Consider the following 57,671-nt stretch of genomic DNA (forward strand, 5'->3'; position numbering starts at 1 on the left):
ATGCAGGCTCCGGAGGTGCAGACCCCGGCGCCGCAAGACCTTTCCCCCTGGGTCGCCGTAGACGCCTCCCTCGCCCTGCTCAAAGCGGTCACCACCGAAGAGGCCGTGCACCTCGTCGACGTATGCCAACGGCACTGCGGACTCGCCGGGTTCCTCGACGTCAATCGGCTGGAGGGGTATCTGGGGCTGGCGCGGGCGTTCACCGTGGCCGGTGGGGACAATGGGCTCATCTTCATGGATGCCGGGCGGGCGCGTATCGAGGCGGGCGTGGGTAGCGGGCGGGCGTATTCGGGGGCGGGTCTGGACAGCGGGCGTGCCCGTTCAGAAGCGGGCTTGGGCAGCGGGTGCACGCGTTCAGAAGCGGATTTGGACAGCAGGCGCACGCGTTCAAAAACAGACCTGGACAGCGGGCGTGCCGGTTCAAAGGCAGGTCTGGACAGCGGGCGGGCGCATTCAGAAATGGACCTGGACGGCGGGCGTACCGACTCACAGGCGGGCCTGGACAGCGAGCCTGCCAGTTCAAAGGCGGGTCTAGACAGCGGGCGCTCATATTCAGAGGCAGGGCTCCACAGCAGGCGCACGCATTCGGAAGCAAACCTGGACAGCAGGCACCCGGATTCAGAAGCGGGCCCGGGCAGCGGGCGTATCCGTTCAGAGGCGGGCCTGGACAGCGGGCGCGCGTATGCAGAAGCAGGTCTGGACAGCGGACGCTCCCGTGCAGAGGCAAGCCCGGACAGCGAACGCACGCATGCAGAAACAGGCCCGGACAGCAGGCCCTCCCATTCAGAGGCAAGCCCGGACAGCGAGCGCACGCCTTCGAAAGCAGGCCTGGACAGCAGGCCCGCATCTTCACAGGCCGGCGCTGAAATCCCCTGGCCGCCCGGCGAGTTGACCGATCCCGAGTGGTGGCCCCGGATCGCTGAGCTGCACGAGCGGGTGCTGGCGGCGCAGGCGCAGCAGGGGGACGCGGCTCTCCCCCAGCTCAAGGAGTTGGGGGAATCCGTCGCCGCCACGCTGCTCGCACGTACCGTGACCCGTACCCTCGCCGACCTCAACTCCCCCGCCCTCGCAGCCGCGTTACGCCCCCTCGCCGCGCTCTTCGGCATCTCCCAGGCACACCGGCACGCGGGCCGGCTCATAGCCAGCGGCGCGCTGACTCCGGAGACCGTACGGGCACTGCCGTCGGCCATGGACCGACTCTGCGCCGAGGTGCTCCCCCATCTCCCCTTGCTGGAGGCGGGGTTGGCACCCGGAGCTGCCGCACCTCTCGCCGCCGACGATTACGCGACCGCGCTGTGGCAATAGGGCGTACGCCGGACGGGTACGCTCACTGGGCCGAGTGAACTCCGGGCGGAACACGGGGGCGGAACAGCGGAACCAGCAGCGGTCTCTTCGCCGACACCGAGCCACCGGGGTTCGACTCCCTGTCGGCCCTGAGCCGGGCGGGCGTCGCCTTCCCGTAGGGCACGAGCCGGGCGGGGGTCGCCTTCCCATCGGCCCGAGCCAGCGGAGTTCGCCTCGCCCCGGCAAGGCTCCCTCACCCCAGGCAACATGCTCACCACCCCGCCACCGGTGAACTACACGGCACCGCGAGCATCTCCAGCCAGCCATATCTGACACCGCGCCACTGAAAACGAACCTCGGGCGGGCAAGGATCGACTCACAACGCGGGCCGAGCCGAAGACCAGCACACACAACCAGCCCAGCCAGAGCCCAACTCACAACACCCACCCCCCGCCGGGCCACCCTGCACAACTCCCTCCCCACCGACCCGCCGGGCCAGGCCAAGGCCAACTCACCGGACCAGCCCAGCCGAAGCCCGACCCACAGCCCCCACCCCGCCAGGCCGCCTTACAGCACCCGCCCCCAGAAAGCCGCCCCCCACAGCCCCTCCCAACCGACCCCGCCAGTCAGGCCGAAGGCCAGCCCACACACCCAGCCCGACCAGAGCCCGACTCACAACACCCACCCCCGCCAGGCGGCCCCACAGCACCCACCTCACCGAACCACCCCTCACAACTCCCTCCCCACCGCCCCGCCGGTCGGACCGAAGGCCAGCTCACACGCAACCAGTCCGGCCGGAGCCCGCCCACCGCCCGATCACCCCCGCAACACCCGCCCCACGGGGCCGCCCAGCACAGCTCTCTCCCCCGCCAAAGCGCCCCGCACGGCTCACTCCTCCACCGACCCCGCCAGTCAGGCCGAAGGCCAGCTCACACGACCAGCCCAGCCGGAACCCGACTCACAAACCCATCCCCGCCGGGCCGCCCTGCACAGTTCCCTCCCGCCGGTCAAGCCAAGGCCAACTCACCGGACCAGCCCAGCCGGAGCCCGACCCACAGCACCCGCCCCGCCCGATCACCCCACCCAGCACCCGCCCCCACGAGGCCGCCCCGCACAGCCCCACCCCGCCAGGTCTCTCCCCCCTACAACACCCTCTCCGGCCGAGGTTCCCGAATTACGATGTCGCAAGGGAACTCGACCCTCAACAACACCTCCTTCAAGCGGCGTACCACCTGATCCTCCAGTACCCGGGTCGTCTCGCGGGCGGTGATGTGGAGGCGGTAGGACTGGCGGCCTACTCCGCTGCGGGTGTCGGTGGCGTGGAGGATTTCGGTGCGGACCTGGAGGACTCCGGGTAGGGCGCCTACCAGTTCGCGTACCCAGCGCAGCGAGACCTTGTCTCCGTCGATGATGACGAAGTCGGTGAGGCGGCCGCAGAAGAAGAGGTAGCCGTCGTCGTCGCGGCGGAAGACGTCTCCGGTGGCGACGGTGCCGGCGGCGATCAGGCCGCGGCGGCCCGGTGCGGGGTGGCCGACGCGCCGGATCATGGCGGTGGGGGTGGTGACCAGCAGTTCGCCGGCTGCCGCCTCGCCGTGTACGGCGACCTGGACGCCGGGCAGCGGGAGGCCGACGGAGGTGTGCCGTTCGGGGGGTTCGCGGTGGGCGGCGAGGGTCGCGACGCGGGGGCCCGCCTCGGTCAGGCCGTACGTGAGGTACAGCTCGCCCGCCCGATGCCGCCCGAGCAACTGCTTGACGTGGGCCGCCTCCAGGACGTCCCCGCCGACGGTGAGGGCGCGCAGGCAGGCGGGGAGGCGGTAGCCGTCGTCCAGGAAGGAGCGGACCAGGTACGGCGAGAGGGAGGAGACCGTCGCTCCGTGCCGGCGCAGGGCCTCGCAGTAGGCACCGGGGGTGAACGGGGGGCCGCTCAGGACGAGCCGGGCGCCGGTCACCAGGCCGGCCAGGGCCTGGGCGACCAGGGCGTAGGAGTAGTGCAGGGGGAGGTTGACCAGGACGGTGTCGCCGGGTCGCAGGCCGATGGCGGTGGCGTGGCGGCGGGCGTTGTCGAGGAGTGAACTCACCTTGTGCAGACAGCCGCTGGCCATGCCGGAGGTGCCGGAGGTGAGGAGGATGGCCTGGCCGGGCTCGTACGGCTTCGGTTGTTTCGGCGTCAGGTGACGGATCGTCAAGTCTGGGGTCAGTAAGGCTGTTGCGCCCAGGGCGTCGGCTATGAGGTGGAGGCGGTGGTCGGGGCAGGCGCGGGGCAGGAGGACGGGGACCAGGCCGTGGTGGTGGGCGGCCAGGAAGGCGGTGAGCTGGGTGAGGGGGTCGGGGGCGGAGACCAGGAGGGCGGTGCCGGGGGTGAGGCCGGTGAACAGGGCGCGTATCTCGTGGAGTTGACGGCGGCGTACCGGGTGGCTGGTGTCGACCCTGGTGTCCAGGTAGTCGGCGGCCTGGTCCTCGGTGGGCAGGAGCGGGGGGCGCGTGAGGGTGGTCAACGTCGACTGCCTTTCGCGGGGGTGGGCTGCGGTCGGCTTCCAACAAGCGGCAGTACGGCTCCGTACTGTCCGACAGGCCGGGCAGTACGGCTTTCGGCTGTCCGACAGGCCAGGCGGTACAGCTTCGGCTGTCCGAACAGGCCGGGCAATACAGCTTCGGCTGTCCAACAGATGGCAGTGCGGGCAGTGGCTTTCGGCTGTCCGACAAGGCCGGTGGCAGTACAGCTTCGGCTGTCCGGCAGACGGCGGTGCGGGCAGTGGCTTTCAGCTGTCCGACAGGCGGCGGTGCGGGCGGTACAGCTTCGGCCGTCCAACAGGCGGCAGTGCGGGTTCCGGATTCCAACAGGCGGCCGTGCGGGTCGAGTTCGTGCTCCGCGGGAGACGGCGGCGGGAGAGGTACCGGCCGTCAGGAAGGGGGGACGGGCTCCTGGGGTGGGGCGGCCACCGGCGGGGGCCCGTCCCCAAGTCAAACCAGCGCGCCGCCCGTTGTAAAGGACATCTTGTCGGCATTGGGGCGCGTACGCAGGGGTGCGGGGCGCTTCGTCCGCTGTGCGCCCCGGGGTTCGCGCCCCCGGCTCGCACCGCCGCCCCCGCGCGCCGCACTGCTTCGCGCGCGCCTCGACCGACGCCGCTCCCCCATGGTCCCGTGTCCGGTGACCACCTTTCCCGAGATCCCCCGCATCCCGAGATCCCCGCCCCTTCCCGAGATTCCCCCGCCTTCCCCTGGGTCCCCGAGATCCCCCGGCGCCCCCCGGATCCCCGAGCTTTCCCCGCCCTCCCGAGATCCCCGCCCCCCAAGACCCCCCAGCTCCCCCCCACTTCCCGAGATCCCCGGACTTTCCCCGACCCTCCCGAGATACCCCCGCCTCCCCCAGATCCCCGAGCTTTCCCCGCCCCCCAACCCCTCCGACTTCCCCCCGCCCCCCGAGATCCCCGCCCCCCAAGCCCCCCGGCTTCCCCCAGATCCCCCGAAAGGACCCCCGTCATGGCCAGCCCCCCGATCGGCATCGTCGGCGCCGGTTCATACCTCCCGCTGCGGCGGCGCACGAACGAGGAGGTCGCGGCGGCGGCCGGGACCACGGCGGAGTGGATCGCGCGCCGCACCGGAGTCCGCTCACGGCATGTCGCGGCGGCCCACGAAGCGGCGTCCGACCTCGCGGCGGCAGCGCTCAAGTCGGCGCTCGCGGCAGCCGAGTTGGACGTGGCGGCGCTGGATCTGATCGTGGTGGCGACGTCGTCGCCGGACGAGCTGGGGCCCGCGACGGCGTGCCGGGTGCAGGCGCTCACGGGCGCGCGGCAGGCGGTCGCGCTGGATGTGACGGCGGCCTGCTCGGGGTGGCTGTTCGCGGCGCGGGTGGCGTACGACTGGCTCGCGTGCGACGCGCGGGCCCGGTACGCGGCGGTGATCGGCGTCGAGGCGTACTCGAAGTTCCTCGACCCGGCCGACCGGGCGACCGCCTCCTTGTTCGCGGACGGCGCGGGCGCGACACTGCTCGGGGCCGTCGAAGAGGGGTACGGCTTCGGCGAGTTCAGCCTCGGCTCGGACGGGCGCTACGCCGATCACGCCCTGGTCCCGGCGGGCGGCAGCCGGTACCCGGCGAGCGAGGTGACGCTGCACGGCGGGGGCCACTTCATCAGCATGAACGGGCGCGGCGTACGGGACTTCATCGTCGGCGTCTTCCCCCGCATGCTGACCGAGGCGCTGCGCCGGCACCGCGTCACCCTGGACGACATCGCCCTGGTCGTCACCCATCAGCCGAACCCGGTGCTGCTGCGCCAGGTGGCCGCCGACGCCGGGGTGACGGAGGCCCAACTGGTCGTCGTGGGCGACGAGGTGGGGAACATAGGTGCCGCCAGCATCCCTTACGCCCTGGCGAAAGCCGCCGCCGAGAACCGCGTCCACCACGGTGAGCTGATCCTCATCATCGCTTTCGGCGGCGGCGTGACCTGGGGCACGACGGTCCTGCGCTGGACCGGGGCACCTGCGGTGCGGGTGGCCCCGACGCTGGCGGCGTCGGCGGCGCCCTCACCGGCGTCAGCGGTCAGCTAATAACACTCCGCCCTCCAACAGCTCGCCCTCCACCGGCTCGCCCTTCAACACCTCGCCTTCCAACAGCTCGCCCTCCAACCTCCCTCCCCCCGACCCGCCGCCCCCATCACTCCGTCCCCCACCGCCACCCGCCCTAATACCACCCCGTACACCTGATCGCCGTCCCGTTCCCCGAATCCCCGCAAGCCCGCATCACCTTCCCGTTGCTGTCCCGCCACGGATCGGTCCACACGCTCGTCCGCCCCGCAGGGATCGTCCGGAACCCCAGCCGCGGCTCCCACGTCTTGCCGCCGTCGCTGCTGCGGTCCACCCAGATGTGCATGCCGGGCCTGCCGCCGGTGATGCGGCCCCAGGCGCAGGTGGTGTCCCGGTCGCCGTTCGCGCGGAGTTCGATGTGCTGGCCGGCGCCGCCGGTCACGGTCCGCGCCGTCCTGCCGTTCTTGTTGCCGCAGCCGTCGGCCGCGCCGGCGGTGGTGGCTCCGACCGCGGTCAGCAGGCCGGCCAGCAGCGCGACCGCCGAGACCGAGGCCGCCGCTTTCGTGTTCATACGCATACGCATGTCCGCATCTCTGCTCCCGGCCGCCCCCCTCCATCCGCGGAACGCGCCAGGACCCCCCGAAAGTATGGCGGCGGGACCGGAGTTGACCCCTCCGAGGGCAACCCGTAAAGGAACCCGGCGTTTCACCGCGCGCCACGCAGGCAAAGGGGAGGCATGAGCGTTCAGCGGGAAACTCATGTCTCGAACCATCACCTCAGCCTTGAGGTCATCGAATCCGGGCAACTCCAGAGGATTCTGGAACTCCTCGACGATTTCGTCCCGGACCTGCCGGCCGACCGGACGCGCCACCTCACCGCCACCCTCCTCGCGGAGGCCCGCGGATACGGCTTCGACCTGCCGTTCCCCCTCGTCAGGGACCTGGTGCTGATGCAGCAGCTGATGCTGCCGAGGCCGGACGACGACGAATTCTCGTTGGCGATGAGCAGGATGTTCGCATTCACCGCCTATTACGACGACCTGTGCTCACGCGACCGGCAGCAGTCGTACGGAATTCTGCGCAGCATCATGAGCGGCGTCCCCGGGTCCTCGCCCTATGCCGCATATACCGACCACATATTCCGGCAACTCGCGCCGTTCTGCGCCGCGTCCACGCTCGGTGTCCTGCGGGCGATGACCGTCCGGTCCGCGCTGGGGGTGCTGCTGGAGACGGAGTTCTCCCGGGACGGGGACGACACGGCCGACACCGAGTACGTGCGCGAGCTGTCGGGGTTCAACGAACTCTGGGCCGCCCTGCTCCAGTTCGCCCACCCGAGCCTCGCCCTGGACGGGGACCTGCGCTACTGGGCGGCGACGCTGCGCACCATGAACCACTTCATCTGCGACATCAACGACGTCTGCTCGTTCCACAAGGAGATCCTCGACGGCGACGACTTCCTTCTCAGCCGTATCCAGCGCGGTTCCCTGCGCTCGGGCCGCCCGTACCTGGAGGTGTACCGCACGACCGTGGACCGGGCCCTGGCCGCCCACGCCCGCGTCCAGGCGGCGGCGAGCCCCGAACAGCGGCCGTACGTACGGCGGTTCCAGCAGGGGTACGTGTACTGGCACACGCACACCGAGCGGTACCGGTGGCACGAACTCGTCCCCGGCACCGCTCTCCTGGGCCTCTGAGAATCAGACCGGCCCCGAAAGATCAGACCAGCCCCGCGAGCGTCGACTTGATCTCCTCGATGACCCGCGGGGCCTGTCCGACGAGGTAGAAGTGGCCGCCGGGGTAGACCTCCATGCGGAAGCCCCCGGAGGTGTGCCCGGCCCAGGCCTCGACGGAGTCCAGCGCGGCCTTGGGGTCGGCGTCGCCGGTCAGCGCGGTCACCGGCGTCTCGATCTTGTGGAAGCGCTCGGGCCGGTACAGCTCGGCCGCGCGGTAGTCGTTGCGCAGCGCCGGGAGGATCATCTGGAGCATCTCCTCGTCGCCGAGGATGCGGTTGTCGGTCCCGGCGAGCCGCTTCATCTCGGCGAGGAGGGCCTGGTCGCCGCGCGTGTGGATGTTCTCCTCCTCCTCGAACCGGGAGGGGGCGCGGCGGCCGGAGGCGAAGAGCATGACCGGCGGGGCGCCGGCCGCTTCGAGGCGCGCGGTGAGTTCGAAGGCCAGCGAGGCGCCCATGCTGTGCCCGAAGACGGCGAGCGGGCGGCCTGCGCCCTCGTCGGCGAGGACCACGGGGAGCAGCCGGTCGGCGAGTTCCGGCACGTTGTCGACGAAGGGTTCCTGGCGGCGGTCCTGGCGGCCGGGGTACTGCACGGCCAGCACCTCGACGGCGGGCGCGAGGGCCTGGGACACCGGGTGGTAGAAGGAGGCGGAACCGCCCGCGTGCGGCAGGCACAGGAGCCGTACGGCGTCCGGGGCGGCCGGGTGGTAGCGGCGTATCCACAGAGTGCGGTCCTCCGTGCCGACGGTCATCTGCGTCTCCGGTGCGCTCGTAACGGGCTTGCTGTACTGGGACGTTAACAGGAACAGCGGTTCGCGCGCGCCCCCTGGCCGGACCCCTATCGGGGCTCCCGGCGAGGTCAGGGGTGTCCGAGTGCGCGCCGCACGTCCTATTTCTTTCGTGAGCCCTCGTACGCAGGACAGCGGGGCCGTCCAGCCCGCCGACCCTTCCGACCCCACGGGGGTTTTCTGTGACGGACGAAGCACAGCTCGTCGAGTACATCCGCCGCCTGACCGGTGATCTGCGCAAGACGCACCGCCGGGTGAAACAGCTGGAGGACGCCGGCAGCGAGCCGCTGGCGATCGTCGGCATCGGCTGCCGGTTCCCCGGTGGTGTGACGGGCCCTGACGCGTTGTGGCGGCTGGTGGACGAGGGCCGGGACGCCGTCGGCGAGATGCCGGCCGGGCGCGGCTGGAACCTCGACGCGATGTTCGGCCCCGACCCGGACGCGCTGGGCACGAGCCACGCCCGCGAGGGCGCCTTCCTGTACGACGCCGACGCGTTCGACGCCTCCTTCTTCGGCATCTCCCCGCGCGAGGCCCTCGCCATGGACCCGCAGCAGCGCCTGCTGCTGGAGACCGCGTGGGAGGCGCTGGAGCACGCCGGCATCGACCCGTCGACGCTCGTCGGCAGCCGTACCGGGGTGTACGCGGGGCTGATGTACCACGACTACGCCGGTGAGCTGTCGACCATGCCGGACGAGGTGCAGGGCTTCCTGAGCACCGGTGTCGCCGGGAGCGTCGTCTCCGGCCGGGTCGCGTACGCGTTCGGCTTCGAGGGGCCGGCGCTGACCGTCGACACGGCGTGCTCGTCCTCGCTGGTGACCGTGCATCTCGCGGGCCGCGCGCTGCGCGCCGGGGAGTGCGACCTGGCGCTGGCGGGCGGGGTGACGGTGATGTCGACGCCGTCGACGTTCATCGAGAACTCCCGGCAGGGCGGGCTGGCCACCGACGGCCGCTGCAAGTCCTTCGCGGACGCCGCCGACGGCACCGGCTGGGGGGAGGGTTCGGCGCTGCTCGTCCTGGAGCGGCTGTCCGACGCCCGCCGCAACGGCCACCAGGTGCTGGCCGTCGTGCGCGGCTCGGCCGTCAACCAGGACGGGGCCTCCAACGGGCTCACGGCGCCGAACGGGCCTTCGCAGCAGCGGGTGATCCGGGCCGCGCTGGCCGACGCGCGGCTGACGGCGGCCGACGTCGACGTGGTGGAGGCGCACGGCACGGGCACGACGCTGGGCGACCCGATCGAGGCGCAGGCGCTCCTCGCGACGTACGGGCGGGAGCGGCCGCAGGGGCAGCCGCTGCGGCTGGGGTCGGTGAAGTCGAACCTCGCGCACACGCAGGCCGCCGCCGGGGCCGCCGGGATCATCAAGATGGTGATGGCGATCCGGCACGCCAGGATGCCGCGCACGCTGCACGTCGACGCGCCCAGCAGCCAGGTCGACTGGACCGCCGGGCAGGTGGAACTGCTCGCGCAGGCCCTCGACTGGCCTGATCTCGACCGGCCGCGCCGGGCCGCCGTCTCCTCGTTCGGGGTGAGCGGCACCAACGCGCACGTCATCCTGGAGCAGGCGCCCGAGCCGGAGGAGCCGGCCGCGGCGGACGGGCCCGCGCTCGCGGCCTGGCCGGTGCTGCTGTCGGCCCGCGACCCGCAGTCCCTGCGGGCCCAGGCGACCGCCCTGTACGACCACCTCGCCGCGCTGCCCGCGCCGTCCCTCCCCGACCTCGCCCGCTCCAGCGCCGTCACCCGCGCCGCACTCGAAGAGCGCGCGGCCGTCGTCGCGGACGACACCGACACCCTCCTGACCGGCCTGAAGGCGCTCGCGGCCGGCGAGCCCGCGCCGGGCGTCCTCACCGGCCACGCCGAAGACCGCGCCCTCGCCGTGCTGTTCACCGGCCAGGGCGCCCAGCGCCCCGGCATGGGCCGCGAACTGTACGCCGCCTTCCCCGCGTTCGCCGGCGCGCTGGACGAGGTCTGCGCGCACCTCGACCCGCATCTCGACCGCCCGCTCAAGGAGCTGATGTTCGCCGCTCCCGACAGCGCGGACGCGGCGCTGCTGGACGAGACGCAGTACACGCAGGCCTCGACGTTCGCGCTGGAGACCGCGCTGTACCGGCTGGTCACCGGCTGGGGCGTGGTCCCCCGGCACCTCGCCGGGCACTCGATCGGCGAGCTGACGGCCGCGCACGTGTCGGGGATGCTGTCGCTCGCGGACGCGGCCCGGCTGGTCTGCGCGCGGGGGAAGCTGATGCAGGCGCTGCCCGAGGGCGGTGCGATGGCCGTGCTGGAGGCCGCCGAGGACGAGGTCGTGCCGCTGCTCGCGGGGCAGGAGGACACCATCGCGCTGGCGGCCGTCAACGGCGAGCGGTCCGTGGTGGCCTCGGGCACGGTGGCGGCGGTCACGGCGGTCGCCGAGCACTTCGCGGGGATCGGCCGGCGCACCCGGCGGCTGCGGGTGTCGCACGCCTTCCACTCGCCGCTCATGGAGCCGATGCTGGCGGAGTTCCGGGCCGTCGTGCGCGAACTGGACTTCCGGCCGCCGACCGTGCCGGTCGTCTCCAGCGTGACCGGCGCTCTCCAGGAGCCCGCCGCGTGGGCCGACCCCGACTACTGGGCGCGGCAGGTGCGCGACACCGTCCGCTTCCACGACGTGCTGCGCACGCTGCGCGAGGCCGGTACGACCGCCCAGTTCGAGCTGGGCCCTGACGGGCCGCTGACCGCGCTGACCGAGTCCGGCGAGCTCCTGGGCGTCGCCGCCCAGCGCCGCGACCAGCCCGAAGTCCGGTCCCTGGTCGGCGCGTTGGCCGCGCTGCACACCGGGGGCGCGGCCGTCGACTGGGCCGCGTTCCACGCCGGCCGGGGCACGCGCACCGTCGCGCTGCCCACGTACGCCTTCCAGCGGCGCGGCTACTGGCTGCGCCCCAAGCCGGGCTCCGGGCAGGGCGGCGGGGGGCTCGCGGCGGCCGGGCATCCGCTGCTGACCGGGGCCACGACGATCGCCGGGACGGGGCTGCACATCCTCACCGGGCGGCTCGGCCTGGACACGCATCCGTGGCTCGCGGACCACGCCGTCGGCGGCACCGTCCTGGTCCCGGGCACCGCCTTCGTGGACCTCGCCCTGCACTGCGCCCGGCAGACGGCGGCCGGCGCCGCCGCGCTGACCGTCGGCGAACTCGTCCTGCACGCCCCGCTGATCCTGCCCCCGACAGGTGCCGTCCGCGTCCAGGCCGTGCTCGCCGCGCCCGGCGCCGACGGCGCCCGCGCCTTCACCGTCGCCTCCCAGCCGGAGCACACCACAGACGACCTGTGGACCGTCCACGCCGAAGGCACCCTCGGCACCGACCCCGCCACTCCCCCGCCGCCGGACCCCCAGTGGCCGCCGGCCGGGGCGAGCGCGCTGCCCGTCGAGTCCCTGTACGACGACCTCGCGGCCGGCGGTTTCGCCTACGGCCCGGTCTTCCAGGGCGTGCGCAAGGCGTGGCGGCTCGGCGACGACGTGTACGCCGAAGTCGCCCTCCCCGAGAGCGCGTCGGGGGACGCGGACGCCTTCACGCTGCACCCGGCGCTGTTCGACGCGGCCCTGCACGCGGCCGTCCACGCGGGCGGCGCCCTCACCGGGGGCGGCGACGGGGGCCGGCTGCCGTTCGTCTGGGACGGCGTCACCCTGCACGCGACCGGCGCGACCGCGCTGCGCGTACGGATCACACCGACCGGCGCCGACACCCTCGCGCTGACCCTCACGGACCCGGCCGGCACCCTGGTCGCGACGGTCGGCTCCCTCACCGTGCGCGCCGCCCCGGCCTCCCTGACCCCGGCCCAGACCGCTCCCGACGCCGCGGAGGGGCTGCACCTGCCGGGCTGGGAGGAGCTGACGCCGCCGCAGGAGCCCGCCGCCGCGCCCGAGCGCTGGGCGCGGGTCGCGGGGGACGACGTGCCGGAGCTGCCGGGCGCCGTGGAGATTGCCGGCCTCGCCGCCGGGACCGACGCCGACGCCGTGCTCGTCGCCCTCGGCCGCGCCGCCTCCTCGGGCGCCGAGGCCGTCCACCAGGCGGCGGAAGAAGCGCTCGGCGCCGTGCGGGACTGGATCGCGGCCGGGCACGAGAAGCGGCTGGTCGTGCTGGTGCGCGGCGCGGTGCGGGTCGGCCGGGACGAGCCGGCGCCCGACCCTGCCGCGGCGGCCGTGTGGGCGCTGCTCGGTTCGGCCGCGCACGAGAACCCGGACCGGATCACCGTCCTGGACTGGGACGGTGACGAGGCGTCGGCCGCCGTCGTCGCCCGCGCCGCGGCGCTGCCCGAACCCCGGCTGGCGCTGCGCGCCGGGGCCGTGCACGCGCCCCGGCTGGTGCCGCTCGCCACGCATCCGGCGCTGCTGCCGCCGGCCGAGGGGCCGTGGGTGCTGGAGCGCACCGGGGACAGCGGGACCATCGAGGACCTGTCCCCGGCGCCCGCCGCCGAGGACGTCACCGCGCCGCTCGCGCCCGGCATGGTCCGCGTCGAGGTACGGGCCGCCGGCGTCAACTTCCGTGATGTCGTCGTCGCGCTCGGCATGGTGCCGGGGCTGCGCGGGCTCGGCGGTGAACTCGCCGGTGTCGTACGGGAAGTGGGCCCTGACGTCCCGGATCTGAAGCCGGGTGACCGGGTGCTGGGGCTCGCGCCGCGCGCCTTCGGGCCGCTCGCCGTCACCGATCACCGCTGGCTCGCGCCGATGCCCGAGGGCTGGACGTGGGCGCAGGCCGCCGCCGTGCCCATCGCGTATCTGACCGCCTACTACGGCCTCGTGGACCTCGCGGGCGTGCGGCCGGGGCAGAAGGTCCTCGTCCACGCCGGCGCGGGCGGTGTCGGCACCGCCGCCGTACAGCTGGCCAAGCATCTCGGCGCCGAGGTGTTCGCGACCGCCAGCTCCGGCAAACGGGACGTGCTGCGCGCCGCCGGGCTCGACGACGACCACACCGCCGACTCACGCACCACCGACTTCGCCGCGCACTTCCTCGCCACCACCGGCGGCAGCGGCCTGGACGTCGTACTGGACTGTCTGGCCGGGGAGTTCGTCGACGCCGGGCTGCGGCTGCTGCCGGGCGGCGGGCGGTTCCTGGAGATGGGCAAGACCGACATCCGCGAACCGGAGGCGGTGGCCGCCGCGTATCCGGGGGTGGACTACGCGGCCTACGACCTCAACGAGGCGGCGCCGGACCGGATGCGGGACATGCTGCGGGCGGTGCTCGCGCTGTTCGCCGAGGGGGCGCTGACGCCGCCGCCGCTGACGACGTGGGACGTGCGGCGGGCCCGGGACGCGTTCCGGGCGCTCAGCCAGGCCAAGCTGGTCGGCAAGGCCGTCCTCACCCTGCCCCCCGTCCCGGACCCGGACGGCGTGTTCGTGGTGACCGGCGCGAGCGGCAACCTCGGCGGGCTCTTCGCCCGGCATCTGGTGACCCGGCACGGCGCCCGCCACCTGCTGCTCCTGGGCCGCCGCGGCCCGCAGGCACCGGGCGCGGCCGAGCTGGAGCAGGCCCTGCGGGACGCCGGCGCCGCCGACGTCACCACGCTCGCCTGCGACATCGCCGACCGGGCCGAACTGCACACCGCCCTCGCCGGGCTCGACCGGCCCGTGACGGCCGTCGTGCACACCGCCGGTGTCCTCGACGACGGGCTCGCCGCCGGACTCACCGACGAACAGCTGCACCACGTGCTGCGGCCGAAGACGGACGCCGCCGTCAACCTCGACGAGGTGCTGCGCGAACTCGGCCACGAACCGGCCCTGTTCGTGCTGTTCTCCTCCGCGTCCGGGCTCACCGGCAACCCCGGGCAGGCCAACTACGCCGCCGCGAACGTCTCGCTGGACGCCCTCGCCGCCCGCCGCCGGGCCGCCGGACACGCGGGGCTCTCGCTGGCCTGGGGCGCCTGGGAGCAGTCGGGCGGCATGACGGCCTCGCTCACCGAGGCCGACCAGCGCCGCATGGCCCGCTCCGGACTGCGCGCGCTCACCGCCGAACACGGCCTCGCCCTCTTCGACGCCGCCCTCGGCGCCGACACCGACACCCTCGCCCCCATCGCCCTGGACCCGGCCGCACTGCGCGCCCAGGCGGAGGCGGGCACGCTCCCGCCGCTGTGGCGGGGCCTGGTCCGCGCGCCCCTGCTGCGCCGGGCAGCGGCGGCCGGGCCCGGCACGGCCGAACCCGACCTGGCCGGCCGGCTGGCGGCGCTCTCCGAGGCGGAGCGCGACCGGCTGCTGCTCGACCTCGTCCACCGGCACACCGCGACCGTCCTCGGCCACGGCGCGCCGGGCGCCGTCACCCCGCACCGCACCTTCCGCGAGCTGGGCTTCGACTCCCTGACCGCCGTCGAACTGCGCAACAGCCTCGGCGCCGCGACGGGCCTGAAACTGCCCGCGACCCTCGTCTTCGACCACCCGACCCCGCAGGCCGTCGCCGTCCTGCTGCTCGAAGGGCTCGCCCCGCCCGCCGCCTCCCGCGCCCAGGACGCGCTGGCCGCGCTGGGCGCGCTGACGGCGGCGCTCGCCGAGGTCCCGGCCGACGACCCGGAGCGCGCGCTCCTCGACGACCGGCTGCGCCGGCTGTGGGAGAGCCTGCGCGAGCCGGAGCAGAAAGCCGAGGAGAACCTCTCCGACGACGACCTGTTCGCGCTGGTCGACGACGGCTACCACTGATCTCCCCCGAAGCCCCCCGCTCCGATCCCGCTCTCCGAGGAAGTGACGTCCGCATGTCAAGCACCCCCGCCGCCGAGGAGTCCGGCAGCAACGAGAGCCGCCTGCGCGACTACCTCAAGCGGGCCGTCGCCGACGCCCGCGACCTGCGCGAGCGGCTGACGGCGAGCGAGCACAAGAACCGGGAGCCGATCGCGATCGTCGGCATGGCCTGCCGCTACCCCGGCGGGGTGACGAGCCCCGACGACCTGTGGCGGCTGGTCGACGAGGGCCGCGACGGCGTCGGCCCGATGCCCCGCGACCGGGGCTGGCCCGTCGACGAGCTGTACGAGGAGACGGACGGCATCAACTCCTCCGCGACCCTCGAAGGCGGCTTCCTCGCCGACCCGGCGGGCTTCGACGCCGAGTTCTTCGGCATCTCCCCGCGCGAGGCCCTCTCCATGGACCCCCAGCAGCGCCTGCTGCTGGAGACGTCCTGGGAGGCCGTGGAGCGGGCGGGCCTCGACCCGTCGAGCCTGCGCGGCTCCCGCACCGGCGTCTACTTCGGCGGCGGCTCCGAGGACTTCGTCGGCCTCCTCGCGATGCTCCAGGCCACCGACGACCCGCCCTCGCTGACCGGCATGACCAGCAGCGTCATGTCCGGCCGGGTCGCCTACACGCTCGGCCTGGAAGGGCCCGCGCTGACGGTCGACACGGCCTGCTCGTCCTCCCTGGTCTCCCTGCACCTCGCCGTGCAGGCGCTGCGCTCCGGCGAGTGCGACATGGCGCTCAGCGGCGGCGTGACCGTCATGGCGACGCCCAGCATCTTCCCGGAGTTCGCCCGCCAGGGCGGCCTCGCCTCCGACGGCCGCTGCAAGGCCTTCGCCGAGGCAGCCGACGGCACCGGCTGGGGCGAGGGCGTCGGCGTCCTGCTCGTCGAACGCCTCTCGGACGCCCGCCGCAACGGCCACCCCGTGCTGGCGGTCGTCCGAGGCTCGGCCGTCAACCAGGACGGCGCCTCCAACGGACTCACCGCCCCCAACGGACCCTCCCAGCAACGCGTCATCCGCGACGCCCTCGCCAACGCCGGGCTCACCGCCGACGAAGTCGACGCCGTCGAGGCACACGGCACCGGCACCCGGTTGGGTGACCCCATCGAGGCACAGGCCGTCCTCGCGACCTACGGCCAGAACCGTGAAATCCCCCTGTATCTCGGCTCGTTGAAGTCCAACATCGGCCACACCATCGCCGCCGCCGGCGTCGGCGCCATCATCAAGACGGTGCTCTCGCTGCGCGCCGGGGTGCTGCCGAAGACGCTGCACGTGGACGAGCCGAGCAGGCAGGTCGACTGGACCGCGGGTGCGGTGGAACTCCTCACCGAGGCAAGGGAGTTCCCGGAAACCGGGCGTCCGCGCCGGATCGGTGTCTCCTCCTTCGGCATCAGCGGCACCAACGCCCACCTGGTCCTGGAACAGGGCGACGAGGAGACCGAGACCGCCCCGGCGGACGGTACGGCGCTGCCGGTGCCATGGATCCTGTCGGCCCGCAGCGACGCCGCGCTGTCGGCACAGGCGGGACGGCTCGCGGAGGGGTTCGAGGGACGGCCGGTGGATGTCGGCTACTCCCTCGCCGTGTCGCGGGCGGGGCTGGAGTGCCGGGCGGTTGTGGTGGGGGAGGACAGGGGTGCGCTGGAGCGGGGGGTCGCGGCTGTTGCTGGGGGTGGTTCTGATCCCGGGGTGGTGCGGGGGCGTGCGGGGTCGGGGGGTGTGGTGTTCGTGTTCCCCGGTCAGGGGTCGCAGTGGGCGGGGATGGCGGTCGAACTCCTCGACTCCTCGCCCGTGTTCGCGGCGCGGATGGCTGAGTGTGAGACGGCGCTGTCGGAGTTCGTGGACTGGTCGCTGACGGAAGTCCTGCGTTCACAAGGCGAGTTGGAGCGGGTGGACGTGGTCCAGCCGGTCCTGTGGGCGGTGATGGTCTCGCTCGCGGAGGTGTGGCGTTCGTACGGTGTCGAGCCAGCTGCTGTGGTGGGGCATTCGCAGGGTGAGATCGCTGCGGCTGTCGTCGCGGGCGCGCTGTCGCTGGAGGACGGCGCCCGGGTCGTCGCCTTGCGCTCCAAAGCGATCCTCGCCCTGTCGGGCAAGGGCGGCATGGTCTCCGTCCAGCTCCCCGCCGACCGCGTCCGCGCAGAACTGGAGCGCTGGGACGGGCGGATCGACCTGGCCGCCGTGAACGGGCCCGCCTCCGTCGTCGTGGCCGGAGAGACCGGAGCCCTGGACGAGCTGCTGGCGTGGGCCGAGGCGGACGGGGTGCGGGCGCGGCGGATCGCCGTGGACTACGCCTCCCACTCCGGGCAGGTCGACGCCGTGCGCGACGAACTCGCCGGAGTGCTGAAGGACATCACGCCCGGCCCGTCCCGGGTGGCGTTCTACTCCTGTGTCACCTCAGGGCGGCTGGACACCAAGGCACTCGACGGCGACTACTGGTTCCGCAACCTGCGCCAGCCGGTCGAGTTCGAGGAGACCACCCGGGCTCTGCTGGAACAGGGACACAACCTCTTCGTGGAGGTCACCCCGCACCCCGTGCTGACCAGCGCCGTCCAGGACACCGCCGACGCCGCAGGCCGTGAAGCCGCCGTCACCGGAACCCTGCGCCGGGGCGAAGGCGGCCCCCAGCGGCTGCTGCTCTCGCTCGGTGAGGCGTACGTCCACGGCGCGCCCGTCGACTGGGCCCGCTGGTTCCAGGGCAGCGGCGCACACCGCGTCACCCTGCCCACCTACGCCTTCCAACACCAGCGCTACTGGACGGAGTTGCCGGTCGCGCGGGCCGGGGACGCGGGTGCGGCGGGGCTCGGGCGGGCGGGGCATCCGCTGCTCGGGGCGGTCGTGGAGCTGGCGGAGAGCGAACGGGCCGTGTTCACCGGGCGGTTGTCGGTCCGGGAGCAGGCGTGGACCGCCGACCATGCCGTGTTCGGCACCGTGCTGCTGCCGGGAACCGCCTTCGTGGAGCTGGCCCTCTGGGCGGGCGAGCGGGTGGGGACGGGCACGCTCGACGAACTGGTCCTGGAGGCGCCGCTGGTGCTGCCCGCGTCCAAGGGGCTGCATCTTCAGGTCGCCGTGGACGAGCCGGACGAGGAGGGGCGGCGGGCCGTGCGCTTCCACTCGCGGCCCGACGGGGCGGACGGGGAGACGTGGACCCGGCACGGCAGCGGGGTGCTCAGCGCGGCGGCGGGGCCGGAGTTCGACCTCGGCGCGTGGCCGCCGGCCGGCGCCGAGCCGGTCGGTCTCGACGGGGCCTACGCGACGATGGCCGAGGCCGGTTTCGGGTACGGGCCGCTCTTCCAGGGGCTGCGGGCCGTCTGGCGGCGCGGTGACGAGGTCTTCGCCGAGGTCGGGACCGACGCCGGGGACACCGCGTTCCTGCTGCATCCGGCGCTGCTGGACAGCGCTCTGCACGCGGCCGGGTTCCTGCCGGACGGGCAGGGCGCGGGGCTGCCGTTCTCCTGGTCCGACGTCTGTCTGCACGCGACGGGCGCGGGGAGTCTGCGGGTCCGGCTCGCGCGCTCGGCCTCCGGCGGACTGACGCTGCACGCAGCCGACGCGCTGGGCGCACCTGTCGTCAGCGTGGGCGAGCTGGCCTTCCGGCCGGTCACCGCGAGCCAGTTGACCGCGCCGGGCGGTACGTCCGATGCGCTGCTGGCCGTGGTGTGGCCGGAGCTGGCCAAGAGCGGTGCGGCCGAGGGGACTTACGCCGCCCTCGGTGGCGGCGGCCCTGAGGGTGTGCCCGTTCACGGCACGCTCGGCGAGATCGGCGGGGACGCGTCCGCCGTCGTGGCCGTCTGCCCCGTCGACGCCGAGGCCGGTGCGGAGGCCGAGGCGGCGGAGCTGGCCGCCGGCTGGGGGCTTGAGCTGGTGCAGGGCTGGCTGGCCGGGGAGCGGCCTGGGGTTCTGGTGGTCGTCACGCGGGGCGCCGCTCCCGTGCCGGGCACCCCGGTCACCGCGACCGGTGTCGCGCACGCGGCGCTGGCCGGGCTGGTGCGGTCGGCGCAGGCGGAGGAGCCGGGGCGGATCGTGCTGCTGGACGTGGTCGGGCCGCTCACCGTGGCCGGGCTCGGCGCGGCGCTCGGCGCCGGGGAGCCCGAGGTCGCGCTGCGGGGCGGCGCGGTGCACGGACGGCGGCTCGAACGGGCCGCAGGACAGCCGCTCGCGATGCCCGCCGGGCACGAGCAGTGGCGGCTCGACGTGACCGAGCCCGGTTCCTTCGGCGCTCTCGCGCTCGTCCCCGACGGTGAGGGGACGGCAGCGCTCGGCGCCGGGCAGGTGCGGGTGGCGGTACGGGCGGCCGGGATGAACTTCCGGGACACGCTGATCGCGCTCGGCATGTATCCGGACGCGGCCCGGCTGGGCAGCGAGGGCAGCGGTGTCGTGACCGAGGTCGGGCCCGGGGTGACCCGGTTCGCGGTCGGTGACCGGGTGATGGGCACGCTGGACACGTCGTTCGCGCCGCTGTCGGTGGCCGACGCCCGGCTGCTCGCGCCGGTTCCGGACGGCTGGAGCGAGGTCGAGGGCGCCGCCGCGACGGTGGTGGCGCTGACCGCGTTCTACGGGCTGGTGGATCTGGGGCGGCTGGCGGCCGGGCAGCGGGTGCTGATCCACGCCGGCGCGGGCGGGGTCGGCACGGCCGCCGTGCAGCTGGCCCGGCACCTGGGCGCCGAGGTGTTCGCGACCGCGTCCCGCGGCAAGTGGGACGCCCTGCGCGCCGCCGGACTCGACGACGACCACATCGCCGACTCCCGCACACTCGCCTTCCGCGACGCCTTCCTCGACACCACCGGCGGCGCCGGCATGGACGTCGTCCTCAACTGCCTCGCCGGCGAGTTCACCGACGCCACCCTCCAACTCCTGCCCCACGGCGGACGGTTCGTGGAGATGGGCAAGACCGATCCGCGGGACACGGAGCAACTTGCCCTGGATCACCCGGGGGTGGTGTATCTGCCGTTCGACCTGGCCGACGCCGGGCCCGAGCGGATCGAGGCGATCCTCGGTGAGCTGGTCTCGCTCTTCACGGCCGGGGCGCTGACTCCGCCGCCGGCCACCGTGTGGGACATCCGGCAGGCCCCGGAGGCCTTCCGCGCGCTGGCTCAGGCCACCCTCGTGGGCAAGGCCGTGCTGACCCTTCCGACCACCGGCTTCCTCCCCGGTGAGACCGTACTCGTGACCGGCGCCACCGGGACGCTGGGCGCCCTGGTCGCCCGGCGGCTCGCCGAGCGGCACGGCGTACGGCACCTCACCCTCCTGACCCGCGGCGGTCCGCACACTCAGCGGGCCGACGCGCTCCGCTCCGCGCTGGCTCACTCCGGCGCGGATGTCGAGGTCGTGGCCGGCGACATCGGTGACCCCGATGCGCCGGCCCGGCTGCACTCCCTCCTGTCCGAGCGGGGCCTGCGGCTCGCCGCCGTCGTGCACTGCGCGGGCACCACCGGCGACGGCGCCGTCGCCGCGCTCACCCCCGAGCGGCTGGCCGGGGTGCTGCGGCCGAAGACGTACGGCGTCCAGCATCTGGCGCGGCTCGCCCAACTGCGGCCCGGGGTAAGGCGGGTGGTGCTGTTCTCGTCGGCCGCCGCCGCGCTCGGTTCGCCGGGGCAGGCCAACTACGCCGCCGCCAACGCGTTCCTCGACGCCTCCGCGCGCGGGCTCGGCCCGGCCGTGTCGGTCGGGTGGGGGCTGTGGGAGGAGGAGAGCGCGCTGACCGCTCATCTCACGGAGGCGGACCACCGCCGGCTGCGGTCGGGCGGGTTCAGGGCGCTGTCCAGTGAGGCGGGGCTCGCGCTGTTCGACGCAGCGCTGACCGGGGCGACGGCCGGGGACGCGGTCGTGGCCGCGCCCGTCGACACGGCGGCGCTGCGGGCGTGGGCCGCGCAGGGGTCGCTGCCGCCGCTGCTGCGGTCGCTGGCGGGCTCCGGTGCGGGCGGGGCCCGCAGGCGGGCCGCCCGGGAGACCCGGGAGCCCGGTGAGGGCTTGCGCCGGCGGCTGGCCGCGCTGCCTCTGGAGCGGCGGGAGAGCGCGCTGCTGACGCTGGTGCGCGCCGAGGTGGCCACGGTGCTCGGGCATCCGACGCCCTCGCTGGTCGACCCCGAGCGGTCGTTCCGGGAGATGGGCTTCGACTCGCTGAGCGCGGTGGAGCTGCGCAACCGGCTGAACTCGGCGACGGGGCTGCGGCTTCCGGCGACGCTGGTCTTCGACCACCCCCGGCTGGACGTGCTCGCCGCGCAGATCGGGGAGCGGCTCTTCGCGGGGGAGGCGGCGCGGGCGACCCCAGCAGCCGGTGCGGGGCGCAGCGAGGCGGAGGTGCGTGACCTGCTGCTGTCGCTGCCGCTGGAGCGGCTGCGGGAGAGCGGTCTGCTGGACTCCCTGCTGGCGCTCGCACCGGATGCCCCTAAGCAGGACAAGCCGGACGCCCCGGAGCCGGAGCGGGAGATCGCCGCCATGGACGCCGCGTCCCTCATCGAGATGGCGAGGAACCTCGCGGCCGGCCCGGCCTGATCCCCGCCGGTACCCCCAAAGGGCCTGCCCGGTACTCACGTACCGGGCAGGCCCTTTGGATGTCAGGTGGTCAGGCCGCTTCGCGCAGCGCGCTCTCCACGTGGAGCGGGAGTTCGTGCCGGGAGGTGATGTCGAGCTTGCGGTAGACCCGGGTGAGGTGCTGCTCGACGGTGCTGATGGTGATGAACAGCTCCTCGGAGATCTCCCGGTTGGTGCGGCCCTGGGCGGCGAGGACGGCGACGCGCAGCTCCGAGTCGCTGAGCCTGGCGGCGAGGCCCAGGGAGCGGGGGCCGCGCAGCGTGCTGCGGGGGTGGCCGGCGCCGACGGCGAGGGCGGCGATGCGTTCGAGGAGGGCGTCGGAGCGGGCCTCCTCCGCGAGCTGTTCGGCTTCGCGCAGGGCGAGTTCGGCGGAGCCGTTCTGCCCGAGGTCCTGGTGGGCCTCGGCGAGGTCGGTGAGCGCGGCGGCCAGGAACCAGCCGCCGCTTGACTCGCGGATCCGCTCGACGGCGCTGGCCAGCAGGGCGGGCCGGTCCTGCCGTCCCGCGAGGCGGGCGCGGACCCTGAGCCACTGGCCGGGGTGGAGCATTCCGCTCTCGGGGGCGAGGGCCTCGTGCTCGGCGAGCAGGCCGGCGCACTCCTGGTCGTCGCCGATCCTGAGCCAGATCTCGGCGGCGGCGACGCGCCACGGGGGCTCGGCCCAGCTGGGTACCAGCCAGCGTCCGGCGCGCCGGCCGATGGTGAGGAAGTCGGAGAGCGCGAGGTGGGGCCGGCCCAGGCCGGCCAGGAAGTGGCCGCGGGCATCGAGGTAGGAGAGGGAGCAGTAGCTCTGCGAGAACTCGTCGGGCAGCGGCCGGTCGAGCAGCCGGGCGGCCTCCTCGTAGCGTCCGGTGGCGGCGCAGACCTTGACGAGGACGGCGAGGGGGCCGCCGTAGAGCCAGTGGCTGGGTTCGCCGGAGGCGGTGGCGAGGACGTTGCGGGCGTAGGTCTCGGCCTCGATGAGCCGGCCCTGGGCGAGGGCGGCCTCGGCGCGGATGGCGGTGAAGATCTGCCGCCAGCCCTCGACGCCGCGTTCGGTGGCCTCGCGCAGGAAGTGCGCGGCCCAGGCGTCGGCGAGGTCGGGATGGCCGGCCTTGTTGAGGCAGAGCAGGGCGGGGACGATCAGTGCGAGGGTGGTGTCGCCCAGCGCGAGGGAGCGCAGGTGTTCCTCCGCCTCGTACACCTCGGGGCTGTGGGCGCTGAGGCCGCCGAACCAGAAGTCGAACATGAAGAGTTCGGTGACGGGTACCCCGGCGAGCGACGCGGAGGCGTCGGAGGCCGTGGGCCAGTGCTCGGAGAGTCCGGGGGCGATCCTGAACAGCCAGGGCCAGGTCCGGTCCTCCTCGCTCGTGGGCAGTTCGGCCTGGGGGAAGACGCTCTGGAGGACGACGACGCTCTCGTCCAGCCGGCCGCAGTCGATCAGCAGCCGGGCGTGCAGGACGGTACGGGCCGGGCAGGGGTCGTCGCCGTGCGCGCAGGAAGCGGCCAGCACCCTGTTGAGGGAGGCGGGGCCTGCCGTCCAGGGGTCGGTGCGCATCCGCAGGGCATAACGTTTCAGCTCGAGCCGGACGTGGTCCCAGCAGTCGGCGGTGGCCTCCTGGGCGAGGTCGAGGCAGTCGTCGGCGAAGAGGGCGTCGTCGCGGTCGAGGGCCTCGGCGGCGGCGCGTTCGAGGGTGGCGGCCTGCCAGGTGCCGCCGGTGACACGAGTACGCAGGAGGTGGCGGGCCAGGTCGGTGACGCCGGCGCCGCGGCTGTGCAGGAGTTCGGCGACCTCGGCGTCGAGTCCGGCTTTCGCCTGTTCCCCGATGTGTTCGAGGAGCCCGGCGGCGACGGCGGGGTGGCGCACGCGCCAGCCGTCGACGAGGCCCGCGGCGTCCAGGAGGTTGCGGCCGTAGGCGACTTCGGCGGAGCTGAGCCGCAGGACCGCGGCGACGCTGTCGGGGTCCGCGAACTCGCCGAGGGCGGCCATGCCGACGGCGGCCCGCAGGGCGAGGGGTCCGCTGTCGCGGGCGCAGTCGACGGCGGTCTGGACGAAGAGGCCCTGCGGCTGCGGCCAGGGGGTCACCGACAGCGGGACGCCGAGTTCCTCGGCGAGGGCGCACAGCAGGAGGGGGTTGCCGCCGCTGGCGGCGTGGGCGTCCTCGGCGCTGCCGAGGGGTGAGGTGCCGCGCAGCCGGGTCCAGTACTCGCCGCTCTGCTCAGGGGTGAGCGGGCGCAGCCTGATGCGCTGGACGTGCGGCTGGCGCAGCAGGTCGCGGTGGAGGGCGGGGGCGAAGGTGCCGCCGAAGGGAAACAGGGTGAGGACGAGCATGACCCGGCTGCCGCGCAGTCTGCGGGCGGCTTCGAGGAGGAGCCGGGCGCCGTGCTCGTCCAGCCCTTGGGGGTCGTCGTGGCAGACGACGACGGGGGTCTCACGGGCGAGGTCCGTGAGCCAGTCGACGAAGTCCTGGACGTCCTCGGGCGTGGGCGCCTGCGCGGGCGCCGTGCAGGGGAGCGCGAGGACGGTCGCGCCCTGCTCGGTGACGTACTGGGCGAACGCGTCGAGGAAAGCCGTCTTTCCGCAGCCCGCGCCGCCCTCCAGGATGACCGTCATGGTGCGGCCTCGGCCGCACCGGGCGTACAACGCCTTCATGAACTCAAGATCATCAACTCGACCGAAGGGCATCATCAAGTTCCACCTCTAAATCCCGCGCTGCGTACACGGCGCGGGATTTGCATCCACGTCGCGTCGGCACACTAGAGAATTTGCCCGAAATTGGCCAAGACAACTACGGATTTCAGCAGTCATCGATCTGACAGCCACTAACCAGGCACACCCAGACTCTAGACGAGTATCTCAATTTTACAGAGGTAAATTCCACTGGATGGAAAGCACTGATGTGCACATCTCACTCGAGCCGGACACCGAAAACGCCTCCCGCGATCCGGCTTCACACCCGTAACTTGGCTGCTATCTAGGGGATTTACTAGGCCGGACACCCTTCCGGACACCTCGGGACAGCCCGCCCCAAAAACAGACAATAATCATTAAACGCACAAGATCACCTCGGGTCGAAAATTACTAGGGTTTCCCTGTGGCCCCTCCGAATTAACAAATACCTGCTACATAAAGGCGGCGTAAGAATTGCGGAACTCGCCGACGGACCGAAGCCCGACTCTTACGCCGCCCTAACCTTTCTCTTACTCTTCAGATTTATGCGCGCCGGGCCGGATCACGACCCCAGGCCGGTCAGCCATTCATGGATGACCCCCGCGGTGACCTGCCCGTGCTCCTCGATCATCGAGTGGTGGTCGCCGGGCACGTCCCGCACGGTCAGCGGCACCGGCCACACCGTCTGCCACTCGTCCGGCACCTCCTGCGGGTGCCCGGGGTCGGGCGCGACCGGCGTCGAGGCCCGCAGCAGCAGCCCCGGCGTGGCCAGCTCGGCCGGCTCCCAGGTGTCGAAGAGCGAGAAGTACGACGCCATCGCGGTGAGCCGCAGCCCGGTCATCCGCCCGAACTCGGCCTCCCGCTCCAGCGAGCGGGACTCCATGACGTGGACCATGTACTGGGTCTGCGGCGTGTGCGCGAGGTAGGAGTCGAGCATGACGACACCCGCCGCCGGGGCCCCCAGCTCCTCCAGGCGCGCGGCGACCGCGTAGGCGAGCGAGCCGCCGGAGGAGCGGCCGGCCAGCGCGAAGGGGGCGCCGTCCATGCCCCGCAGGATGGTCCGCGCCGCGTGGTCGGCGACCGCGTCGACGCTCGCCGCGACCAGTTCACCGGCGGCGAAGCCCGGCATCATCAGCGAGTACGTGTCCCGCAGCCCGCGCAGCGGCCTGGCCAGGGCGACGAACTCCTGGTCGCTGGCCCACACCGAGGTCGACGGCAGCCCGATCAGCGCGGGCAGCCCGCTGCCGTCGCCGTCCCCGAGCTTGACCAGGCCCGGTGCCCGGCCCGCTTCCTCCGCCGAGCCGAACGAGGGCCGCAGCCCTGCCGAGTTCATCAGGACCTTGGCCGCCCGGGCGTACTCCCCGATGGACACCGCGTGCCGGTACAGCGACTCGACGGCATCCGCGACCGTGGCCGTGGGGTCGGCCGGGGCCTCGGGCGACGTGCGCGGCGCCGGCTCGGCGTAGCGGGCGTCGAGGGCGGCGGCGAGCGCGGCCGGGGTCGGGTGGTCGAAGACCAGCGTCGGCTGGAGCCGCAGCCCGGTCGCCCCGGCCAGCCGGTTGCGCAGCTCGACCGAGGTCAGCGAGTCGAACCCGAGGTCCCCGAAGGCCCGGTCGGCGTCGATGCCGTCGGGCCCGTCGTGGCCGAGCACCCGGGCGGCCTCGGCGCGTACGAGGCTCAGCAGGGCCTCGGCCCGGTCGGCGGGCGCCAGCGCGGCCAGACCGGCGCCTGCGCCGGGGTCCACGGCCCGGTCCAGCGCCCTGACCGGGCGCCGCACCCCGCGCACGAGGCCCCGCAGGATCACCGGGATCTGCTCGGCGGGCAGCCCTTCCGCGGCCTTCAGCGCGAGCCGCAGCGCCACCACGGCCGGCGCGGAGCGGACGGCCAGCGTCTCGTCGAGGACGGCGAGCCCGCTGTCCGCGCCGAACGGCAGCAGCCCGCCGCCGGCCGGCCGCGACCGCCCGTCGAGGCCGTCCGCCATGCCGCCGACGCCCTGCCAGGGGCCCCAGGCCAGCGAGAGCACGGGCAGCCCGAGGGACGCGCGGTACTCGGCGAGGGCGTCCAGGAAGGCGTTGGCCGCCGCGTAGTTGGCCTGTCCGGGGCTGCCGAGCACTCCGGCGGCCGAGGAGAACAGCACCAGCGGGACCGCGTCTCCCCCGTCCGCACCGGCCGTCAGCTCGTGCAGGTGCCACGCCGCGTCCGCCTTGGGCCGCAGCACCGCGTCCAGCTGTCCGGACGTGAGATCGAGGACCGGCCGGTCCTCGACGACGCCGGCCAGGTGGACGACGCCCGCGAGCGGGGTGTCAAGACCGGCGAGCAGGGCGGTGAGGGCCGTGCGGTCGGCGACGTCGCAGGCGGCGATCGTCACCCGCGCGCCGGCCGCCGTCAGTTCGGCGGCCAGCACGTCCGCGCCGGGGGCCTCGGGTCCGCGCCGGGTGGCGAGCAACAGGTGCCGTACGCCGTGGTGTTCGACCAGGTGGCGGGCGACCAGGGCGCCGATGCCGCCGGTCGCGCCGGTCACCAGGACCGTGCCGGACGGGTCGGGGGCGAGGGCGGGGCCGTCCGGGTCAGGAGCGGGCAGCCGGGTGAGGCGCGGTACGTGAACTGTGCCGCCGCGCAGCGCCAGTTGGGGTTCCCCGGTGGCCAGGGCGCCCGGCAGCGCGGCGAGGGCGGCGGCCGTCCGGTCCTGCGGTCCGGCGCCGTCGAGGTCCGCGTCGAGGTCGGCCAGGACCAGCCGGCCGGGGTGCTCGCTCTGCACGGCGCGGGCCAGCCCCCAGACGGCGGCGCGCGCCGGGTGCGGGGCGGTGTCCTCGGGCCCCGCGGCGACCGCGCCGTGGGTGACCAGGACCAGCGGGACGTCCGCCAGCCGCTCGTCGGCCAGCCACTCCTGGAGCCGGTCGAGCGCCTGCCGGGTGAGCGCGCGGGCGTCGGCCGCCGCGTCCGCGCCGTCCGGCGCGTCGCACCACAGCAGCGCGGCGGCAGGGGCGGGCGCGCCGGAGTCCAGCGCGTCGGCGAGGACCCGGGCACCGGAGTAGGGCACGACGTCCCGGCCGCACGCGGCGGCGAGCCGGGGCCGCAGCTCCCTCGGGTCGAGCCCGACCAGCGCCCAGGCCGCGCCGCCGGCCACGGCGGGGACGGGCAGCGCGGGCCAGTCGAGCCGGTACAGGTCGTTCGCGGCGGCGGGGGCCTGCGGGGCGCTCGGGGTGCGCAGGGTCAGCGCGTCGACGCTCAGCACGGGCTGCCCGCCGGGCGTGGCCAGCAGGACGGCGACCGTGCCGTCCTGGCTGGCCGTCAGCCGGGCCCGCAGCGCGCGCGCCCCGCCCGCGTGGAGGTGGGCGCCGGACCAGGCGAACGGCAGCCCGGCCGGGACCGGTTCCGCGCCCTCGGCGGCCAGGACGCCCAGGGCGAGCGGCTGGAGGGCGGCGTCGAGCAGCGCGGGGTGCACGGCGTGGCCGTCGCGGTCGTCGTCCCCGGCGCCGGAGAGGACCTCGGGCAGCGTGACGTCGGCGTACAGGACGCCGTCCGCGCGCCACAGGGCGGTCAGGCCCTGGAAGGCGGGACCGTACTCCAGGCCCCGTTCGGCGGTCGTGAGGTAGAAGCCGTCCAGCGGCACCTCCTGCGCGCCGGGCGGCGGCCAGGTGCCGTCCAGGGCGGGAGCGGGAGCCGTGATCGGGCTGAGGACGCCGCCGGCGTGCCGGATCCACTCGGCGCCGGGCTCCTCGGCGCGGGCGTGCACGGTGAAGGTCCGCCGCCCGTCCGCGTCGGCCGGCTCGACGCCCACGCTCAGCGCGGTCGGGCCGGTGAGCGCGAGGGGCGCGTGCACGATGAGTTCCTCGACCCGCTCGCAGGAGGCGTACCGGCCCGCGTGCAGGGCGAGTTCGAGGAACGCGGTGCCCGGCAGGATCGGCACGCCGCCCAGGGCGTGGTCGGCGAGCCAGGGCTGCCGGCCGGGGGCGAGGGAGCCGGTGAACAGCAGCCCGCCCGTCTCCGGCAGCGCGGTCACCGCGCCCAGCAGCGGGTGGTGCGCCGGGTCCAGGCCCAGCGCGGCGGCGTCCTGCGCGCCGCCGCCGAGGATGTCCAGCCAGTACCGGCGGTGCTGGAAGGAGTACGTCGGCAGGGCGACCGTACGGGCGCCGGCGCCCGCGTAGTAGGCGGGCCAGTCGGCGGGGTGGCCGGCGAGGGCGAGGCGGGCGACGGCGGTGACGAGCGCGTCGGCCTCGCCGCGGCCCGTGGCGCGCAGCGCGGACACACAGGTCACCGGGGTGTCGCCGTGCGCGGCGGCGGTCTCGGCGGCCATCGCGGTCAGGGCGCCCCCGGGACCGGCCTCCAGGAACGTCCGCACACCCCGGTCGAGGAGGGTGCGCACGCCGTCGGCGAAGCGGACGGTGTCGCGGACGTGCCGCACCCAGTAGCCGGGCGAGCGCAGTTCGGCGGCCGAGGCGGTGGCGCCGGTGAGGTTGGAGACGACGGTCAGCGCCGGCTCGTGGAACTCGACGCGGGCCAGCTCGGCGGCGAAGTCCGCCAGCATCGGCTCCATCAGCGCGGAGTGGAAGGCGTGGCTGACCGCCAGCGTCTTCGTGCGGTAGCCGCGCCCCACGAACTCGGCGGCGGCCTCCAGGAGTTGGCCTTCAGGACCGGAGACGACGACCGAGGTGGGGCTGTTGACGGCGGCGATGCCGGCGCCCTCGCGGGCGGCGAGCACCCCGGCGACCTCGGCCTCGGACGTGTGCACGGCGAGCATGGCGCCCCCGGCGGGCAGCGCGCCCATCAGCCGGGCTCGCGCGGCGACCACCCGGCAGGCGTCGGGCAGCGTCCACACGCCCGCGACATGAGCGGCGACCAGCTCACCGATGGAGTGCCCGATGAGCACGTCCGCGCGCACACCCCAGCTCTCCAGCAGCCGGTAGAGGGCGACTTCGACGGCGAACAGGGCGGGCTGCGTGTACGCCGTGTCGTCGAGGGTCTCCCGGTCGGTGTCCCCGTCCAGCAGCAGGGCGCGCAGCGGGCGGTCGAGCAGCCCGTCGAAGGCCGCGCACACGTCGTCGAGCGCGGCGGCGAACACCGGCTGGCGCGCGTACAGTTCACGCCCCATGCCGGTCCGCTGGGAGCCCTGGCCGGGGAAGACGACCGCGAGCGGGGCGTCCTGCGCGGTGCCCTCGAAGACGCCTGCGTCCGGGGCGCCCGCCGCGAGCGCGCGCAGCCCGTCCAGCAGCGCCTGCGGGGTGTCCCCGAGGACGGCGGCGCGGTGCGTGAGGGCGCTGCGGGTGGTGGCGAGGGAGTGCGCGACGTCCAACGGCCGCACGTCGGGGCGGACTTCGAGGTCGGCGAGGAGGGCGCCCGCCTGGTCGCGCAGGGCGGCCTCGGTGTGTCCGGACAGCAGCCAGGGGACGAGCGGAACGTCCGGTCCGGGGGTGTCGTCGGGGGCGGCGGGCTCCGGGGTGTGCTCCAGGATCACGTGCGCGTTGGTGCCGCTGATCCCGAACGACGAGACACCGGCCCGGCGCGGCCCCTCCGCGCGCGGCCAGGCCTGGGCCTCGGTCAGCAGCTGCACTCCCCCGCCGGACCAGTCGACCTGCCGGGTCGGCTCGTCGACGTGGAGGGTGCGCGGCAGGACGCCCGCGCGCAGCGAGAGGATCGTCTTGATGACGCCGGCGACACCGGCGGCGTACTGGGTGTGCCCGATGTTGGACTTGACCGAGCCGAGCCACAGGGGCCGCTCCGGGTCGCGCTCCCTGCCGTAGGTGGCGAGCAGCGCGCCCGCCTCGATGGGGTCGCCGAGCCGGGTGCCGGTGCCGTGCGCCTCGACGGCGTCGACGTCGTCCGGGACCAGCCCCGCGTTGTCGAGCGCGGCCCGGATGACCCGCTGCTGCGAGGGCCCGTTGGGCGCGGTGAGCCCGTTGGAGGCACCGTCCTGATTGACGGCGCTGCCCCGCACGGTCGCCAGCACCCGGTGCCCGTTGCGCCGCGCGTCGGAGAGCCGTTCGAGGACGACGACCCCGACGCCCTCGCCCCAGCCGGTGCCGTCGGCGGAGTCGGCGAACGCCTTGCAGCGGCCGTCGGAGGAGAGCCCGCCCTGGTTGGCGAACTCCGCGAACGAACCCGGCGTCGCCATGACGGTGACGCCGCCCGCGAGCGCGAGGTCGCACTCCCCCGCGCGCAGCGCCTGCCCGGCGAGGTGCAGGGAGACCAGGGAGGAGGAGCAGGCGGTGTCGACCGTGACGGCGGGCCCCTCCAGGCCGAGGACGTAGGAGACCCGCCCGGACATGACGCTGCCGGAGGAGCTGGTCAGGGCGTAACCCCCGGCCAGGGCGGCGGAGTTCATGAGCAGGGCGCCGTACTCCTGCGGGGTGCCGCCGACGAAGACGCCGGTGCGGGAGCCGCGCAGGGACAGCGGGTCGATGCCGGTGCGCTCCAGCGCCTCCCAGGAGACTTCGAGCAGCAGCCGCTGCTGGGGGTCCATGGAGAGGGCCTCGCGCGGGGAGATGCCGAAGAACTCGGCGTCGAAGTCGCCCGCGTCGTACAGGAACGCGCCCTGTCCGGAGAGGGTCGTCTGCCGGCCGGGGTCGTAGAGGGAGAGGGCGTCCCAGCCGCGGTCGTCGGGGAAGTCCGCCATCTCGTCGCGGCCCTCGGTGAGCAGCTGCCACAGGTCTTCCGGGCCGCGCACCCCGCCCGGGTAGCGGCAGGCCATGCCGACGACGACCAGCGGGTCGTCGGTGTCGGCGGCGCGGGCCGAAGGTGCCGTCGACTCCGGCGCGGAGCCGAGGAGTTCGGCGCGCAGGTGGTCGGCGAGGGCCGTCGGGGTGGGGTGGTCGAAGACGAGGGTGGCGGGCAGCTTGAGGCCCGTCGCCGCGTTGAGGCGGTTGCGCAGTTCCGTCGCGGTGAGGGAGTCGAAACCGAGGTCCTTGAAGGGGCGGCCGACGGCGATGCCCGACGGATCGGTGTGGCCGAGGACCCCGGCGGCCCGGCCGCGCACCAGCTCCAGGAGCGTCGCGCGCTGCTCGGCCGGGTTCAGTCCGGCGAGGGTGGCGCGCAGCTGGCCGGACGTGCTGTCGTCGCCGGCCGCGGCGCTGTCGCCGGCCGGAGACAGCGCGCGGGCGGCCTCCGGGATCTCCTCGATCAGCGGCCGGCGCCGGGCGAGGGCGTAGACCGGGGCGAACCGCTCCCAGTCCATGTCGCTGACGGTGAGCGTGGTCTCGCCGTGCTCGACGGCCTCCCACAGGACGTCGAGCGCCGCCTCGGGGCGCATCGGGCGTACGCCCATCCGCTGGAGCTGGTCGGCGAGCTGACCGAAGTCGCTGAGCATCCCGCCGTCGGCCCAGCCGCCCCAGGCGACGGAGGTCGCGGGCAGGCCGCGCGCGTGGCGTTCGTGGGCGAGGCCGTCGAGGTAGGCGTTGGCCGCCGCGTACACGGCGTTGCCCGCGCTGCCCCAGACGGCGGCGCCGGAGGAGAACAGCACGAACGCGTCCAGGTCGAGCCCGGCGGTCAGCTCGTCCAGGTGCCGGGCGCCGTCCGCCTTCGCGGCCATGCCGGCGGCCAGCTCCCCGGCGGTGACGCCGAGGGCGGGGCCGTAGCTGGTGGAGCTGGCGGCGTGCAGGACGGCCGTCAGCGGCCACTGTTCGGGTACGGCGGCGAGGACGGCGGCGAGGGCCTCGCGGTCGGTGACGTCGCAGGCCGCGAAGGACACCTCGGCGCCCAGCGCCCGGATCTCCTCGGCGAGTTGATCCGCCCCGGGAGCCTCGGCGCCGCGCCGGCCGAGCAGCAGAAGATGTTCGGCGCCCTCGGTGGCGAGGCGGCGGGCGAGGTGGGCGGCGATGCCGCCGGTGCCGCCGGTGACCAGCACGGTGCCGCGCGGCTTCCACGTGCTGACCACACCGCGCTCGGTGAGCGGCGCCCGCACCAGCCGGCGCGCGTAGGCGGCGGGCCCGCGCACCGCGAGCTGGTCCTCACCCCCCGCGCCCCCGGCCAGCAGGACCGGCAGCACGGCGGCGACGCCCTCGCTCCACTCCCCCAGATCGATCAACCCGCCCCACCGCTCGGGCAGTTCGAGCCCGACGACCTGCCCGAGCCCCCACAGCCGCGTCGCCTCGCCGCGCACGGTGTCCCCGGCCGAGACCGCGGCACCCCCGCGCGTCAGCCACCACACCGGCGCCCGCACCCCGGCCGCGTCCAGCGCCCGTACGGCCTCCAGCGCGTCAGCGGCCCCAGCGGGCAGGCACACGACCCCGTCGTACGCCCCGTCCCGCACCTCTTGGGCGACCTCGACCTCGGCGCCGGCCGCGCGCAGCGCCCCGGCGATCTCCTCGCCGTCGCCGAGCGGATCGACCAGCAGCCAGCGGCCGTCGAGCGCGACCCCGGCGGCCGGGCTGATCCGGCGCCAGGTCACGCGGTAGCGCCAGGCGTCGACGGGACGGCCGACGCCCGCCGTCGCGGGGGGCGCCTGCATCCAGTACCGCTGGTGCTGGAAGGCGTAGGTCGGCAGGGCGACGGTGTCGGCCTGCGGCAGGCAGGACGTGAAGTCGACGGGCGCGCCGTGGACGTACGCCTCCCCCAGCGACAACAGCAGCCGCTGCGGGCCGCCTTCACCCCGGCGCAGGGTCCCGGTGACGGCGGCCTCACGGCCCACGGCGTCGGCGGTGTCCTGCACCGCCCCGGTCAGCACCGGATGCGGGGTGACCTCGACGAAGAGGTTGTGCCCCTGCTCCAGCAGAGCCCGGGTGGTCTCCTCGAACTCGACCGGCCGGCGCAGATTGCGGAACCAGTAGTCGCCGTCCAGCGCCTTGGTGTCCAGCCGCCCCGAGGTCACGCACGAGTAGAACGCCACCCGCGACGAGCCGGGCGAGACGTCCTTCAGCAGCTCGGCGAGTTCGTCGCGCACGGCGTCGACCTGCCCGGAGTGGGAGGCGTAGTCCACGGCGATCCGCCGCGCCCGCACGCCCTCCGCCTCGGCCCACGCCAGCAGCTCGTCCAGCGCACCGGTCTCACCGGCGACGACAACAGAGGCGGGCCCGTTCACGGCGGCCAGATCGATCCGCCCGTCCCAGCGCACCAGTTCTGCGCGGACGCGGTCGGCGGGGAGCTGGACGGAGACCATGCCCCCCTTGCCCGACAACGCCAGGATCGCCTTGGAACGCAAGGCGACGACCCGGGCGCCGTCTTCGATCGTGAGAGCACCGGCGACGACGGCCGCCGCGATCTCACCCTGCGAGTGACCGACGACCGCCGCCGGCTCGACACCGTACGAACGCCACAGTTCAGCGAGGGAGACCATCACCGCCCACAACACGGGCTGGACGACGTCCACCCGCTCCAACTCGCCTTGTCCGCGCAGGACTTCGGTCAGCGACCAGTCCGTGAACTCCGACAGCGCCGTCTCACACTCGGCCATCCGCGCCGCGAACACCGGCGACGAGTCGAGGAGTTCGACCGCCATGCCGGCCCACTGCGAGCCCTGGCCCGGGAACACGAAGACCGTCTTGGCCTTGGCGCCGGAGCCGGTGACCACGCCGGGGGTGTCCTCGGCGGCGTCCTTCAGGGCCACGAGGCGGCTGAGGAAGCCGTCGCGGTCCTCGGCGAGGAGGACCGCCCGGTGTTCGAGGGCGGCTCGGGTGGTGGCGAGGGAGCGGCCGACCTCGGGCGGGGTGAGGCCGGGGTGGGTGAGGAGGTGGTCGTGGAGGCGGGCCGCCTGGTCGCGCAGGGCGGCGGAGGTGGCGGCGGAGAGGGTCCAGGGGAGGGTGTCCGTGCCGAGGGCGGGGGCGGTGTCCTCCGCAGAAGGCTCTTCGGCCTCCTCCGCCGTCGGCGCCTCCTCCAGGATCACGTGCACGTTCGTCCCGCTGATGCCGAAGGACGAGACGCCGGCCCGGCGCGGGTGCCCGGTCTCGGGCCACTCCCGCTGCTCGGTGAGGAGTTCGACGTCCCCGGCGGTCCAGTCGACCTCGGTGGAGGGCTGGTCGACGTGGAGGGTCTTGGGCAGGACGCCCTGCTGGAGGGAGAGGACGGTCTTGATGACACCGGCGACGCCGGAGACGGCCTGGGTGTGACCGATGTTGGACTTCAACGAGCCGAGGTAGAGCGGGAGTTCGGGGTCGCGGCCCTGTCCGTAGGTGGCCAGGACCGCCTGCGCCTCGATGGGGTCGCCGAGCCGGGTGCCGGTGCCGTGCGCCTCGACGGCGTCGACGTCGGAGGGGGCGAGCCCGGCGGTGGCGAGGGCCTGGCGGATGACGCGCTGCTGGGCCGGGCCGCTGGGCGCGGCGAGGCCGTTGGAGGCGCCGTCCTGGTTGGCGGCCGAGCCCCGGATGACGGCGAGCACGGGGTGTCCGTTGCGGCGCGCGTCGGAGAGCCGCTCCAGCATGACGACGGCGGCGCCCTCGCCCCAGCCGATGCCGTCGGCGGCGTCCGCGAACGCCTTGCAGCGGCCGTCGACGGCGAGGCCGCGCTGGCGGGCGAAGACGACGAACCCGGCCGGGGTGGCGAGGATGCCGACGCCCGCGGCGAGCGCCAGGGAGCAGTCGCCCTGGCGCAGCGACTGGGCGGCGAGGTGCAGGGCGACCAGGGAGGACGAGCAGGCGGTGTCGACGGTGACCGCCGGGCCCTGGAGGCCGAGGGTGTAGGAGACGCGGCCGGACATGACGCTGCCGGTGCCGCCGGTCAGGGCGTAGCCCTGGTCGTCGGCGGAGTCCAGCAGCATCGCGCCGTAGCCGGTGGGCAGGCCGCCGACGAAGACGCCGGTGCGGGAGCCGCGCAGGGAGGTGGGGTCGATGCGGGCGCGTTCGACGGCCTCCCAGGAGACTTCGAGGAGCAGCCGCTGCTGGGGGTCCATCGCGAGGGCTTCGCGCGGGGAGATGCCGAACAGGGCGGGGTCGAAGTCGCCCGCGTCGTAGAGGAAGGAGCCTTCCTTGGTGTAGGTCTTGCCGTGTTTGTCGGGGTCGGGGTCGTAGAGGTCGTCGAGGTCCCAGCCGCGGTCGGTGGGCAGGCCGCCGGTGGTGTCGACGCCGTCGGCGACGAGCTGCCACAGCTTCTCGGGCGAGTCGGCGCCGCCGGGCAGCCGGCAGGCCATGCCGACGATCGCGAGGGGCTCGCGCCATTTCTCCTCCGACTCGCGCAGCCGCTCCCGTGTGTTCTGCAATTCCGCCGTGACCCGCCGCAGGTAGGTGCGGAGCTTGTCCTCGGTCATGTGGTCGACTCCAGTTCGGTGTGGTGAGGCGTCCTGCTGCGGGCGGGAGTGGCGTGGGTCAGGCGACGCCGAGGTCGCCGTCGATCAGGTCGAAGATCTCGTCGTCGGTCGCCGAGTCCAGCGCGGCCTGGGCGCGCGCGGGCCCGTCCTCCCCGGTGAGCCGGGCGGCGAGGTCGCGCAGCCGCTGGGCGATGTCCGCGAGGGTGTCGGGGTCCATGTCCGGGGCGCTCGCCGCCTTCAGCAGGGACTGTTCCGTGCGGTCGAGTTCCTGCTGGGCACCGAGGGCGTCCCCGGTGGCGTCGCCGAGGGCGAGTTCGCGGACCAGGAGGTCGGCGAGGGCGGTCGGGGTGGGGTGGTCGAAGACGAGGGTGGCGGGCAGCTTGAGGCCCGTCGCCGCGTTGAGGCGGTTGCGCAGTTCGGTCGCGGTGAGCGAGTCGAAGCCGAGGTCCTTGAAGGGGCGGTCCTCGGTGACCCCGTCCCGGTCGGTGTGGCCCAGGACGGTCGCGGCGTGCTCACGGACCAGGCCGACGAGGGTGTCGTGCCGTTCGAGGCCGGTGAGCCCGGCGAGGGACTCGCGCAGCCGGGCGGCGGCGCTGTCGTCGTCCTGGTCCGCGCCGTCGCCGGCCCCGGAGAGGGCGCGGGCGGCCTCGGGGATCTCCTCGATCAGCGGGCGGCGCCGGGAGAGCGCGTAGACCGGGGCGAACGTCGGCCAGTCCATGTCGCTGACGGTGAGGGTCGTCTCCCCCTGCTCGACCGCCTCGCGCAGCGCCTCGATGGCCGGCTCGGGCCGCATCCGCCGCACACCCATGCGCTCCAGCTGGTCGGCGACCGGATTGGCCCCGGCGAGCATCCCGCCGTCGGCCCAGCCGCCCCACGCGACGGAGGTCGCGGTCCGCCCCCGGGCGCGGCGCTGGTGCGCGAGCCCGTCGAGGGCCGCGTTCGCGGCGGCGTAGGCGGCGTTGCCCGCGCTGCCCCAGACGGCGGCGCCGGAGGAGAACAGCACGAACGCGTCCAGGTCGAGCCCGGCGGTCAGCTCGTCCAGGTGCCGGGCGCCGTCGACCTTCGCGGAGGTCGCCTCGGCGAGGTCGGCCGGGGTGACGGACAGGACGTCGCCGAAGGTGGCGACACCGGCCGCGTGGACGACGGCGGTCAGGGGGTGTTCCTCGGGGATCGCGGCCAGTACGGCGGCCAGGGCGTCGCGGTCGGCGACATCGCAGGCCGCGAAGGTGACGGAGCTGCCCAATGCCTCCAGTTCCCGGCCGAGTTCGGCGGCCCCGGGGGCCTCGCCGCCCCGCCTCCCGAGCAGCAGGAGGTGTTCCGCACCGGCTCCGGCGAGCCAGCGGGCGACGTGCGCGCCGATGCCGCCGGTGCCGCCGGTCACCAGGACCGTGCCGTGCGGCTGCCAGGGCTTGGCCGTACGGGCGGCGCGGGCCGCGCGCACGAGGCGGCGGCTGAAGGCGCCGGACGCGCGCAGGGCGACCTGGTCCTCCGGGGTGCCGCCGCCGAGGACGGCCATGAGGGCGGCGCCGGTCTCGGGGGTCCACTCGGCGGGCAGGTCGACCAACCCGCCCCACCAGTCCGGGTGTTCGAGCCCGACGACCTGCCCGAGGGCCCACAGCGCGGTCGCCTCGGGCAAGAGGGTCTCGTCGGCGGTGACGGCGGCGGCGCCTTGGGTGAGCCACCAGAGGGGGGCTCGGATTCCGGCGGTGTCGAGGGACTGGAGGAGGGTGAGGGCGGCTTCGGGGGTGGCGGGGGCGGCGAGGACGCCGGTGAATTCCCCGATGCCGTCAGCCTTGCCGGGGACGCCCCCGACGCCATCAGCCTTACCGGGGACGCCCCCAGCATCCTTGCTGGTGAAGCCCCCTGCGGACAGCTCTCCGACGCCGTCCGCCTCGACCACCTCGGCTCCCGCCCCCCGCAGCAGCTCGGCGACTCCCCCGGGCGCGGCGACCAGCAGCCACCGCCCCCCGTCCACCGGCGCCTCGGCGAACGCCACGCGCCGCCATACGACCCGGTACTTCCACTGGTCCACGAGCCGCCCGGCGCCCGCAGCGGCGAACGCCTCGGGCCAGTAGCGCTGGTGTTGGAAGGCGTAGGTGGGCAGGGTGACGCGGTGTGCGCCGCTGCCCTGGAACCAGCGGGCCCAGTCGACGGGCGCGCCGTGGACGTACGCCTCCCCCAGCGACAACAGCAGCCGCTGCGGGCCGCCTTCGCCCCGGCGCAGGGTTCCGGTGACGGCGGCCTCACGGCCCGTCGCGTCGGCGGTGTCCTGGACGGCGCTGGTCAGTACCGGGTGCGGGGTGACCTCGACGAACAGGGTGTGTCCCTGTTCCAGCAGGGCCCGGGTGGTCTCCTCGAACTCGACCGGCCGGCGCAGGTTGCGGAACCAGTAGTCGCCGTCCAGCGCCTTGGTGTCCAGCCGCCCCGAGGTGACACACGAGTAGAACGCCACCCGCGACGGGCCGGGCGTGATGTCCTTCAGCACTTCGGCGAGTTCGTCGCGCACGGCGTCGACCTGCCCGGAGTGAGAGGCGTAGTCCACGGCGATCCGCCGCGCCCGCACCCCCTCCGCCTCGGCCCAGGCCAGCAGTTCGTCCAGGGCCTGGGTTTCACCGGCCACGACCACAGAAGCGGGACCGTTCACGGCGGCCAGGTCGATCCGCCCGTCCCAGCGCTCCAGTTCTGCGCGGACGCGGTCGGCGGGGAGCTGGACGGAGACCATACCGCCCTTGCCGGACAGGGCGAGGATCGCTTTGGAGCGCAGGGCGACGACTCGGGCACCGTCCTCCAGGGACAGCGCGCCCGCTACGACAGCCGCCGCGATCTCACCCTGCGAATGACCGACCACAGCGGCGGGTTCGACCCCGTACGAACGCCAGACCTCGGCGAGGGAGACCATCACCGCCCACAGGACCGGCTGGACGACATCCACCCGCTCCAACTCGCCTTGTGCGCGCAGGACTTCCGTCAGCGACCAGTCCACGAACTCCGACAGAGCCGTCTCACACTCAGCCATCCGCGCCGCGAACACGGGCGAGGAGTCCAGGAGTTCGACCGCCATCCCCGCCCACTGCGACCCCTGACCGGGGAACACGAACACCACACCCCCCGACCCCGCACGCCCCCGCACCACCCCAGGATCAGAACCACCCCCGGCGACAGCCGCGACCCCCCGCTCCAGCGCACCCCTGTCCTCCCCCACCACAACCGCCCGGCACCCCAACCCCGCCCGCGACACGGCGAGCGACTCGGCGACGGCGTCGTACGTGACAGCCGGGTCCCCGGTCAAGTAGTCGGAGAGCAGGGCGGCTTGGTCCCGCAGGGCTGATTCCGTGCGGGCGGAGAGCACCCAGGGGAGCGGGCCGGTCAGCGGGGCCGGGAGGGGTTCCGGTTCCGGGGCCTGCTCCAGGACCACGTGGGCGTTGGTGCCGCTGATGCCGAAGGAGGAGACACCGATCCGGCGCGGACGCCCGGTCTCCGGGAACTCCCTTGCCTCGGTGAGGAGTTCCACCGCACCCGCGGTCCAGTCGACCTGCCTGCTCGGCGCATCCACGTGCAGCGTCTTCGGCAGCACCCCCGCACGCAGCGAGAGCACCGTCTTGATGACGCCGGCGACTCCGGACACGGCCTGGGTGTGGCCGATGTTGGACTTCAATGAGCCGAGATACAGCGGGAGTTCACGGTTCTGCCCGTAGGTCGCGAGCAGCGCCTGGGCCTCGATGGGGTCGCCGAGCCTCGTGCCGGTGCCGTGTGCCTCGACGGCGTCGACCTCGTCGGGGGCGAGCCCGGCGTTGGCGAGGGCCTGGGCTATCACCCTTTGCTGGGAGGGGCCGTTGGGCGCGCTGAGGCCGTTGGAGGCACCGTCCTGGTTGACGGCAGAGCCGCGCACGACCGCCAGCACCTGGTGCCCGTTGCGCAGCGCGTCCGACTGGCGCTCCACGACCAGGAACGCGGCCCCTTCGGACCAGCCGGTGCCGTCGGCGGCGTCGGCGAAGGCCTTGCAGCGGCCGTCAGAAGAGAGGCCGCCCTGGCGGTCGAACTCGTCGAAGGCGCCCGGAGTGGGCATGACGGCGACACCGCCGACGAGGGCGAGGTCGCATTCGCCGGCGTGCAGGGAGCGGGCGGCGAGGTGGAGGGAGACGAGGGAGGAGGAGCAGGCCGTGTCGACCGTCAGCGCGGGCCCTTCCAGGCCGAGGGTGTAGGCGACCCGGCCGGACATGACGCTGCCGCTGTTGCCGGTGAGGAGGTAGCCGCCGGCCTCGCCGCCGTCGCCGAGGAGGGCGCCGTAGCCGGTGGGGGTGCCGCCGACGAAGACGCCCGTGCGGGAGCCGCGCAGGGTGGTCGGGGCGATGCCGGCCTGTTCGAGGGCCTCCCAGGAGACTTCGAGGAGCAGTCGCTGCTGGGGGTCCATGGCGAGGGCTTCTCGCGGGGAGATGCCGAAGAACTCGGCGTCGAAGCCGGTCGCGTCGGCGAGGAAGCCGCCGCGGAGGGCTCCGGTGTCACCCCAGGTGTCCCAGCCCCGGTCGTCGGGGGCGCCGGCGATGGCGTCGCGGCCCTCGGTGACGAGCCGCCACAGGTCGTCGGGGCCGCGTACCCCGCCGGGGAGGCGGCAGGCCATGCCGACCAGGACCAGCGGGTCGTCGGTGCCGATCGGGCGGGCGGCGAACGTGCCGGTCAACGGGTCGGCGCCGCCGTACAGTTCGTGGCCCAGGTGGGTGGCGAGGGCGGCCGGGCTGGGGTGGTCGAAGACCAGGGTGGCGGGGAGCTGGAGGCCGGTCGCGGTGTTGAGGCGGTCGCGCAGTTCCGTCGCGGTGAGCGAGTCGAAGCCGAGGTCCTTGAAGGAGCCGAGTTCGGAGATCTCCGCGGTGCCGGTGTGGCCGAGGACGGCGGCGGCGCGGGTGCGGACGAGGTCGAGGAGGGCGGCGCGGCGTTCGTGTTCGGTGAGCCGGTCGAGGCGGGCGCGCAGGGAGTCGTCCGGTTCGGCCGGTTCGGCGGGGGCGGTGAGGGCCTGTGCCGCTTCGGGGATGTCCTCGATGAGGGGGCGGCGGCGGGCGCCGGCGTAGACGGGGGCGAAGCGGGACCAGTCGGTGTCGGTGACGGTGAGGGCCGGTTCGCCGTGTTCGACGGCCTCGCGCATGACGGCGAGGGCGAGCGCGGGGTCGAGGAGGGCGAGGCCCATCCGGGCGAGGGACTGTTCGTCGAGGTCGGCGCCCATTCCGCCGCCGCCCCAGATGCCCCAGGCGAGCGAGGTCGCCGGGCGTCCGGCGGCGTGCCGGGCGGTGGCGAGGCCGTCGAGGTAGGCGTTGGCCGCGGCGTACGCGCCCTGGGAGCCGCCGCCCCAGGCCGCGGCTCCGGAGGAGAACAGCACGAAGGCGTCCAGCTCCAGATGCGCGGTCAGTTCGTCGAGGTGGCGGGCGCCGTCCGTCTTGCCTGCGAGGACCTCGTCGAGTTCACCGGGGGTCAGGTCGCGGATCTTGGTGTAGCGGACGATGCCGGCGGCGTGGACGACGGCCGTCAGGGGGTGTTCCTCGGGGATGGCGGCCAGGGTCGCGGCGAGGGCGTCGCGGTCGGCGGCGTCGCACGCGGCGAACGTCACCGACGCGCCCAGCGCCTCCAGTTCGCGCCCGAGTTCGGCCGTGCCCGGCGCCGCCGCGCCCCGCCTGCTGGTGAGCACGAGGTGGCGGGCGCCCTCGGCGGCGGCCCAGCGGGCCACGTTGGCGCCGACGCCTCCGGTGCCGCCGGTGATCAGGACGGTTCCGCGCGGCTGCCAGCGGCGGGCGGGGGTACGGCCGGACAGCGGCGCGCGTACGAGGCGGCGGGCGAAGACGCCGCCCGCGCGCAGGGCCAGCTGGTCCTCGCCTCCGGCGCCGCCCGCGAGCACGCCGGCGAGCTGCTTCCCGGCGTTCTCACTCCACTCGGCGGGCAGGTCGATCAGCCCGCCCCACCAGCCCGGTTCCTCCAGTCCGGCGACCTGTCCGAGCCCCCACAGCCGGGTGGCGTCCGGGTCCACCGCGTCGCCCGGTGTGACGTGCACGGCGTCGCGGGTCAGCCACCACAGCGGGACCTTGGTGCCGCTCGCCCGCAGGTCCTGGACGAGGGCGACGGCGTCGGCGGGCCCCTGGGGCAGCGCCACGACGCCCGTGTACGCGCCCTCGGCCCCGCGCGCGTCGGGCGCGGTCTCGACGTCGGCGCCCGCGTCCCGCAGGACCCGGGCGACGGCCGCCGCGTCCGGGCCGTCGGGGGCGGCCAGGAGCCAGCGGCCGGTCAGGGCGGCGTCGTCGAGCGCCACGGGCCGCCAGGCGATCCGGTACCGCCGCGCGTCCTCCCGCCTGCTGCCCGCCGGGGTTCCCGGGCGCGGCCAGAACCGGCGGTGCTGGAAGGCGTACGTCGGCAGCGGGACCCGCCGGCCGCCGCCGCCGAGGACGGCGGACCAGTCGACGTGCACGCCGTGGACGTACGCGTCGGCCGAGGCGGCGAGCAGGGTCTCCTGTTCGGGGCGGTCGCGGCGGAGCAGGGGGACGGTCACGAGGTCGGGGACGGTGTCGCGGACGGTCGTGAGCAGCGAGCCGTCGGGGCCGGCTTCGAGGACGGTCGTGACGCCCTGGGCGGCGGCGGTGCGCACCGCGTCGGCGAACCGCACGGTGGCGCGTACGTGGCGCACCCAGTACTCGGGGGTGGCGAGTTCGGCTCCGGCGATCTCGCCGGTGACGTTGGACACGACGGGGATGACGGGCTCGGCGTAGGACACGTCGGCGAGGACGCGGCCGAACTCTTCGAGCATCGGGTCCATCAGGCCGGAGTGGAAGGCGTGGCTGACGGCCAGTCGTTTGACCCGGCGGCCCCGGGCGGCGAAGGCGCCGGCCGCTTCGCCGACGGCGGCCTCCGTGCCGGAGAGGACCAGTGCCCGGGGGCCGTTGACGGCGGCGAGCCAGACGCCGGGCGTCTCGGTCAGCTCGCTCTCCTCGGCCTCCACCGCCCACATGGCGCCGCCGGCCGGGAGGGCCTGCATCAGGCGTCCGCGCGCGGCGACGACGCGGCAGGCGTCGGTGAGGGACCAGACGCCGGCGAGGTGGGCGGCCACGAGTTCGCCCAGGGAGTGGCCGAGGACGACGTCGGCGTGGACGCCCCAGGACTCCAGCAGGCGGTACAGGGCGACCTCGGTGGCGAACAGGGCGGGCTGGGCGAGGCCGGTGGCCGCCAGCTCCTCGGCGGTTCCGCTGAATACCGCATCCTTCAGCGACAACTCCCCGAAAGCCGAGCAGACTTCGTCGAAGGAGGCGGCGTACACCTCGTACGCCTCGTACAGCTCGCGGCCCATGCCGACGCGTTGGGCGCCCTGTCCGGAGAAGGCGACGGCCACCGCGCCTCCGGTGGCGGCGCCCCGTACGAGGCCCGGGAGGTCGCCGTCCTCGGTGAGGGCCGTCAACCCGCGGGTGAGGCCGGGGAGTTCGGACGCGGTGAGGGCGGCTCGGTGGTCGAGGGAAGTGCGGGTGGTGGCGAGCGCCAGGGCGAGGTCGGTGAGGTCGGGCGCGGGGTGCGCGGCGAGGTGGTCGAGGAGGCGGGCGGCCTGCGCGCGGAGGGCTTCGGGGGTGCGGGCGGAGAGCGTGAGGGGCACCGTGGGGAGCGTGCGGCGGGGGGTGGGCGGCTGCGGTTCGGCGGCGGGGGCCTGTTCGAGGATGACGTGCGCGTTGGTGCCGCTGATGCCGAAGGAGGAGACGCCCGCGCGGCGCGGCCGGCCGGTCTGCGGCCAGGGCTGTTCCTCGCCCAGGACGCGGACGGCGCCGGCGCTCCAGTCGACCTGGCGGGTGGGTTCGTCGACGTGGAGGGTGCGCGGCAGGACCCCTTCGCGCAGCGCCATGACCATCTTGATGACGCCGGCGACGCCGGCCGCGAACTGGGTGTGCCCGAAGTTGGACTTGACGGAGCCGATCCACAGGGGGCGTTCCTGCGGGCGGCCTTGTCCGTAGGTGGCCAGGAGGGCCTGGGCCTCGATGGGGTCGCCGAGCTTGGTGCCGGTGCCGTGCGCCTCGACGGCGTCGACCTCGTCGGGGCGCAGTCCGGCGCCGGCGAGGGCGTCGCGGATGACGCGCTGCTGGGAGGGGCCGTTGGGGGCGGTGAGGCCGTTGGAGGCGCCGTCCTGGTTGATGGCGGAGCCGCGCACGACGGCGAGGATCTCGTGGCCGTTGCGGCGCGCGTCGGAGAGTTTCTCCACGACGAGGACGCCGGCGCCCTCGCCCCAGCCGGTGCCGTCGGCCGTGTCGGCGAAGGCTTTGCAGCGGCCGTCGGAGGCGGAGCCGCCCTGGCTGTCGAACTCGCCGTAGATCGCGGGGGTCGTCATGACGAGGACGCCGCCGACGAGGGCGAGGTCGCACTCGCCCGCGCGCAGGGAGCGGGCGGCGAGGTGGAGGGCGACGAGGGAGGAGGAGCAGGCGGTGTCGACGGTGAGGGCGGGGCCTTCGAGGCCGAGGGTGTAGGCGATGCGGCCGGAGAGGATGCTGGCGGGCAGGCCGGTGATGGCGTAGCCGTCGGTGTCGTCGGGGGAGGCGGCGAGGAGGGCGCCGTACTCCTGGGGGGCGCCGCCGACGAAGACGCCGGTGCGGGAGCCGCGCAGGCCGGCGGGGTCGAGGCCGGCGTGTTCCAGGGCCTCCCAGGCGACCTCCAGGAGCTGGCGCTGCTGGGGGTCCATGGCGAGGGCCTCGCGGGGCGAGATGCGGAAGAAGCCGGGGTCGAAGCCGGCCGCGCCGGGCAGGAAGGCGCCCTGGTGGCCGGGGTCGTAGGACGCCAGGTGCTGCCAGCCGCGGTCGGCGGGCGGTCCGGTCATGGCGTCGCGGCCCTCGGCGACCAGGCGCCACAGGTCCTCGGGGCCTTCGACGCCGCCGGGGAAGCGGCAGCCGATGCCGACGACGGCGAGGGGCTCCGCGGCGGCGTCGGTGAGCCGCTGGTTGCCGCGGCGCAGCCGCTCGTTCTCCAGCAGCGCCGTGCGCAGTGCGTCGATGGCCTCGTCGAGGGACGTGTTCATAGCCTTGTGGCTCCCATGGTTTCTGCCGCTCGTGCCGTTCGCGGGGGAAAGCGGAATCCGGTGCCTGCTCCGGACGTTATGGCTGCCCTGTAGGGCTGTAACCCCCAGAAGACAGGCGCCCGCCCCCTAGGGGGCGGGGCGGGGGTGTTAGGGGTGCCGCTTCACCAGGCGACGGGGACGGCGAGCGCGCCGTGGACCATGTTGTAGCCGCGGAAGGCGATTTCGTCGCGTGGAACGGCGAGGCGGATGCCGGGGAAGCGGCGCAGCAGCGCGGCGAAGCCGACCTTCATCTCGATGAGGGTCATCGCGGCGCCGGGGCAGCGGTGCAGTCCGTGGCCGAACCCGACCTGCTGGTTCTGCGGGCGGGTCAGGTCCAGGCGGTCGGGGTCGGGGAAGTGGCCGGGGTCGCGGTTGGCGGCGGCGAGGGCGGGGACGACGTACTCGCCCTTCTTGATGGTGACGCCGCCCAGTTCGATGTCCTCGGTGGCGGTGCGGCCGCCGGTGGCGGAGATGACGCTGAGGTAGCGCATCAGCTCCTCGACGGCGGTGTCCATGACGCCCGGGTCGTCGCGCAGGAGGGCGAACTGGTCGGGGTGGTCGAGGAGGGCCACCAGGCCGAGGCCGAGGGTGTTGGCGACGGTGTCGAAGCCGGCGGTGAGGTGCATGTTGGCGATGCCGACGATCTCGGCGTCGGAGAGGTCGTCGCCGTGGTCGCGGACGAGCACCCCGATCATGCCCTCGCCCGGGTGGGCCCGCTGGGCGGTGACGACGTCGGACATGAGCCGGTCGGCGGCGGCGATGAACTCGTGCGCCTCCTCGGCGGTGGCGGCGAGTCCGGGGGCCCGTTCGGTGAGGGCGAGGTAGGCGGTGCGCTGTTCGTCGGTGAGGCCGAGGAGTTCGCAGATGGCCAGCAGCGGGAAGGGGTTGGCGAACGCGGTCATGAAGTCGGTGCCGGGGCCGCCGCGTTCGAGGGCGTCCAGGCAGTCGTCGGCGATGGTCTCCAGGCGGGAGGTGATGTCGCGCATCCGGCGGGCGGTGAAGCCGCCGGCGACGGTGCGGCGCAGCCGGGTGTGGTGGGGCGGGTCCATGTTGACGAAGCTGCCCGGGGAGACCTCGATGCCGGTGTCGTCGACGCCGGGGACCATGAGGGTGAGGGGGGTCAGCGCGCTGCTGAGGCGGCCGTCGGTGAGGACCTCGCGGACGTCGTCGTAGCGGGTGACGACCCAGATGTCGCGGCCGTCGACCATCCGGTACTTGGTGACCGGTTCCTCGCGCTGGGCGCGGCGCAGCGCGGGGCCGGGGTCGAAGGGGCAGCGTTCGTCACGCTGGTAGGGCAGGGGGGTTTCCATCTCCAGGGGCATCGGGCGCGCCTTTTCGTCGAGGTCGGGTCGGGTGGCTAGCGGATGCCGAACTCGTCGCCGATGAGGCTGAGGAGTTCGGCGGCGCTGGCGCCGCTCAGGTCGTCGTCGCCGTCGCCGCTCACGCCGCCGGCGTGGTCCGCGGGGGCTTCGAGCCGGGTGAGCAGGGCGCGCAGGCGGACGGTGAGGGAGGCGGTGCGGGCGGGGTCGCCGTCGGGGGTGCTGAGGGCCGCTTCGAGGGATTCCAGGGCGAGGGCGGCCGGGTCGGGGGCCTGCGCGGAGGCGAGGTCGAGTTCCTGGAAGAGGAGGCCGGCGATGTCGCCCGGGGTGGGGTGGTCGAAGACGAGGGTGGCGGGCAGCCGCAGGCCGGTGAGCGCGGAGAGCCGGTTGCGCAGGTCGACGGACATGAGGGAGTCGAAGCCGAGGCTCTGGAAGGGCTTTCCGGGCGGTACGGCGCTGCCGGCGGAGAGCCCGGCGGCGGTGGCCGTCTCGGCGCGGACCAGGTCGACGAGGGCGCTCGCGCGGTCCTCGTCGGACAGCGGAAGGAGCCGTTCGCGCAGGTTCCCGGCCCCGGTGGCGGGGCCGTTCGCGGTGCGCGGGGCGAGGCCGCGCAGCAGGACGGGGGTGGTGGGGTCGTCGGCGTCCAGGACGGAGACGTCGAGGCGGACGGGGACGGTCGCGGGCGTGCCGGTGGCGACGGCCGCGTCCATCAGGGCCATGCCCTCGCGCGGGTCGAGCTGGCGCAGGCCGATGCGGGCGATGCGGGCGAGGTCGCTCTCGCTGACGTTCGCCGTCATGCCCTCGCCGCGCTGCCAGGGTCCCCAGGCGAGCGCGGTCGCGGGGCGTCCTTCGGCCGCGCGGCGGGTGCACAGGGCGTCCGCGAAGGCGTTGGCGGCGGCGTAGTTGGCCTGTCCGGCGCCGCCCATGACCCCGGCGAGCGAGGTGAAGACGACGAACCGGTCGAGCCCTTCGGTGAGTTCGTCGAGGTGTTCGAGGGCGTCCGCCTTGACCGGCAGGACCGCGTCGACCTGCTGCGGGGTGAGGGCGACGAGGGTGCCGTCGGCGACGGTGCCCGCCGTGTGGACGACGGCCCTGAGGTCGGTGACGGTGCCGAGGAGCGCGGCGAGCGCGGCCCGGTCGGCGGTGTCGCAGGCGGCGGTCCGTACGGTGGCGCCCTGGGCGGTGAGTTCGGCGGTCAGTTCGTCCATGCCGGGGGCGGCGCCGCCGCGCCGGGACACCAGCAGCAGGTCGCCGACGCCGTGCCGGGTGACGAGGTGGCGGGCGACGAGCCGGCCGAGGGTGCCGCTGGCGCCGGTGACGAGGACGGTGCCCTCGGTGGGCCAGGCGGGCCCTGCCTCGGCCTGGGGCAGCCGGGCGAGGCGGGGTACGAGGACCTGGTCGCCGCGCAGGGCGAGCTGGTCCTCGCCGAGCGCGAGGGCGCGCCCGAGGGCCTGGCGCAGTTCGGTGGTGGCGCCGGGGTGCCGGTCGACGAGCAGGACGCTCCCGGGGTTCTCCAGCTGCGCGGAGCGGGCGAGCCCCCAGAGGGCGGCGCCCGCCGGATCGGCCACGGCCTGCCCTTCCCCGGCCGTCGCCCCGGCGGTGCACAGCACCAACTGGGTTCCGGCGAGGCCCGGTTCGGCGGCCCAGGTCTGGAGCAGGGCCAGGGTCCGGTGCACGGCGTCGCGGGCCGCGGCGGCGGTCGGCGCGGCCGGGGCCACGGGGACGACGGCCAGCGCGGGCGGGGTGTCCAGGGCGCGCAGCGCGGCGAGGTCGGCGAGCTGTTCGACGTCGGCGCCGAGCAACTGCGCGAGCGCGGGCGCCGGTTCACCGAGCACGGCGACCCGGCCGCGCAGGGCGCCGGCTCCGGCCGGGGCCTGGCCGAGCGGTGTCCACTCGGTGCGCAGCAGCCACTCCGGACGCAGCCGCACGGTGTCGAGCTGGGCGCTGGAGGTGGCCCGCATGTGCAGGGCGGTGACCGTGAGGACGGGGCGGCCGTCGGTGTCGGCGAGGTCGACGCGGACCTTGTCCTCGGCCTCGTCGTGGATGTGGACCCGCAGGGCGGTGGCGTCCTGGGGGTGACGGGTCACGCCGCGCCAGGCGAACGGCAGCAGCGGTCCGGACGCGGAGGTCGCGGTGGGCCGGAAGCCGAGCGCGTGCATCGCCGCGTCCAGCAGCGCGGGGTGGACGGCGAAGCCGGCGCCGGCCGGCTCGGGCAGCCGTACCTCGGCGAACACCTCGCTGCCGCGCCGCCAGGCCGCCGTCAGCCCTTGGAAGGCGGGGCCGTAGGTGAAGCCGTGGTCGACGAGGTCGGCGTAGTAGGTGGAGAGGTCGACGGGCTCGGCGTCGGCCGGGGGCCAGGCCTGCGGTACCGGGGCGGGCTGTGCGGGCGGCTCGGTGAGCAGGGTGCCTTGCGCGTGTGCGGTCCAGGGGCCGTCGTCCTCGGTGCGGGAGTGCACGGTGACCGTCCGTGCCCCGGACTCCTCGGGGCTCACGGCGAGCTGGAGGCGGACCGGGATGCCGTCCGGGATCGGGAGGGGGGCGGCGAGGGTGAGTTCGTCGAGGTGGTGGCAGCCGAAGAGGCCGCCCGCCCACAGGGCCAGCTCGACGAAGCCGGTGCCCGGGAAGAGCGCCGTCTGGAGGATCGCGTGGTCGGCGAGCCAGGTGTGGGTGGCCGTGGACAGCTCGCCGGTGAGCAGGGTGTGCCCGTCCGCCGTGGTGACCCGGGCGCCCAGCAGCGGGTGCCCGGCGCCGTCGAGGCCCAGGGAGGCCAGGTCGCCACCGCCCGCCGGGCGGGGCTCGGGCCAGTAGCGGGCGCGCTGGAAGGGGTAGGTGGGCAGGGTGACGGTACGGGCGCCGGACCCGGCGAACAGGGCGGCCCGGTCGATGTCCTGGCCGGCGAGGTGGACGCGGGCGACGGCGGCGGCGAGCGCCTGGCTCTGGCCGGTGTCCCGGCGCTGGGCGGGGACGCAGACGACGCTGTCGCCCGCGGTGTCGAGGCAGCTCTGCGCCATGCCGGTCAGGACGCCGTCGGGGCCGGCCTCCAGCAGGACGTGCACGCCCTCGGCGGCGAGGAAGCGCACCCCGTCGGCGAACCGGACCGTCTCACGGACGTGCCGGACCCAGTACTGGGGTGAGCACGCCTGCTCGGCGGTGAGCGGGGCGCCGGTGAGGTTGGAGACGACGGGGATGCGCGGCGCGCGCAGGTCGAGCCCGGCGACGACTTCCGCGAACTCCTCCAGCATCGGTTCCATGAGCGGCGAGTGGAACGCGTGACTGACCGTCAGCGTCCTGGTCCGGGCCCCTTCTTCGGTGAACTGCTCGCGCAGGGCGGCCAGTTCGCCGGAGGGTCCGGAGAGGACCACCGAGCCGGGGGCGTTGACGGCGGCGACGGACACGTCGGTGCGCCCGTCCAGCACCGCCAGCGCCCGCTCCTCGTCGACGGAGACGGCCAGCATGCCGCCGCCCTCGGGCAGTCGCTGCATGAGCCGGCCGCGCGCCGCGATGAGCGCGCAGGCGTCGGGCAGCGACAGCACCCCGGCGACGTGCGCGGCGGTGATCTCGCCGACGGAGTGGCCGAGCAGGAACGCCGGGCGTACTCCCCAGCTCTCCAGGAGGCGGTACAGGGCGGTCTCGAAGGCGAAGAGGGCGGGCTGGGTGAACTCGGTGCGGTGGACGCGGCCGTCGTCTTGCGTGAACATCACGTCGGCGAGCGGGTGCGGCAGCAGCGGGTCCAGGTGGAGGCAGACCGCGTCGAAGGTCTCCGCGAACACCGGGTGGGCGGCGTACAGTTCGCGCCCCATGCCGGGGTGCTGGGCGCCCTGCCCGGTGAACAGCAGCGCGAGTTCCCCTTCGCGGGCGGTGTCCCGCAGGAGCCCGGCGGGCAGTTCGCCGTTCGCGAGCGCGCCGAGGGCTTCCTCTGCGCCGGCCCGGTCGTGGACGACGGCGGCGGCGCGCAGTTCCAGGGCGGCGCGGGTCGTGGCGAGGGAGTGGGCGAGGTCGGTGACGGTCAGCCCGGGGTCGGCGGCGAGCCGGTCCAGGAGCCGGGCCGCCTGGGCGCGCAGGGCGTCGTCGTCGTGCGCGGAGAGCAGCAGCGGCCAGGGGCGGGGGGCCGCCGCCGGGGCGGTCAACTCCTCTTCCTGCGGCGCCTGTTCGAGCAGGATGTGCGCGTTGGTGCCGCTGATCCCGAAGGACGACACCCCGGCCCGGCGCGGGCGGCCGGTCTCGGGCCACTCCCGGGCCTCGGCGAGCAGTTCGACCGAGCCGGCGTCCCAGTCGATCGCCGTGGACGGCTCCTCGGCGTGCAGCGTCTTCGGCAGCTCTCCGCGCCCGAGCGCGAGGACGGTCTTGATGACGCCGCCGACGCCGGCCGCCGACATCGCGTGGCCGATGTTGGACTTCAACGAGCCGAGGTACAGCGGGAGTTCGCGGTCCTGGCCGTAGGTCGCGAGCAGGGCGTGCGCCTCGATGGGGTCGCCGAGGCGGGTGCCGGTGCCGTGTGCTTCTACGGCGTCGACCTCGTCGGGCCGCAGCCCGGCGTCGGCCAGCGCGTCCTGGATGACCCGCTGCTGGGCCATGCCGTTGGGCGCGGTGAGCCCGTTGGAGGCGCCGTCCTGGTTGATCGCGGAGCCCTTGACGACGGCGAGGACCCGGTGTCCGGCCCGGCGCGCGTCGGACAGCCGCTCCACGAGCAGCATCCCGGCCCCCTCCGACCAGCCGATGCCGTCGGCGGAACCGGCGAACGCCTTGCAGCGGCCGTCGGGGGCGAGGCCGCCCTGCCGGCCGAAGTCGGCGAAGAGGGCGGCGTCCGGCATGACGCACACCCCGCCGGTCAGCGCGAGGTCGACCTCGCCCCGGCGCAGCGCCCGCACCGCGTCGTGCAGGGCGACCAGGGAGGAGGAGCAGGCGGTGTCGACGGTGACCGCCGGGCCCTCCAGGCCGAGGACGTAGGCGACGCGGCCGGTGATGACGCTGGTGGCGCTGCCGGTGACGGCGTAGCCGGCGAGCTGTTCGGAGCCGGGCGGGAAGAGCGTGGCGTAGCCGAGCCCGGCGGCGCCCGCGTAGACGCCGGTGCGGGTGCCGCGCAGGGAGGCGGGGTCGATGCCGGCGCGTTCGACGGCCTCCCAGGAGGTCTCCAGCAGCAGCCGCTGCTGGGGGTCCATGGTGAGCGCCTCGCGCGGGGTGATGCCGAAGAAGGCGGCGTCGAAGCCGGCGGCGTCGTCGAGGAAACCGCCGCGCGCCGCCTCCTGCGGGCGCCAGCCCCGGTTGCGGGGCAGCCCGCTGATGCCTTCGCGGCCCTCGGCGAGCATGTCCCACAGGTCCTCGGGGCTCTCGACGCCCCCGGGGAAGCGGCAGGCCATGCCGACGATCGCGATCGGCTCGTCCGCGACGGTGCGACGGCGGGCCCTGGCCGGTGCGGCCTGGGCGGCCCCGGCGCTCTCGGCGTCCGGGAACAGCTCGGTGTACAGGGCGCGCACGAGCTGGCGCGGCGAGGGGTGGTCGAAGACGGTCGAGACGGGCAGCCGCAGGCCGCTCGCGGCGGAGAGGCGGTTGCGGAAGTCGACGGAGGTGAGGGAGTCGAAGCCGAGTTCCTTGAACGGGCGGGAGGACTGGACGCTGTCGGCGTCCTCGTGCCCCAGGGCGGCCGCCGCGGTGTCGCGGACCAGGCGGAGCAGGACGCCGGTGCGTTCGGTGTCGGTCAGCGGCAGCAGGCGGGCGCGCAGGGAACCGGCGTCGGTGTCGTCACCCGGCACGGCCGCCGCAGCCGCGCGGCGCGCGCGGGTCCTGACGGCGGGCTCGACGCGGTCGAGGCGGTCGGCCGACGGGGCGCCGGCGAGCAGGCCCGCCGGGTCGGCGGGGCGTAGCAGGAGGGCGTCGGCGGTGGCGACGGGCGCTCCGGTGGCGTCGGCCAGGAGCACGGCGACCGTGCTGGGGCCGGTGCGGGTGAGGCGGACCCTCAGGCGGGTCGCGCCGGTGGCGTGGAGTTCGACGCCGCTCCAGGAGAAGGGGACGGCCGGGTCGCCGTCGAGGGCCTGGAGGGCGTGCAGGGCGGCTTCGGAGAGCGCCGGGTGGAGGGCGAAGCGGGCGGCCTCGGTGCCCTGTCCGGCCGGCAGGGCGACCTCGGCGCACACGTCGGTGGGGGTGCGCCACAGGGCGGTGAGCAGGCGGCGTTCGGGGCCGTAGGAGAAGCCGGCGGCGGCGAGGCCGTCGTACAGGGCGTTCACGTCGGCCGGTTCGGCGTCCTGCGGGGGCCAGGCGGTGAGGTCGGCGGCGGCGCTGCCGGTCTCGGGGACGAGGGTGCCGGAGGCGTGCAGGAGCCAGGGGCCGTCCTCGCCGGGGGCGGCGGCGGTGGAGTGGACGGTGAAGGTGCGCCGCCCGCCGGTGTCGGGGCCGACCCGCAGCTGGAGGGCGAGGGTGCCGTCCGGGGGCAGGGTGAGCGGGGCGTGCAGGGTGAGTTCCTCGACCCGGCCGTGGCCGAAGGGGTCGCCGGCGGCGACGGCGAGCTCGACGAAGGCGGTGCCGGGCAGGACGGGCCGGCCCGCGAGGGCGTACCCCTCCAGCCAGGGGTGGTCGGCGGCGGCGACCCGGCCGGTGAGGACGGCGCCGTCCTCGTCGGCGAGCCGGACCAGCGCGCCCAGCAGGGGGTGGCTGACCGCGCCCAGCCCGGCGGCGCTGACGTCGGCGGCGCGGCGGCGGCCCTCGGGCCAGTGGCGGCGGCGCTGGAAGGGGTAGGTGGGCAGGTCGGGCAGGTCGCCGGGGCGGGCCGGGACCTCGGCGAAGACGCGCGCCCAGGCGGGGTCGGCGCCGCCGGCCCAGCCTTGCGCGAGCGCGGTGCGCAGCCGTCCGGTTCCGCCCTCGCCCCGGCGCAGGGTGCCGGTGACGGCGGCGTCGTGCTCGGCGGCCTCCACGCACTGCTGGACGGAGGTGACGAGCACGGGGTGCGGGCTGGGCTCGACGAACAGCCGGTGCCCGTCGGCCAGCAGGACCCGTACGGCGTCGGCGAAGCGGACCGGCTCGCGCATGTTGCGGCACCAGTAGGCGGCGTCGAGCCGGGCGGTGTCGAGGGGCCCGCCGGTGACGGTGGAGTAGAACGGCACCTCACTGGTGCGGGGCCGCAACTCGGCGAGATCCTTCAGGAGTTGCTCGCGCAGGACCTCGACGAACGGCGAGTGCCCGGGGCTCGCGGCGCCGGGGATGCGGCGGGCCTGGACGCCGTCGGCGACGCAGGCCGCGACGAACGCGTCACAGGCGTCGGGCACGCCGGTCAGGGCGACGGACGCGGGCCCGTTGACGGCGGCGATCCACAGCCGGTCCGCCCAGGGCGCCAGCCGCTCACGGACCTGCGCCTCGGGCAGCAGCACGGACACCATGCCGCCGTCGACGGTGAGCGTGCGCAGCGCGCGGCTGCGCAGGACGACGATCCGCACGGCGTCCTCAAGACCGAGCCCGCCGCAGAGGTGGGCGGCGGCGATCTCGCCCTGGGAGTGCCCGACGACCGCGTCGGGCACGACGCCGTACGCCTCCCAGGTGCGGGCCAGGGAGACCATGACGGTGAACAGGACGGGCTGGATGACGTCGATGCGGCCGGCGTCGACGCCGTCGGGCTCGCCGCGCAGGACGGACAGGACGTCCCAGTCGACGAGTTCCTGGACGGCCGCCGCGCAGGCCCGGACGCTCTCGGCGAACACCGGTTCGGTGTCGAGGAGTTCGCGGGCCATGCCGAGCCACTGGGAGCCCTGTCCGGGCAGCACGAAAGCGGTCCGGCCGGTGACGGCGGCGCCTTCGGTGAGCGTGTCGTGGGGGCGGCCCTCGGCGAGCGCGGCGAGCCCGGTGAGGAGGCTGTCGCGGCTGTCGGCGAGGACGGCGGCGCGCCGGTCGAGGGGGGTGCGGCCGAGGGCGAGGGAGCGGGCGACGGCTCCGGCGGGCAGTTCGGGGCGGGCCGTGAGGTGGTCGAGGAGCCGGCGGGCCTGGGCGCGCAGGGCGGTGGTGCCCTTGGCGGACAGCAGCACGGGCAGCGGCGCGGGCGGCACGGGTCCGGGAGCGGCGTCCGCTTCCGGGGCCTGCTCCAGGATGATGTGCGCGTTGGTCCCGCTCACCCCGAACGACGAGACGCCGGCCCGGCGCGGCCCGCTCTCGTCGGACCAGGGGCGGGCCTCGGACAGCAGCCGCACGGTCCCGGCGGACCAGTCGACGAACGGGGTCGGCTCGTCGGCGTGGAGGGTGCGCGCCAGTTCGCCGTGCCGGATCGACTGGACCATCTTGATGATGCCGCCGACGCCCGCGGCGGCCTGGGTGTGCCCGATGTTGGACTTCAGCGAGCCCAGCCACAGCGGCCGTCCGGCGGGGCGGGCGGTGCCGTAGGTGGCGAGGAGGGCGTCGGCCTCGATGGGGTCGCCGAGCTTCGTGCCAGTGCCGTGCGCCTCGACGGCGTCGACGTCGGCCGGGGTGAGCCCGGCGTCGGCCAGGGCGTCACGGATGACCCGCTGCTGGGAGGGCCCGTTGGGGGCGCTCAGCCCGTTGGAGGCGCCGTCCTGGTTGACGGCCGTGCCGCGCACGACCGCCAGCACCGGATGCCCGTTGCGCAGGGCGTCCGAGAGGCGTTCGACGACGAGGACGCCGGCGCCCTCGCTCCAGCCGGCCCCGTCGGCGGCGGCCCCGAACGCCTTGCAGCGGCCGTCGGGGGCGAGGGAGCCCTGCCGGGACAGCATGACGTGCACGTCGGGCGTGGACATGACGGTGACCCCGCCGGCCAGCGCGAGGTCGCACTCCCCCGCGCGCAGCGAGCGCACGGCGAGGTGCAGGGCGACCAGGGAGGAGGAGCAGGCCGTGTCGACGGTGACCGCCGGACCCTCCAGACCCAGGACGTAGGAGATCCGCCCGGACAGCACGCTGTTGGAGATCCCGGTGGAGCCGTGCCCGTCGACACCGCCCTCGACGGCGGTCAGCAGATTCGAGTAGTCCTGCTGGGAGACGCCCGCGAAGACGCCCGTGCGGCTGCCCTTGAGGGCGCGGGTGTCGAACCCGGCCCGCTCCAGCGCCTCCCAGGAACTCTCCAGCAGCAGCCGCTGCTGGGGGTCCATGGAGTGCGCCTCGCGCGGCGAGATCCCGAAGAACGCGGCGTCGAAGCCCGCGATGTCGTCGAGGAAACCGCCCTCACGGACATAGCAGGTGCCCTCTTTGTCCGGGTCGGGGTCGTAGAGGGACGCGAGGTCCCAGCCCCGGTCGGCGGGGAAGCCGGCGATCGCGTCGCGGCCCTGGGCGACGAGCCGCCACAGGTCGTCCGGGCTCGCCACCCCGCCGGGGAAGCGGCAGGCCATGCCGACGACGGCGATCGGTTCCCGGGCCGCAGCCTGAAGCTCGCTCAGCCGCCCGCGGGTGCGGTGCAGTTCCGCGGCGACCTGCTTGAGGTAGTCGCGGAGTTCTTTGTCCTCAGCCATGCGAACCGTTCACTCCTTGCCGAGTTCCATGCGGATGAAGTCCAGCAGCTCGTCGTCCGACGCGTCGGCGAGCTGGGTGTCGACGTCGGCCTGGGCCGGCGTCTGCTCGGTGGCCCCCGCCCCGGCCAGGGCGCGCAGCCGGGCCGCGTACCGGGGCCGTTCCGGGTCGGCCGCCGCGAGCTGCGCGAACGCCGCCTCCAACTGGCCGATCAGGACGGGCAGTTCGGGGCGCGCGGCCTCGGGTCCCGTGCCCAGGCGGCGGTCGAGTTCGGCGGCCAGCTCGGTGGGCGTCGGGTAGTCGAAGACCAGCGCGGCGGGCAGGGCGAGACCGGTCGCCGCGGCGAGGCTGTTGCGCAGCTCGACCGCCGTCAGCGAGTCGAAGCCGACCTCGCGGAAGGCGCGGTGGGCGTCGACGCCGTCGGCCGACGCGTGGTCGAGGACGGCGGCGGCGCGGGAGCGCACCAGGTCCAGCAGGGCGCGCGAGCGCTCGGCGGGCGCGAGCGCGGCGAGACCCGTCTCCGGGGCCGCGCCGGGAACCGTGCGCGCCGTGCCGGCGGCGGGCGCCGGGACGAGGTCGCGCAGCGCGGCGGGCAGGGTGCCGGCCTCGGCGCGGGCCCGCAGCGCGGTGCGGTCGGTCCGCATCGGCAGCAGGACGGCGTCGGGGGCCGCCCACGCCCGGTCGAAGAGGCCGATGCCCTGTGCCGCGTCCAGCGGCAGCACGCCCGCCTTGGCCATCCGCCTGCGGTCCAGCTCCCCGATCCGGGCGCCCATGCCGCCGCCCGTCCCCCACAGGCCCCAGGCCAGCGAGGTACCGGGCAGCCCTTCGGCCCGGCGGGTGCGGGCGAGGGCGTCCAGCGCGGCGTTGGCCGCCGCGTAGTTGGCCTGCCCCGCGCCGCCGAGGGTGCCGACGGCCGAGGAGAACAGCACGAACCGCGCCAGCCCCAGGTCCTTCGTCAGCTCGTGCAGATGATGCGCCGCGTCCGCCTTGGCCCGCAGGACCGTGTCGATCCGCTCCGGCGTCAGCGAGGTGAGGACACCGTCGTCGGTGACCCCGGCGGTGTGCACCACCCCGGTGAGCGGCCGGTCGGCGGGTACACCCGCGATCAGCTCGGCGAGCGCGTCGCGGTCACCGACGTCGCAGGCCGCGAACACCGGCCGCGCGCCCGCCCGTTCGAGATCGGCGGCCAGCTCCCCGGCCCCTTCGGCGGCGGCCCCGCTGCGGCTGACCAGCAGCAGGTCCCGTACGCCGTGCCCGGCCGCGAGATGCCGGGCGACGAGCGCGCCGAGTTCCCCGGTCGCCCCGGTGATCAGCACGGTCCCCCCGGCGCACGCCTCGCGGTCGCCGGCCGGCCCGGGTTCGGCCACGGCGAGCCGCAGCACGTGCACCTCGCCCTGCCGGACAGCGAGTTGGGACTCCCCCTCCAGGTGGGCGGTCGCGATCGCGGACGCCAGGTGCGGCGCGTCCACGGCGTCGTCGTCCAGGTCGATCAGCAGCAGCCGGTCGGCGTGCTCGGTCTGCGCGGACAGCGCGAGCCCCCAGGCGGCGGCCCCGGCGGGCCCTCCGGTGGTGGCCCCGCCGGTCACCGCGATCACCGGCAGCGCCGAGAGCCGCTCGTCCCCGAGGACCCCTTGCAGCAGCCCGAGCGCGTCGTACGCGGCCCGCCGTACCTCCTGCGGACCGCCCGCGCCGGGCTCGGCCTCCAGGGCGAGGACGATGAACTCGGCGCCGTCCGCGACCAGTTCGGGACCGGCGTACGCCTCGGCGCCGAGCGCGGCGGCGAGCACTCCGGCCCTTCCCTCGGGCCGGCCGACGACCGCGCAGCGCGCGGCGGACGCGGGCGGCGCCTCGACCGGGCGCCACTCGGGGGCGTACAGCTCGGCCGCGTCGGGAGCCTGCGCGTGGCGGGTCGTCTCCAGCCAGTACGGGGCGTGCTGGAAGGCGTAGGTGGGCAGTTCGGTGCGGCGCGCCCCCGGCAGGAGCGCCGGCCAGTCGACGGCGACCCCGCGCACGTGCAGCCGTCCGAGCGCGACCGCCAGACTCCGCGTCTCCTCCCGCCCGGTCCGCAGCGCGCCCAGCGCGAGCACACCGGGAGCGGTGTCCGCGACGAGAGAGACCAAGGAGCCGTCGGGGCCGAGTTCGAGGACCGTGGCGATGTCCTGGGCCTGGACCGTACGGACACCGTCGGCGAACCGGACGGCAGCCCGGATGTGCTTCAACCAGTAGGCGGGGGTGGTGAGTTCAGCGCCCGCGAGGTCGCCCGTGACATTGGAGACGACCGGGATAACCGGCTCCCCGTACGACACTTCGGCCAGCACCCGGCCGAACTCCTCCAGCATCGGCTCCATCAGGCCCGAGTGGAACGCGTGACTGACCTTCAGCTGCTTGACCCGGCGGCCCTGGGCAGCGAAACCGTCGGCCACCTCCTTCACGGCCGTCTCCTCGCCGGAAAGCACCAGCGCCCGGGGGCCGTTGACAGCCGCCAGCCACACACCAGGAACTTCGGTCAGCTCCCCTTCT

Annotated in this window: 13 protein-coding genes and 1 pseudogene (2 of these 14 cut by a window edge); 5 read left to right on the plus strand and 9 right to left on the minus strand. The window is 74.9% G+C overall.

The features are described 5' to 3' along the window. On the plus strand, window positions 1–1,305 hold the end of the coding sequence (locus ACYUD3_RS12250) for an acyl-CoA dehydrogenase (RefSeq protein WP_470967965.1). The gene continues 1,617 nt to the left of window position 1, outside the view; only the last 1,305 of its 2,922 coding nucleotides appear in the window; the start codon falls outside the window, past its left edge; the stop codon is at window positions 1,303–1,305. A gap of 1,121 nt (window positions 1,306–2,426) precedes the next feature. Here ACYUD3_RS12250 and ACYUD3_RS12255 read toward each other — a convergent pair. Next, window positions 2,427–3,779 carry a class I adenylate-forming enzyme family protein gene (locus tag ACYUD3_RS12255; RefSeq protein WP_470967968.1) on the minus strand — a complete coding sequence of 451 codons (1,353 nt, stop codon included), beginning with the start codon at window positions 3,777–3,779 and terminating at the stop codon, window positions 2,427–2,429. A 985-nt stretch (window positions 3,780–4,764) separates the two neighbouring features. Here ACYUD3_RS12255 and ACYUD3_RS12260 point away from each other — a divergent pair. After that, window positions 4,765–5,829 carry a 3-oxoacyl-ACP synthase III family protein gene (locus ACYUD3_RS12260; RefSeq protein ID WP_470967970.1) on the plus strand — a complete coding sequence of 355 codons (1,065 nt, stop codon included), beginning with the start codon at window positions 4,765–4,767 and terminating at the stop codon, window positions 5,827–5,829. A 133-nt stretch (window positions 5,830–5,962) separates the two neighbouring features. Here ACYUD3_RS12260 and ACYUD3_RS12265 read toward each other — a convergent pair whose 3' ends face one another. Continuing rightward, window positions 5,963–6,388 (minus strand): glycosyl hydrolase, encoded by a 426-nt coding sequence (locus tag ACYUD3_RS12265; protein ID WP_470967972.1) that lies wholly within the window; start codon window positions 6,386–6,388, stop codon window positions 5,963–5,965. A 153-nt stretch (window positions 6,389–6,541) separates the two neighbouring features. Here ACYUD3_RS12265 and ACYUD3_RS12270 point away from each other — a divergent pair, with 153 nt between their 5' ends. Beyond that, window positions 6,542–7,495: a hypothetical protein gene (locus ACYUD3_RS12270; protein ID WP_470967975.1), complete on the plus strand. Its 954-nt coding sequence runs from the start codon at window positions 6,542–6,544 to the stop codon at window positions 7,493–7,495. Window positions 7,496–7,517: 22 nt separating this feature from the next. Here ACYUD3_RS12270 and ACYUD3_RS12275 read toward each other — a convergent pair whose 3' ends face one another. After that, the gene (locus ACYUD3_RS12275; protein WP_470967977.1) at window positions 7,518–8,282 is read right to left on the minus strand and encodes a thioesterase II family protein; all 765 of its coding nucleotides are present in this window, start codon (window positions 8,280–8,282) and stop codon (window positions 7,518–7,520) included. Between the two features lie 308 nt (window positions 8,283–8,590). Between ACYUD3_RS12275 and ACYUD3_RS12280 the strand changes: the two are divergent. Both ACYUD3_RS12280 and ACYUD3_RS12285 read left to right on the plus strand, forming a co-directional pair. Further along, a pseudogene (locus tag ACYUD3_RS12280) lies at window positions 8,591–14,971 on the plus strand (type I polyketide synthase); the annotation flags it as partial. A gap of 53 nt (window positions 14,972–15,024) precedes the next feature. Next, complete coding sequence (locus ACYUD3_RS12285) at window positions 15,025–21,486, plus strand: SDR family NAD(P)-dependent oxidoreductase (RefSeq protein WP_470967979.1); 6,462 nt, start codon at window positions 15,025–15,027, stop codon at window positions 21,484–21,486. Window positions 21,487–21,556: 70 nt separating this feature from the next. On the opposite strand, the gene ACYUD3_RS12290 is transcribed toward ACYUD3_RS12285, so the two are convergent. The 6 genes from ACYUD3_RS12290 to ACYUD3_RS12315 all read right to left on the minus strand — a co-directional run. Further along, a complete protein-coding gene (locus ACYUD3_RS12290) occupies window positions 21,557–24,190 on the minus strand; it encodes a LuxR C-terminal-related transcriptional regulator (protein WP_470967982.1) in 2,634 nt (877 codons plus the stop codon). Between the two features lie 544 nt (window positions 24,191–24,734). Then, window positions 24,735–35,342: an SDR family NAD(P)-dependent oxidoreductase gene (locus ACYUD3_RS12295; RefSeq protein ID WP_470967984.1), complete on the minus strand. Its 10,608-nt coding sequence runs from the start codon at window positions 35,340–35,342 to the stop codon at window positions 24,735–24,737. Between the two features lie 58 nt (window positions 35,343–35,400). Next, window positions 35,401–44,361, minus strand: coding sequence for an SDR family NAD(P)-dependent oxidoreductase (locus ACYUD3_RS12300; protein WP_470967986.1), 8,961 nt, complete (start codon window positions 44,359–44,361; stop codon window positions 35,401–35,403). A gap of 161 nt (window positions 44,362–44,522) precedes the next feature. Beyond that, the gene (locus ACYUD3_RS12305) at window positions 44,523–45,722 is read right to left on the minus strand and encodes a cytochrome P450 (protein WP_470967988.1); all 1,200 of its coding nucleotides are present in this window, start codon (window positions 45,720–45,722) and stop codon (window positions 44,523–44,525) included. 35 nt (window positions 45,723–45,757) lie between these two features. Next, window positions 45,758–55,153 (minus strand): type I polyketide synthase, encoded by a 9,396-nt coding sequence (locus tag ACYUD3_RS12310; protein ID WP_470967991.1) that lies wholly within the window; start codon window positions 55,151–55,153, stop codon window positions 45,758–45,760. A gap of 9 nt (window positions 55,154–55,162) precedes the next feature. After that, window positions 55,163–57,671: the 3' end of a type I polyketide synthase gene (locus ACYUD3_RS12315; RefSeq protein WP_470967994.1), read on the minus strand. The gene runs 9,566 nt beyond the window's last position; the window shows 2,509 of its 12,075 coding nt (coding positions 9,567–12,075); the start codon falls outside the window, past its right edge; its stop codon occupies window positions 55,163–55,165.

It is taken from the genome of Streptomyces sp. AMJ-169 (assembly GCF_055597585.1).

Coding starts and splice junctions, on each gene's coding strand:
- ACYUD3_RS12260 (WP_470967970.1), top strand. CDS start 4,765: ATGGCCAGCCCCCCGATCGGCATCGTCGGCGCCGGTTCATACCTCCCG.
- ACYUD3_RS12265 (WP_470967972.1), bottom strand. CDS start 6,388: ATGCGTATGCGTATGAACACGAAAGCGGCGGCCTCGGTCTCGGCGGTC.
- ACYUD3_RS12270 (WP_470967975.1), top strand. CDS start 6,542: ATGAGCGTTCAGCGGGAAACTCATGTCTCGAACCATCACCTCAGCCTT.
- ACYUD3_RS12275 (WP_470967977.1), bottom strand. CDS start 8,282: ATGACCGTCGGCACGGAGGACCGCACTCTGTGGATACGCCGCTACCAC.
- ACYUD3_RS12285 (WP_470967979.1), top strand. CDS start 15,025: ATGTCAAGCACCCCCGCCGCCGAGGAGTCCGGCAGCAACGAGAGCCGC.
- ACYUD3_RS12290 (WP_470967982.1), bottom strand. CDS start 24,190: ATGATGCCCTTCGGTCGAGTTGATGATCTTGAGTTCATGAAGGCGTTG.
- ACYUD3_RS12295 (WP_470967984.1), bottom strand. CDS start 35,342: ATGACCGAGGACAAGCTCCGCACCTACCTGCGGCGGGTCACGGCGGAA.
- ACYUD3_RS12300 (WP_470967986.1), bottom strand. CDS start 44,361: ATGAACACGTCCCTCGACGAGGCCATCGACGCACTGCGCACGGCGCTG.
- ACYUD3_RS12305 (WP_470967988.1), bottom strand. CDS start 45,722: ATGCCCCTGGAGATGGAAACCCCCCTGCCCTACCAGCGTGACGAACGC.
- ACYUD3_RS12310 (WP_470967991.1), bottom strand. CDS start 55,153: ATGGCTGAGGACAAAGAACTCCGCGACTACCTCAAGCAGGTCGCCGCG.